The following is a 54,713-nucleotide window of genomic DNA, read 5'->3' on the forward strand; positions in this document are numbered from 1 at the left end:
AGCGCAACCCATCATCTCTTTGTCTCTCGCCGTCGATCAAATATACGATGGATGGAGCAATGCGCAACCCATCATCCTTTTTTGTTTCGTCCTTGGCCCGTTGATTTCATGAATCCGGTGGGTTGCGCTGCGCTCCACCCACCCTACAAATTCATGGTTTGAATGCTTTGCTTTTTCCGTAGGATGGGTGGAGCGTAGCGCAACCCATCATCTCTTTGTCTCTCGCCGTCGATCAAATATACGATGGATGGAGCAATGCGTAACCCATCATCTTTTTCCGTTTCGTCCTTGGCCCGTTGATTTCATGAATCCGGTGGGTTGCGCTCCGCTCCACCCACCCTACAAATTCATGGTTTGAATGCTCTGCCTTTTCCCGTAGGATGGGTGGAGCGTAGCGTAACCCATCATTCCCCGCGGAAGGCGGCGGGCGGGTCAGGATCGATTCTTCCACTCGCGCAGCGCTGCGAAAACGTGCACCGCATCGGTGAGCGGCGTACCCGCGTAGGCACTGGCGCTGCGGATGACCTCCGGCTGGTCGCAGCGCAGGAACGGATTGGTGGCCCGCTCCAGCGCGAGGGTGGAAGGCAGGGTGGGAAGCTCCGCCCGGCGCTGCGCCTGCGCCACTGCCTCGCGTTCGATCAGGGCCAGGTTGCCGGGCTCCACCGTTCGGGCGAAACGGATGTTGGCCAGGGTATACTCGTGGCCGCAATAGACGCCGGTCTCGTCCGGCAGGTCCGCCAGTTTTTGCAGGGAGGCGGCCATCTGTCCGGCAGTGCCCTCGAATACCCGCCCGCAGCCGCAGGCGAACAGCGTATCGCCGCTGAACAGCCAGCCCGCGCCATGATAGGCGACATGTCCCAGGGTGTGGCCCGGGATGTCGAGCACCCGCAGGCGCAGGGAAAGCTCCGGGACGTGGACTTCGCCGATCGCATCGCCGTCGTCCCGGCAGCCGTCTTCCGCCATCTCCCGGACAGGGTGCGTGACGCCGGGCACGACTTCGCGTGCGGGGCCGTACACCGGCACCGGGCCGGCCTGCAGCAGCGCGGGGATGCCGCCGGCGTGGTCGTGATGGCGGTGGGTGACGAGGATGGCGGCCAGATCGAGCCGCTCCCGCCGCAGGTAGCCGAGCAGGGGCGCCGCGTCGCCGGGATCCACCGCCACTGCATGGCGGCGGTCGCGGATAATCCAGATATAATTGTCCCTCAGCGCGGGAACGGCGGCGATGTGCGGCATGTCGGAAAAAAGTCGCGGGTCGGCGCGGGTTGACAGATCGCAGTGTAGCAGGTCTCATAGGCACCATTCACGAACGGACGTTTCTCTGACTTCATCCCTCATGGCAACACGAAACGCGCTGGAATGGTTCGATACCTGTCTGGGGCAGTACCTGCTGGAGCGGGAGCGCGGCCATTTCGACCAGGTGGTCGCGGACGTGTTCGGCTACAATGCGATGCAGATAGGCTTCCCGCAGTACGATTTCCTGCGTTCCAACCGCATGCCGCTGCAGTTCTGCGCCGCCCTCGAGGAAGGCGCAGCCCTGCGGGCGGCACCCGAATTCCTGCCGATCGAGACGAACAGCCTGGATCTGGTGCTGCTGCCGCACGTGCTCGAATTCAGCGCCAACCCTCACCAGATCCTGCGGGAGGTGCAGCGCGTGCTGATGCCGGAGGGACATGTCATCGTCTGCGGCTTCAATCCCCGCAGCCTCTGGGGGATGCGCAGGATCCTCGGGTCGGTGGGCGCGCGCCTTCCCTGGCGCGGCAACCTGGTGTCCCCTCATCGATCCGGGCGTCCCTCGGCCGGCGAGGGATTCCCCTGGCATGGCCGTTTCATCGCACTGCCGCGGCTCAAGGACTGGCTGACGTTGCTGGATTTCGAGATCACCGCCGATCGCCTGTGCTGCTACGCGCCGCCCTTCAGCCAGGAGAAGTGGCTGCGGCGGGCCGGGTTCATGGAAGCGGCGGGTGAGCGCTGGTGGCCGTTTTCCGGGGGCATCTACTTCCTCACGGCCGTCAAGCGCGTGCATGGCATGCGCGTCATCAAGCCCGAGTGGAAGGAAGTGAGGGCGGCGCGGCGGGGGATGGCGCCGATCGCGCAGAAGCTCGGCGGCGGCGCGCCCGAGGATGGGCCGCGCCTGGCCGCGCGCGCCGGCATCGCGCCGACCGAAGCGCAGGCGCGCGCTACGCGCGGGCGGAGGATGCGGGCGTGAAGGACGAAGTGGTGGAAATCTTCACGGACGGCGCCTGCAAGGGCAATCCGGGCGCGGGAGGCTGGGGCGCGCTGCTGCGCTGCAATGGCCATCAGCGGGAATTGTTCGGCGGCGAGGCCACGACTACCAACAACCGCATGGAGCTGCTGGCAGTCATCCGCGCGCTGGAAGCGCTGAAGCAGCCCTGCGCGGTGCGGCTGCACACCGATTCCCAGTACGTGCAGAAGGGCATCAGCGAATGGATCCACGCCTGGAAACGGCGCGACTGGCGCACCGCCGACAGGAAGCCGGTGAAGAACGACGATCTGTGGCGGCAGCTCGACGCGCTGGCGCAGCAGCACGAGATCAGCTGGCTGTGGGTGCGGGGGCACGCCGGCCACGCCGGCAACGAGCACGCGGACCGGCTTGCCAACCGCGGGGTGGATTCGATCCTGGGCAGATAGGCCGAACACCGGCCTCCAGGCCCCCGCATACCGGAAGGAATCCAGGCCATGCGCCAGATCTTCATCGATACCGAAACCACCGGCCTGGAGCCCAGGCAGGGCCACCGCATCATCGAGTTCGCGGCGGTGGAGATGCTGGGCCGCCGGCTGACGGGAAACCGGTTCCATCGCTACCTCAATCCCGAGCGGGAGATCGACGAGGGCGCCCTGCAGGTGCACGGCCTGAATCTCGAGTTCCTCGCGGACAAGCCCAGGTTCCAGGATGTGGCTGCGGACCTGCTGGGCTTCATCGAGGGGGCGGAGCTGATCATGCACAACGCCGGTTTCGACGTCGCCTTTCTCGACCACGAGCTGGAGCGGGCGGAGCTGAAGCCGCTGGAGAATTACTGCCACGCGATCACCGATACCCTGAAGATGGCGAAGGAACTGCATCCCGGCAAGCGCAACAGCCTGGACGTGCTGTGCGAGCGCTACGAGGTCGACAACTCCCGCCGCACCCTCCATGGCGCGCTGCTGGATGCGGAACTCCTGGCGGAGGTCTACCTCGCCATGACGCGCGGACAGGACAGCCTGCTGATGGAGCTGGAGGCTCCCTCCGCGTTCGAGATGATGGCCGATCTGCGCACGCTGCCGCTGGCGGTGCTGCCGGCCAGTGCCGAGGAGCAGGCGGCCCATGCGCAGCAGCTGGAGATGATCGAGCGCGAAAGCAGGGGCAGGTGCCTGTGGAGGCAGCTGGAGGCTGCGCCATGAGCGCAGGCGGCCCATCCCGCCCGGCGGAGGGCGCGGTTCCCCTGATCCAGTCCACCGTGCCCGTGCTGGCGTCGCTCGATATCGCGGAGACGCTCGACTTTTATACCGGTCATCTGGGGTTCGGCGAGGCGCTGAGGATGGAGGACTATGCCATCGTCCGCCGCGACGGGGCGGAGATCCATTTCTGGCGGTGCAATGAGCGGCGCATCGCCGAGCATACCAGTTGCTATGTCCGTACCGGCGATACCGACAGCCTGTTCCAGGAGTTCACCGCCCGGGGATTGAAATTGCGGCCGCCCGTGGTGCGCGCCTGGGGGATGAAGGAACTGTACGTGATCGATTGCCATGGAAATCTGCTCAAATTCGGCGAACATGCGTGAAACCATGCCATCATGCGGTTCTTTCCATGGGTTTCCGGATGGATTTTCCAGCCGGATCGCGTGATTCCATGCCCCGGGTCTACAATTCGATCGTCGTGCCCGCCCCGGTGGAGGAGGTATGGGCGCGCATCCGCGACTTCCACGATTTTTCGTGGGCGCCCACGCTGATCGCCTCATGCGAGAAGGTGGGCGAAGGCGACGGCGCCACCGTCGGCGCCCGGCGCCTGCTGAACGGCGTGTTCCTGGACACCCTGGTCGGCTACAGCGCCCTGGAGCGGCGGATCGTGTACACCATCGACGATGCGCCCTCGCCGATCTCGCCGCGCGAGATACGGAACTACGTGGGGACGCTGCACCTGCTGCCCGTGACGGCCGCGGATGCGACGTTCGCCGAATGGTCGGGCTCGTGGGAAGCCGGCGGCGACGCGGGCGTGGCCTACATGGACGGCATCTACCGCTCCCTGCTGCACGACCTCGCCGCCGGGTTCGGCGAACGTGCCCACGCACGATGAGCGGGGACTACTGGCTCGCGCGCTGGGAGCGCGGGGAGACCGGATTCCATCAGGAGGCGATCAACGCCTCGTTGCAGCGGTTCTGGCCGCGGCTGAGGTGCGGCCCCGGCGACGAGGTGTTCGTGCCGTTGTGCGGCAAGACCGGCGACATGCTGTGGCTGCGCCGGCAGGGATGCCGGGTGCTGGGCGTGGAATTGAGCGGCGTCGCAATCCGGGCGTTCTTCGAGGAGGCCGGCCTGGCGCCGCGCCGCATCCCCTTGGCGGGAGACGGCGAAGATGGAGGATTCGAGGCGTTCGAGGTGTTCGAGGCGGACGGCATCCGCCTGCTCCGGGGCGACTGCTTCGACCTGACGGACACCCACCTGGCCGGGACGCGCGCGGTGTACGACCGCGCCGCGCTGATCGCACTGCCGCCCGGGGAGCGCGCGCGCTATGCGGGTCACCTGCTGCGCATCCTGCCGTCCGCTGCCCCCATCCTGCTGGTGACGCTGGACTATCCCCAGCCGGAAATGGAAGGGCCGCCGTTCGCGGTCTCCGCCGCCGAGGTGGAGGCGCTCTACGGTGGCCATGGCGACGTGCGCCTGCTCGTGCAACAGGATATCCTGTCCGGCGAGCCGCGTTTCCAGGCGCGTGGGCTGAGCTGGCTGCGGGAGAGCGCCTTTCTGGTGGAGCCGCGGCGTACGGGCATGATACGGCCCTGACACGGTGCCGGGCGTGCGATGCGCCGCCTGGCCATTTCAATGCATGAATGCCGACATGTCCGGTCGACAGGAGGAAACCATGGGCACGACGCTTCAAGGCAAACGCGCGCTGGTCACCGGCGGCAGCCGCGGCATCGGCGCGGCCATCGTCAGGCGCCTCGCGCGCGAGGGCGCCGACGTGGCGCTGACCTACGTCAGCCGCCCCGATGCAGCGGACGAGGTGGTGGCGGCTGCGCGCGCGCTCGGCGTGCGCGCGCTCGCGATCCAGGCCGACAGTGCGGATGGCGCGGCGGTGGTGGCGGCGGTGGAACGGGCGGCGGCGGAATTCAATGGACTCGACATCCTGGTGAACAACGCCGGCATTGCCGTGATCACGCCGCTGGACGACTATTCCATCGAGGATTTCGACCGCGTCCTGGCGGTGAACGTGCGTGCCGTGTTTCTGGCCACGCAGGCGGCCGTGCGCCACATGGAAGCGGATGGACGGATCATCAACATCGGCAGCGTCAATGCCGAGCGCATCCCCTTTCCGGGAGGCTCCGTATATGCCCTGAGCAAGGCCGCGCTCGTGGGGCTGGTGAAGGGGCTAGCCCGGGATCTGGGCGCCCGTGGCATCACGGTCAACAATATCCAGCCAGGGCCGATCGATACCGACCTGAATCCGGCAGAGGGAGACTTTGCCGAGGCCCTGAAAAAAGTGACGGCGCTGCCGCGCTACGGGACTGCCGACGAGGTGGCTGCGATGGTGGCCTATCTTGCCGGCCCCGAGGCAGGCTACGTCACCGGCGCCAGCCTGACGATCGATGGGGGCTTCACCGCCTAGCGGACGTAAAGAACCCCGGGTGCGCCGCATGCCGGCACTGCCCGGGGTTCTGAAGTACGGCGCGGATTCGCGGTACCGCTACAGCCTCACGGCGTAGTATTCGACCACGTGCTGCACCTCGATCGGGAAGGGCGCCTCGTCGGCGGCCGGCACGCGCGTGACGGTGGCCGAGTGCGCCGATGCGTCGAAATTGATCCATTCCGGCCGCGTCAGGGCGGGCGTCTCCAGGCTCTCCACGGCGATGGGAATGCGCGCCCCTTTTTCGGTCAGGGCGACGGTGTCGCCGGGGTTGACGCGGATCGAGGGGATGTTCACCGAACGGCCGTTGAGCACCACGTGGCGGTGACGCACCAGCTGGCGGGCCGCCACGGCGGTGGGCGCGAACCCGGCACGGAACACCAGATTGTCAAGGCGGCGCTCAAGCAGTTCGATCAGCTTGTCCCCGGTTGGGCCCTTGGCCGACTTGGCTTCCTTGAACAGGCGCTGAATCTGGCGCTCGGTCAAGCCGTAGTTGAAGCGCAGCTTCTGCTTCTCCGCCAGGCGCACCGCGTAGTCGGAGCGGCGGCGGTTCTTCTGTCCATGCTGGCCGGGGGGATAGTTGCGGTGTTCGAGCGACTTGCGGGACAGGCCGGGTAGTTCGCCGCCGAGTGCGCGCATGACCTTGAGTTTCGGTCCGGTATAACGTGACAAGTGGTTCTCCTTCGTCTTCGGTATCGGAATTTCGGGTGTGTGACGGCGCACGGGTATCCATGCATGCCCGTTCCGCTGCTGCCTTGCTGCCGGAAGCGGGTATCCCGCCCGACGCCCGGTTCGGGTTCGGCCACAGCGCGCAGCCGCGATGATAATCCCATCGGGGTGTTTTTGCAAATGAAGGACGTGTTCCATTCCGGTTCATCGCCGGGGTTTTTAGAGAGATCGCGCGACGACATAGGCAGTGGCAATGGTCGAGCATGGGGACAACATGCGCTCTGATTCCACAGGGGCTAATCGATTGTCGAGCTTATCGGAATCGCCGGTACTGGCATCCAAAAATGACGCTTGACCGAAAGGCTGTCCTGTCTTCACTATGGGACACCTTTATCGAGATATGCCGCGGCTTGGACTCCCCAAGCCGTACGGCTGGTCGGCAACGAAGTTGTCGACGATTGCTCCCAGGTTTACCCAGAATTCGTCTACATCTTTCCGACACGACCATGAGGCGGAAAGCAGGTAGCGAACTTTATTTCCTGCGAAACATGAAGACCTATCGCTCGCGCTCCCATGTCTGTTCCGTATGAAGAGCGAATGCGCGTTCGATATCCATGCCCGGGTGCAATAGCCGCAGCACGGTGATCCCATCCCTTTGGGGGAGATAAAAGGCGGTGTGGGAGGGCACGGTAAAGGAGCGTACCTGTGGGGCGATCTCGTCTCGTTCAAGCCCGATGCGGGGCGACAAGCTTAGCTTTTTGAGAGCCAATTCGAGTTCTTCCCGATAGCGGCGTGCTTGCGCGTTTCCCCATGTCTGCTTCGTATAGCGACCCATTTCGCGTAAACACGTAAATCTTCGATGGCTGTTGCGGTGAATTCACAACGAGGCATCAATCCACAAGCGCTTCATCGAATTCTGCGAATGCCTGCTCGGCTGACAGGACATATCCTCGCTCCATTTCATCGAGGCTCTTACGTACTTCCTGGCGCAGCAACTCCAGCTTGAGCCGCTGGTGATCCTCGAAAGCGGTTGCAGACATGAGGGCTGCCGCGGCGCGGCCGTTCCTGGAAATAGTCACGGGCTCGCGCTGGGCCTTGTCGAGCAACGCCCCGAAATTGGTTTTGGCATCGGCAGCCGGTATCGTGTCCATGCAAACCCTCCTCTTTAATTAGTCTGGGGTATTTAATCGTTTTGGTCAAATTGATCAATATTTTATGGATGCCGATCAGAGACTGAGAATCGAGCTTGAGCCCCTTTGGGATTACGGAGCGGTCGCGCGGCGCTCGTACCAGACGCGCGAGCGGTTGACCACGCGCACGACCAGCAGCATGACCGGTACCTCGATCAGTACGCCGACCACCGTGGCCAGCGCCGCGCCGGAATGGAAGCCGAACAGGCTGATGGCCGCGGCCACCGCCAGCTCGAAGAAGTTGCTTGCGCCGATCAGCGCCGACGGGCAGGCGATACTGTGTTGCTCACCCGTCTGGCGGTTGAGCCAATAGGCGAGTGCGGAATTGAAGAATACCTGGATCAGGATCGGCACCGCGAGCATGGCGATGATTGGTGGCTGCTGCAGGATGGCTTCACCCTGGAAGGCGAACAGCAGCACCAGCGTCAGCAGCAGGGCCGCGATGGACAGCGGACCGATGCGCGCCAGTGCCCGGTCAAGCGCGGCCTGGCCGCGGCGCAGCCGCGCCCGGCGCCAGATCTGCGCGAGGACGACCGGAATGACGATATAGAGCACCACCGAAGTCAGGAGCGTCGCCCATGGAACGGCGATGGACGACAGGCCCAGCAGCAGCCCGACGATCGGCGCGAAGGCGAACACCATGATGAGATCGTTCAACGCCACCTGCGACAGCGTGAATATCGGATCGCCGCCGGTCAGCCGGCTCCAGACGAACACCATTGCCGTGCAGGGCGCGGTGGCCAGCAGGATCAGACCGGCGATGTAGCTGTCGATCTGATCGGCCGGCAGCCAGACAGCGAAGACATGACGGAGGAAGATCCATGCCAGCAGTGCCATCGAGAACGGTTTGACCGCCCAGTTGACGAGCAGCGTGATGCCGATGCCGCGCCAGTATCGCTTGACCTGGCCGAGTGCGCCGAAGTCCACTTTCAGCAGCATGGGCACCACCATCATCCAGATCAGCAAGCCTACGGGCAGGTTCACCTGGGCCACTTCCATGCGACCGATGGCCTGGAACACATCGGGCGCCAACTGCCCCAGAGCAATGCCGGTGATGATGCACAACGCCACCCACACGCTCAGATAACGCTCGAACCCGCCCAAGGCGGAGGGGCCTGCCGGCATATGGCCGGCCGTATCGGTTCCCGCGCTCATCGCGTTGCCTTCATTGGCAACCGATGTCGTGTAGCTTGCGCTGCAGTGACAGGGCATCCAGGTTTTTCAGCGGTAGCGACAGGAACAGTTCGATGCGCCGGCGCAGCGTGAGGGCTGTATCGTAGAACGCCTTGCGTTGTCGCTCCTCGCTGCCCTCGACGGCGGCGGGATCGGGTACGCCCCAGTGGGCCGAGACCGGCTTGCCCGGCCACAGCGGACACGACTCGCCGGCGGCGTTGCCGCACACGGTGAAGATGAAATCGAACACCGGTGCACCCGGCGCCCCGAACTCGTCCCAGCACTTGCTGCGGTAGCCCGCGATCGGCAGGTGCAGGCGCTCAAGCGTGGCAAGGGCCAGCGGATGCACTTTGCCCTTTGGGCGGCTGCCAGCCGAGAAGGCGCGGAAGCGCTCCCCGCCCAGTCCGTTGAGGATACCTTCGGCAAGGATGGAACGCGCCGAATTGCCGGTGCAGATGAACAGTGTGTTGTAAGCGGGTTCCATGGTCATGCGCGCCTCGCTTCAGCAGCAGGGAGCAGCCGGTCTTGCGGACGCGTGGCCACCGTCGGGAGGACAGCAGGCGGCTGCGGCATCCGCTGCGGATTGGGGCGCCTCGGTGAATACCGGAATGTCGCCCAGCGTGTGAAAATGCTCCCAGGCCACGCCCTGCGGATCGGTGATCCAGTGCTTCCCGCTGCGCGCGTAGCAGCAGCTCGTGATGCCCTCGTCCTGCAGGGCCGCGTCGACCGCCTGCGCGCGGGCCTTCAAGGCGGCCAGCTCTTCGGCGTCGTCGGTCTGGATGCCCAGATGATCGATGCCCGGTTTGCTGCCGCGCGTGGAAATGGCAAAGTTGACCGGCGGGTCCTCGAGCATCCATTTCGCGTAGTCGGCCTCGACGCGCGCCGGCTGCGCGGCGAACAGCCGGGAGTAGAAGCCGATGCTGCGATTCAGGTCATCGACGTGCAGATGGACGTGGAAGCGTTTCATGTGGGTTCCTTTCAGCAGACCATGCAGGCACGGGAAGGATCGTTGGCCTCGCACACGCCGCCCTGGCAGCAGTGCTCGGTCAGGTAGCCGAGCAGCCCGTTCATGCGGGTGAAGTCGGCGCGGTAGATCAGGTTGCGGCCCTGCTGCTCGATGGTGACCAGGCCGGCATGGGCCAGCTCCTTCAGGTGGAAGGACAAGGTGTTGCGGGCCACGTCGAGCTGGTCGGCCAGTACGCTGGGGGTAAGCCCTTCGGCGCCGGCGACGACCAGGGCGCGGAATACGCGCAACCGCTGGGCATGGGCCAGGGCATTCAGGGCGGAGACAGCCTGATCTTCATTCATAATTCAATAATACAACATTTATTGAATCAATACAAGGAAAAAATACGCTGTGAGCTTCCGCGTGTCGCGGCGTGCCGCCATTGGAATCGCGCTGCGCCCTGCCTCATGCCGTCGCGGACGCCCGGACCGTTCGGGCAGCGTGCATGTATGAAGTTCGCGGAATCGGGGTCATGCATGCCGAAAATCCCCCTTATCCTTCACCGGCGCCCGAGCTTCGACGCCACCATGTTCCGGCCGTCGTGCTGAACCTTTCCCGACAGCGGCTGTTGCGGGTATCATTGCCTGTTTTTTTGGGAATTTCGATCAGAACTCATCGGTTCCATCGATAAAAATCCATAATAATTTGAAAAACAAGGATAGAATCTCCAGTTCCGCATATTTGTCCATGTATTCTATGCTGTTTTTACCTAGATAAGGTAGCGCTATATTTAATAAGTATGTATGTGAAGCCGACCAACTGAGGATGACCGGAATGGAATTCAATCACAAGAAAGGCGGGATGTGCCGGCGCTTGATGCCTCTGGCATTCGTCGTGGGCCTGTCCGCCTGCGGCGATAACGGGGGATCCGCGCCGGCCGCCGGCGGCGGCAAGAGCGGGGCCAGCAGCGGGAGCGCGCAGACGGGGGCGGGCGCCGGCAGGCTGCTGGACGGTGCGGTGGAAGGGGTCGCCTACGTCGCCCCGGGCGGTTCCGGTACCACGGATGAAAATGGGGCATTCAATTTCAACTACGGGGACACGGTCGAATTCAAGCTTGGCGGGCTGAGCCTCGGCAAGGCGAAGGGCGCGGCGATCGTGACGCCGATCGAGCTGGCGGACGGCAGCGAGAAGCGGCTGCCGAACCTGCTGGTGCTGCTCCAGTCGCTGGATGCGGACGGCGATCCGGGCAACGGCATTTCGATCCCGGCCGCCGCCGCGTCGGCGCTGGACGCCGCGCTCGACCTGGAAGGCGATCCCTCGGCGCTGGCCGCCTCACCCGCGCTGCAGAAGGCCCGGGATGCGGCGGGCATAGCCGGGCCGGCGCGGACGCCGGAGGAGGCCAGCGCCCATTTTCTCGCCCAGGCCGTCGGCTGGTTCGGCACCCATATCTGGATTCGGCAGGACGATACGGCGACGTCCGTCATCCGCTTCTCGCGTGACGGCACGGGCGAGTATCTGGCGGGGGACGCCACCCCGGACGATTCCTGCGATACCAACCGCGTCTGCGGGGGCAGCCTGGTCAGCACGGCCGGGGTGGAGTACGGGACGCTGAAGTTCACCGAGGCGGATACGCGGGGATTCAAGGTGGCGGCGCAGCTGGCGATCGATACCAACCGCCACGCCGGCCTGTCGCACCCGCGGCCCAACTGGAGAATCCGCAGCGACGGCGAGGATCTGATCGCGTCGGACATCTTCACGGTGCAGAGGGAGCGCGAGCAGAAGAGCCTGTTCGGGGAATTGTTCCACATCGCCGGGACGCTCGAGATCAGCTCGGAGCACGAGGAGATCAAGACCGAGGTCAAGGAGAACCGCTACGCCAGGCTGGAGAACGATCCCAAGGGCATCGTCGGCGCCTGGGCATCCGACCCTGCCGCCATCAAGACGCCGCTCTACGTATTCCTGCCCAGCGGCAAGTACATGCTGATCGATCCGGTCGGGGACGTGGCGGCGGCGGGGCGCGAAAGCTGCGGCGGCCCGGGGGTCGAGTTCGCCTCCTATACCCACGACGCCGGCGGCGCGCTGACCATCCGCAGCTTCACCTACGATACCAACGGCTGCGCGGGTTTCTCGGGGAAGGAGGCGGATGCGTTCCGGCTGGAGGGCGACGGCAACACCGCCACCCTGGTGGCCAAGGACGGCACCTCCCTGACGCTGCACCGGGTTTCCCGGTAGTTCCGGCCCGGCCGCCAGCGGGCGACCCGGCACAATGCGCCGCGTGGTATGCTTGCTGCCGGCTTGGCGGCCACGCTCCCGTCCCCCGGGTCGGGAGGGGCGAGGCCAGGCACATCTTTATCATCCAATCGGGGAGACGCACATGAAGCGATGGATTTCCGGTGCCATTGTCCTGCTCGGTCTGGCGGGCTGCGCGACCGTCGGCCAGAAGTCGGTGGTGGACTACATGGATGCCGCCACGGCGGCCCGGGAACGGGGCGACTGGGAGGGTGCCCGCGCCCTCTACGCGCGCTCGTTCGAGGACGCCAATCTGGCGCACACCAGTCCCCGCTTCCGTGCCGTCCTGCACTACGAATATGGCCGGGCACTGGGCGTGACCTGCCAGTTCCGCAAGGCGGAGGAGGAGCTCACGGCGGCCCACGACCTGGACAAGAAGTCCGGCGGCGTGTTCTACATTTCCCTGGCGGAACTGGCGCGCCTCAATCTGGCGCAGAAGAAGTACGCCGAAGCCGCCGGATACTTCGAGCGCGTGCTGGTCGAACTGGATCCGCAGATCATCGCCAAGAAGGCGCCGGATTTCTATGTCGCCGTCCTTGAGGACCATGCGCTGGCCCTGGCCGGGGCGGGCCGGCAGCAGGAGGCGGACGATGTCTCGAAGCGTGCAGCAGCCATCAGGGCCGAGGATCCGGAGGCGGAATCCTGGGCCGGCGACGAGCGTACTCCCTACGGTACGCGCTGCAAGTAGATCCCGGTCAGGGAGCCTTCCCGCCTCCGGCGCCCTGCCGCGACGGGCGGGGCCTCCCTGCGATGGAATGGCGTGACAGGCCGCCCAGGTAGCGGGGCGCCTGCTGCAGGTATTCCAGGAACGCCTGCGCGATGAGGGACAGCTGCTTGCCCGAGGGGTAGGCGTAGTACCAGAGGCGCTCGATGGGAAAGCCCTGCACGTCGAGCGGGATCAGCTGGCCCCTGGGCGCCTCCGTATCCAGCGCCAGGGCGTGGCGCGACAGCACCGAAATCCCCAGCCCTCCGATGATCGCCTGCTTGATCGCCTCGTTGCTGCCCAGCTCCATCCGCACCTTCAGCTTCAGGTCGTGCCGGGAGAAGAAGCGCTCCGTCGCCCTGCGCGTGCCGGAGCCGGCCTCGCGCAGGATGAAGGGCTCTTCGCCGATACGCTCGATCGGAATGTCCCGGACATGGGCGAGCGGGTGCCTGGCGGAGGCGAGCACGACGAGCGGGTTGTCCAGGAACGCCTCGGCCACCGCATCCACCTCGTCCGGCAACTGGCCCAGGACGTAGAGGTCGTCCTGGTTGCTCATCAGGCGCTCCAGCACGCGCTCGTGATTCGTCACCTTGAGCGCGACCTCTATCCCGGGGTACTTCTGGCAGAACATGCCCAGCAGGCGCGAGGCGAAGTACTTCGCCGTGGTGACGACGGCGAGCCGGAGCTTGCCGGCCTTCAGCCCCTTCATGTCCGAGGCGATCATCGCGAAGCGGTCGAGATGTTCGAACACGGCCAGGCAGGTGCGGTGCAGTTCGTGTCCCGCATCCGTCAGGTAAATCTTCTTGCCGATCTGCTCGAACAGGGGCAGGCCGACATCCTCCGCCAGCTTCTTGACCTGCATCGAGGCCGTCGGCTGGGTCAGGAACAATTCCTCGGAAGCGCGGGTGAAGCTTTTCAGGCGGGCGACCGCCTCGAAGACTTGTAGCTGGCGCAGCGTGCTATGGCGCATCCGCGTTCCTTATCATAGATGTGCGACTATGATTAGCATAGACACATTTGATTGTTATTTATGGTAATTAAATTCTACTATTTCCCTCACCCTTTTAGGAAGTGCTTTTTAGCAAAGGGCATGGCGGTTTTTCTACGAACCTGGAGGAAATCATGGCATCTCAAACCATCAAGGAAGGAAAGGAGCGCTACAAGTCCGGTGTGATCCCCTACAAGAAAATGGGGTACTGGGAACCGGACTACGTTCCCAAGGACACGGACGTGATCGCGCTGTTCCGCATCACGCCGCAGGCGGGCGTCGATCCCGAGGAAGCCGCCGCCGCAGTGGCCGGCGAATCCTCGACCGCCACCTGGACTGTGGTCTGGACCGACCGGTTGACGGCGTGCGAACTGTACCGCGCCAAGGCCTATCGTGCCGACCTCGTGCCCAACACCGGCCCCGGCACCAACAACGAGGCGCAGTACTTCGCCTACATCGCCTATGACATGGATTTGTTCGAGGAAGGCTCGATCGCGAACCTGACCGCCTCCATCATCGGCAACGTATTCGGCTTCAAGGCGGTCAAGGCCCTGCGGCTGGAGGACATGCGCATTCCCGTCGCCTATCTCAAGACCTTCCAGGGTCCCGCGACCGGCATCGTGGTGGAGCGCGAGCGCCTCGACAAGTTCGGCCGCCCGCTGCTGGGCGCCACCACCAAGCCCAAGCTGGGTCTTTCCGGCAGGAACTACGGCCGTGTGGTGTACGAGGGGCTGAAGGGCGGCCTCGACTTCATGAAGGATGACGAGAACATCAACTCCCAGCCCTTCATGCACTGGCGTGACCGCTTCCTGTTCTGCATGGAAGCCGTCAACAAGGCCGCCGCGGCCACCGGCGAGGTGAAGGGGCATTACCTGAACGTCACCGCCGGCACCATGGAAGAGATGTACGAGCGTGCGGAATTCGCGAAGTCGCTGGGATCGGTCATCGTCATGATCGACCTGGTGATCGGCTACACGGCGATCCAGTCGATGGCCAAGTGGGCGCGCAAGAACGACATGATCCTGCACCTGCACCGTGCCGGCAACTCGACCTATTCGCGCCAGAAGAATCACGGCATGAACTTCCGGGTGATCTGCAAGTGGATGCGGATGGCGGGCGTGGACCACATCCATGCCGGTACCGTCGTCGGCAAGCTCGAGGGCGATCCCCTCATGATCAAGGGGTTCTACGACACCCTGCGCGAAACCCGCACCGAGCGCAGCCTGGAGCACGGCCTGTTCTTCGACCAGGACTGGGCGTCCCTCAACAAGGTCATGCCGGTCGCCTCGGGCGGCATCCACGCGGGCCAGATGCACCAGCTGCTCGACTACCTGGGCGAGGACGTGGTGCTCCAGTTCGGCGGCGGCACCATCGGGCACCCGCAGGGCATCCAGGCCGGAGCGACCGCCAACCGCGTCGCGCTGGAAGCGATGATCCTGGCGCGCAACGAGGGCCGCGACTACGTGGCGGAAGGGCCCAAGATCCTTGCCGAGGCGGCCAAGTGGTGCTCCCCGCTCAAGCTGGCCCTGGATACATGGAAGGACGTCACGTTCAACTACGAATCCACCGACACGGCCGACTTCGTTCCTTCCACCACGGTCAACGCCTAAGAACCTTACACGAGGAGTCAAATCGTCATGATGACCAATTCAGGCAACCGGCTCACGCAGGGCCAGTTCTCCTTCCTGCCTCCGCTGACGGACAAGCAGATTTCGTCGCAGATCAAGTACGCGCTGAAGAACGGCTGGGCGATCGGGATCGAATACACCGACGATCCCCATCCGCGCAACACCTTCTGGGAGATGTTCGGCAACCCGATGTTCGACCTGAAGGATCCCGCAGGGATACTGATGGAGATCAACAGCTGCCGCAAGACCTTCCCGAACCACTACATCCGCGTCACGGCCTTCAATGCCACGCGCGGGGTGGAAAGCCCGACCATGTCCTACATCGTGAACAGGCCCAAGAACGAACCGGGCTTCCATCTGGTGCGGGAGGAAAAATCGGGCAGGAGCGTCGGCTACGCAATCCATTCCTATGCGACCGACAAACCCGAGGGAGACCGGTACTGAGAAGCGCCACCGTAGATGGGTGCTCCCGTGTTTCAGGAGGAGCACCCACGACCCAGGGACACCCGGCCGGCCAGGCCGGGAACGCACTCTCCCTTCGAGCGAAGGGAGAGTTTGCGCATGATGGGCCTGAATCCAAGTCCGGCCTGCCTGTCCCGATCCAATCCCGGCCGCGATGCGAACCGTCGGCGGGAATTCCGGAATAACCTGATGCGGGGTTTAACGATATATGTCCAAGCAATCCAAGAATCCAAAGGCCGCTGAAACCGTGTCGATCGACCTGGATGCCGAGTTTCGCGACTCCAACATCCGGGAGGTGCTGGAAAAACTCGACAAGGAGCTCATAGGGCTGAAGCCGGTCAAGACCCGCATCCATGAAATCGCGGCGCTGCTGCTGGTCGACCGCGTGCGCAAGCAACTGGAGCTGACCGCGGGGGCGCCGAGCCTGCACATGTGTTTCACCGGGAACCCTGGGACCGGCAAGACCACGGTGGCCTCCCGCATGTCCGAGATCCTGCACCGCCTGGGCTACGTGCGCGAGGGGCACCTCGTGTCAGTGACCCGCGACGACCTGGTCGGCCAGTATATCGGCCACACCGCGCCGAAGACCAAGGAAGTGATCAAGAAGGCGATGGGGGGTGTGCTGTTCATCGATGAAGCGTATTATCTTTATAAACCGGAGAACGAACGCGACTATGGCGCCGAATCCATCGAGATCCTGCTGCAGACGATGGAGAACAACCGCGACGACCTGGTCGTCATCCTGGCGGGCTACAAGGACAGAATGGACAAATTCTTCCAGAGCAACCCCGGCATGCGCTCGCGCATCGCGCACCACGTGGACTTCCCGGATTACGGGGCGGACGAACTGGTGGCGATCGCCAGGCTGATGCTGGCGGGCCAGAACTACCGCTTCAGTCCCGAAGGGGAGGCCGCGTTCGGCGAGTACATCCGCCTGCGCATGAAGCTGGAATACTTTGCGAATGCCCGCTCGGTGCGCAACGCGCTGGACCGTGCCAGGCTGCGCCAGGCGAACCGCCTGTTCACCGGCGCGAAGAAGGCATTGACCAGCACCGACCTGATGACGATCGAGGCGGAAGACATCAGGGCCAGCCGCGTATTCCTGGAAGGCGAGCCCGACGAGGTCCCGGCGGGCGATGCGCAACAGGGGCCGTGAAGAGAGAGTTCATGGGATAATGTACGACACGGATGTGCTGGAGCGCCCCTGGCGCGTCTTTCCCAAGGAAATGGAGGCGGCCTGCTACAACAGGGGTCATCTGGCGATCATTCGGCTGGGCGCGCCGGTACGGGTGGCGCTGCAGCGGCACCGCGGCCTGGAGGTGATCCTGGAGCGGGACGTGTGGCTGTGCGTCGACAGCTATGCGGAGGATCAGCCGGTGCTGGCGTGGCGGACGTTCCAGACCAGGGAGCGCACCGACCTGCACCGGCCGGTGGGGTGCGAATTGTGGCTGTACCACAGCTGCGCCGGCCTCGTCATGGGGTCGGCCCTGGAGGACCTGCACCAGGTGCTCGAGAAGCTGCCGGTGAAGTGACTCCTGAGGCGGGCGGCGCATGCCTCGCCCTTCGGCTTTCATGTAGCCTTACGTGTAACCTGAATCCCACCTGCTTACGCCAAGAACAAGCGAACTAATCCGAGCCAGCAGGATCGCAACGATTTCTGCTAGTTGATCGCTCTGCTGATGGAAGCATTCAAAAAGAGAATGTCATGAGCAAGATTGCAGACAGCATCCGGCGCGGCCTTCGAGAGGCGGTGACCTATGCCGAAGGCAAAGCCGATGCGAGCGTCTACAGGGTACATGTGCCCGAGCGGATCGATGTAAAGGCGATCCGGGCGAGGCTCGACATGACGCAGGAGGAATTCGCCGGCCGCTTCGGGTTCTCGGTGAACACGCTGCGTCATTGGGAGCAGGGTTCGCGTCAGCCGGAAGGCCCGGCACGCGCCTACCTCCTGGTTATCAACCGGGCGCCCGATGCGGTGCGGAAAGCCTTGCAGGCAGTGTGAGGGCCTGTCGCATCTGGCCAGCTCTTGATAGCAGTTTGCAATGATTTGAAGATATAGGTTTCTCTGCGCGACTGCACGCGATACCCCCGTATCCCTGTGGGATAGCCGCGCGCACGTCACGCCGCGGCGCCGCGGGCAGCCTCCGATCGCAACCGCCGGGCGTACACCATGCCCCAGCCGAGCCCCAGCAGGGCTGCCGCCAGCGAGCCCATCAGAACGCCGAGCTTGGCCGCGCCCAGCAGGTTCGCGTCGTCAAAGGCGAGCATGGCGATGAAGATGGACATCGTGAAGCCGATGCCCGCGAGCAGGCCGACCAATACCATCCCGCTCCATGACACGCCGGGTGGCAGCCGGCACCAGCCCATCCGCACCACGAGCCAGCTTGCGCCGATCACCCCCAACGGCTTGCCGGCGACCAAGGCGAGCGCGACACCGGCCGTGGCCCATCCGGCTCCGCCGGCGGACGGATCGATGCCGCCTAGGCTGACGCCGGCATTGGCCAGTGCGAACAGGGGCATGACGCCGCAGGCAACCCAGGGACGCAGCGCCCGCTGCACGCGCACCACCGGCGGCAGCGATTCCCACCGGGTGGCGTCCTGTGCCGTGCCGGCACCGTGCCCGGGCAGTTCATGGGCGATGCGCGCCATCATCTCCAGCCGTCCCTCACGCATGCGCAACGGTCGCACCGGCGTCATGAACCCGAGCACGACGCCGGCGAGGGCGGGATGGGCGCCGGTCATCAGCAGGCCGCCCCACAGGATCGTGCCGGGCGCCACGTAGGCCCAGGCCGAGCCGCTGCCCATCCGCTGCAGGCCCAGCACCATCAGGATGCCGGCGCCCGCGACCGCGAATCCGCCGGGATCGAGCCCGCCGGAATAGCAGCATGCGATGATCAGCACGGCGATGATGTCGTCGATGACCACGAGCGCCAGCAGCAGGACGCGCACGGTGCCGGGGATAGCCCGGCCCAGCAGCGCCAGCACGCCCACGGCGAATGCGATGTCGGTGGCGGTGGGCACCGCCCAGCCGTATTGCCGCGCCGGATCGGGGTTTATGCCCAGGTAGATCAGGGCGGGGACGACCACGCCTCCCATGGCGGCCGCCACGGGAAGCGCCGCCTGCCGCGGATGGGCCAGCGCCCCTTCGTGGATCTCGCGCCGGACTTCCATGCCGACGACCAGGAAGAACACCGTCATCAGGGCATCGTTGATCCAGAAGTGCAGGGGCTGCGAGAAGAGGATGCCGCCCGGCCCGATCGAAAACGGCGTATGCCAGAGCGCGTGGTAACCATAGGCCAGGGGGGAGTTGGCCCAGATCAGCGCGATCGCCGCGGCGACCAGCAGCATGACGCCGCTGACAGCCTCCCTATGGAGCAGGCGTTCGAGCCTGGCGAAGGCGCGCTCGTCCAAACGCCGGGCGGAAGGCGGATCCTGCTGTGGCGGATGTCGATTCACGGTCGAGGCAACTCCGCGCGGCGGCCCGACCGGCGCATGAACCTGTCTCGCCGCGACGCGCGGCCGACACCCGCGCCCATTCTACCTGCCGGCAGCAGGGAATGCGAGATGGAGTTGACCGCATTTCGTGAAACCGTCATGATCCGGTTTCGCGGAAATATGACGTTTCCTCGAAATTATGCGGCCGCGGCGCATCGTCGCTCCGATAATGAGGCTGCTTCCCTGCGGAGATCCCCGTGAAAACATCCGTCTTTCTCAGCTACCCCAAGCCCTTCCGACAGGAACAGGCCGACTTCGTGCAGTCGGTCTGCGATCACCTGGCCGGCCGCGGCCTCCAACCGAGAACTCTGGGCGTCACCGACTATGACATGGACGTGCCCCTGAAGGCGATCCGCCGGCTGATGCTCGAGTCCAACGGACTCATCACCATCGCGTTCCGCAGAACCCTGATCAACGAGGGGCAGGTGAAGCCGGGAACCCCGGATGCATACACCATCAGGAATCAGTGGCTCACCAGTCCTTATGCCCACATCGAGCCCGCCATGGCGTTCCAGATCGGATTGCCGGTGCTGATAATCCGGGAACAAGGCGTCATCGCGGACGGCCTGCTCGAGAAGGGCGTCATCGGAACCTACATGCCGGAGTTCGATCTTTCCGCCCCGGCGGCCAGCTATCTGGCGTCGAGTGAATGGAACCAGATCATCCGGAAGTGGGAGGGGCATGTGGCGAGCGTCGTGGACAGGAAAGGGAATCCCCCCGCCCTGTATTGAAGGCGTCCATCGTCCTTTCCACGGGCGCCCTGGCCGCATGCCGCACGGTTTTTGCGACGGATCGCTGCGCGGCCAGGTGCCCCGGGTGAGAGTGCCCGGACAGGGATGATATTATTAGGCCGGCCTCCGAAGGCGGGCGCGATGATACGGGAGAATGACATGTCGGAAATCAACGTGGGCGATGTGGTCCGCCTTAAGAGCGGTGGGCCGGCCATGACGGTTGCAGGCGTTTCGAAGAATAATACTTCGGCATGTCTGTGCAAGTGGTTCAGTGGCTTTGATGTCAAGGAGTATATTTTTGAAGCCCTTGCGCTTGAAAAGCTGGATGGCGCGAATCACGGTGGGGGATGATGGGTTGCGCTGCGCTGCACCCACCCATCCTACCCCTGGTTGTCGAGGCAGGCGGCACGGATTTCCAGCATCCGTAGGATGGGTGGAGTGAAACGCAACCCATCGCTTATCCGAGGCAGCACTATTTGATGGGTTGTGCTGCGCTGCATCCATCCCGTCCCTGCCACGATTCATCGGGACACGGGCAGCGTTTTTCCGCGGTGCCCAGTCTCGGGAATCGGGAACATGCGGTTATCCAGGTGCCGCCCCGTGGAGGGGGAAGAGGGGCGGGCTACTTTCCTTTTCCGCCCGCCTGCCCCGCCGGAAGCGCGATGAGCACGTTCTGCATCATGCCCTGGTCCTCGTGGTCCAGGATGTGGCAATGCAGCACGAACTCGCCGATGTAGCGCTGGTAGCGGGTGCGCACCACCACGGTGTATTGCCCCGGCGCCTTGCCGGGCGGCACCAGGTTCTTGATCCACAGCGTATCCTTCCAGACGCCCTTCAGGCCGCGGTACTGCGGATCCGGCGCGTCGATGTCGTCCACGGCGCCGGGGGTGCTGACATCCTTGCCGTTGGGATCCAGGATGCGGACGATCTGGAACGGGTTGACATGGATGTGGAAGGGGTGGCTGACGAAGTCGGACTTGAGCGTCCACTCGTCCACGCCGCCCAGCGTCAGGGTACGGTCTATCCTGCCCGGATCGTAGGGCCTGCCGTCCACCTGGAAGGTCGCGGGCTGGGTGCCGGTGTCGATGTTGAAGTGGAGCGTCTGGGTGCCGGTGACCTCGTCGTCGCGCACGTCGGGGTGAGGCACGAACCTGCTCAGCTTCAGGCCGTTGCGCAGGTCGTTGATCACGGCGGAGCGGATCGAAGCCGGCATGTGGATCGACGCGGCGGTGATCAGCTCGCTCGCCAGATAGGTGGTGATGTCGCCGGGAACGGGGCTGCCCTGGCCCACGCTGACGACGCCCAGCAGCTGCCGTGACGGCGGCGCCTGTCCCACGCTTGCGGAGGGGGGCGCGGCATCGTCGATCACGCAGTAGAGGCCAGCCTCGGGGAATACCATCAGGGCATCCCAGCGATAGGCGGGCTGGAAGACGGTGACGTCGGTCCGGATGACGGCCCGGGTGGTCAGGCCGTCGGCGGCGATCAGGTGCTGCGGCAGGGCCGCGCCGGTGCAGCCCTCCTGGATGAACGCATCGTGCTGCGCCGGCGTCAGCGTCGCGTAATCGCGGGCATCCGCCGCCAGTTTGCGGAACTGCAGGTTGACGGTGTCGCGCACGCCGCCGTGGATGATGCGCCAGCGCTCGATCTGGCCCGTGCGCGCGCCCCTGAAGACCGGGATCACCTGGCCGTTGATGCTGGTGTAGCGGCCCGAGGCGGGCCAGGTTCCGGGCCCGAACTGGTCGTATCCCTCGATGCCGCCGACGTCGCCGGGATCGCACCGGTAGCTGCCGTCCGCGTTCGTCTTGATCCTGCCGCCGGCGTCGCGGCAGGCGTACTGGATCTGCTGCAGCACCAGCAGGCGCTCGGGAAAGGCCTGGGTGCCGACGGGCGCGAGCAGGGTGTCGATGTCGCCGTTCGCTTCGGGGGAGGGGGGGCGGACGCCGCGGACGACGAGCGCGCCGGCCATGCCGCTGGCCACCTGCAGGGCGGTGGAGCCGTGGCGGTGGGTGTGGTACCAGAAGGTGCCCGCCGGGTGGTCCGAGGGTACCTTGTATTCATACTGGAAGCTCACGCCGGGATCGATGGAGATGAGCACGTTGTCGCCATTGCCCGCGGGGTTCACCCACAGTCCGTGCGTGTGCAGGTTGGTGCCGTTGAAGCAGTGGGGGATGTTGACGCCCTTGTGGCCCCCGGCGCAGCCGGGATCGGGCGGCAGTTCGTTGTGCAGCGTGATGCGTATCGTCTCGCCGGGCAGGATGGAGAGGGTGGGCGAGACGTAGGGCGCATCCGGATCGACCCCCTTGCCCTGGTAGCTGCGCAGCCTGACCCGGTCGTGGCGCTGGGCGGCCGGATTCCAGATGCGCCCGTCGGTGTAGGCGACGCGCAGGTCCAGTTCGGCCTCGAGCTGCAGCTGTCCGGGCGGCGCGACCTCGGCGGGCGCCGCTTCAACGGCGGCATGGGCCGGTTGCGTGCGGGCGGCGGGGCGCACGATCTCCAGCAGCGGTGGATTCTCGGCCACGCGCTCGCCGTCCGCGGGGTCGGCGGACTGGGCGCGGACCGCTGTCGCCTGCGCACTGGCCGCCAGCAGCATGAAGAGAGGGAGCATGATACGGAACGGTGCGGGCATGGGGCCTCCGGTCGGGTTGGTTGCTGGTTGAAGGGGGCGGGTGCCGCGCTAGGGATCGACCGGCACGTGGATCAGCTCGACGGCTTCCACCTCGCCGGGCCGCGGCGCGCGCGCGGGCATGCCCGGCGTATCCACGGTGAGGCGCAGGCGCACGCGGCCACTCGCGAGCGCGTCCTCTGGCAGAGGGAGCAGATGGGTGGTGGCCGCTTGCGGCGCTCCGTAGGATGCGCCATGGCGCGAGAGGGTGCCCAGCAGGGCGCCCTCGGGCGTGCTCACCCGTATCTCGGCGGTGCGCGGCAGGCCGCCGACGCGCAGCCGCAGCCACGTCGTCTCGCGCGGCCCGGCCGGCCGGGCCGGCGCCAGCTCGACGAGACCGTCGACGCGGGCCTCTTCCACCGCTTCCGCGTCCTGCCCGGCATCGATGCATGCGGCATGGAGCAGCAGCGCGGCGATCAGGGATGCGGGCAGCGCGGGGGAGTGCGTGGGGCGGTGCATCGCCATGGATCGGTGCGGTGGTTGCGGTCAGCGCGAATGCCTTTCCACCACGATGGACAGCAGCTCGATTCCGGGCCGGGCATCGCGCGCCGCCGCCAGGGCGCCGTGCGATGCCCGGCGCTCGGGCACGATGCGGATGTCCAGCGGCGCATCCGTTTTCAGCAGGTTGCCCGCGCGCAGTGCCGCGACCGCGCCCGACAGCGGAATGGTGAAGGTGACCGGGCCGTGCACGGTGTGATGGCCGAACATCGAAAGCGTGCCGGCGTAGTGCGGGCTGGCCGGATCCGGATGCGCCGCGTCGGCGGGAGCGTTGACCAGGACGGCGAACTCGTGGCCGTGGGCCAGCGGCGGCAGGGCGACCGTGATCTGCGCGAACAGGGCGGACGCGTCGGGCGCGGCGCCAGCCTGCAGCAGGCCGGCATCCGCCACCGTGCCGCCCGCTGCCGCCTGCGCGGGGGCGGGCGTGATGCGCGCATGGAAGTGCTCGATCCGCAGCGCCGGCCCGCTCCCGCCGGGCGCCGCGGCGAGGGCGGCCTTCGCCGGCACGGCCTCCTCCCCCGATCCCGGCTGGTAGTCGTAGTCGAAGCCGCCGATGGTGGCATAGTCGCCCGCGGTGGTGCGGCTCACCGGGCGCCCCTGGGCGTCGACGAAGAACAGGAACGGCTCCGCAGACCAGGCGTCGAGATCGGCGCCCTCCGGCAGGGTGGGATAGCCGCGCGCCTGCTGCTTGCGGGTCCATACGTCCCAGATGCGGTCGATGTTGGCGTGGTGCAGGAAAAACAGCGGATCGACGGGCGACAGGTTGGCCTGCATGAATCCGCCCCTGTTGGTGGTGACGCCGTCGGGGCGGGTGAAGATGCCGCCCACGCAATTGTGCACCCGGTTGTGCGGCTGCCCCTCCAGGACGCCGAATCCGGTGAGCCCGCTGTGTCCCATGGTCTTGGGGCTGGCGAAGGTGATGAAGTCGAGCGGGGCGAGCGCGGCGAGCAGTGTCTGCAGGGAAACCGCCTTGGTGGTCTTGTCGTCCAGCCAGGGTTGGTCGCGGGTCACGCCGCGCGCGTGTGCCTGATCGAAGAAGAAGGCGCCGCGGGGATCGTCGATGATGTCGAACCAGAGATCGTCGGGCGAGCGCACGCCGCGCGCGAGGAGCTGCCCGTACTGGCTGGCGTCGTCGAACTCCCCGTCCGGGCCGTAGGTGCGCTTCCAGTATTCCGCTTTTGCCAATACATCCCGGTAGCGCGCATGGAACTCCCTGAATTGCGCGATATAGGCGGGGTGCGTGGGCGTCAGCACATCCTCGAACATGACATCCGGGACGCTGGCGCGGAAGGGCCTGCCCGGTTCCGTATTCGCGCTCCAGTCCCAGTAGGGCAGCGCGAATTCGGGGTCGCCGCTGAGTTCGCGGCAGATTTCCTCGAACCAGCCGATGTAGCCGCGATGCCATACCAGGAACCACCAGTTGCCGTGGGGGCAGTCCATCGTATGGGTAAGGGCGAGGCGATACCAGTTGCGCGGATCGGATGCGGGCAATTGCAGCATCCTGGCGATCGCCTTCCTGTAGCCCGCCAGGCTGCGCCTCGCGGCGGGGTCCAGGACGTTCAGGCGCCGGTATCTCGCCCTGCCCTGGGCGTGGGAGCGGCCGAAAGGAAGGGAGGCTGCTCCCAGTGCGGTGGCGGCTGCGGCGGTCGTCCTGAGGAATTCCCGGCGGGAGGGTGAGGCAGGCTGGGAAGGGGTGTGCACGGGAAGGCTCCTTGTCGTGGGGTTGGAGGAATCATCCTGCATGCCGCTGCAGGACGGAAACGGCGCCGGTTCGGCTTCGGCGGGAATGACCCGACCGTGCCCGCATGCCCGAAGGGACGCCGCCGGGCACGGCGCAGGGCTATGCCATCGGATAATCCGGCAAATGGGAGGCTCGGGGAAGCTGTAGAATCTTACAGGTCGGACGGGGCTTCCGCCGCCGGGGCGGATGTCTGCTCGAGGTGCTCCATGGCGGCATGGGTGAGCGCCTTGCAGCCTTCGCCGGACAATGCGGAAAGGATGAAGACCCTGTCATTCCAGCCGAGGCCGTCCATCAGGGCGCGCCGGCGCGCCTCACGCTCGCCCTCGGGCAGCAGGTCGATCTTGTTCAGCACCAGCCAGCGCGGTTTCCGGTCCAGCGATTCGTCATACTTCCGGAGTTCCCCGGCGATGACCCGGGCTTCGTGCACGATGTCGGTCGCCGGATCCGGCGGCGCCATGTCGATGACATGGAGCAGCAGGCGCGTGCGCGCAAGGTGCTTGAGGAAGCGGTGCCCCAGGCCGGCACCTTCGGCCGCGCCCTCGATCAGGCCGGGGATGTCCGCCATGACGAAGCTGCGGTCATGGTCGACGCGCACCACGCCTAGATTCGGATGCATCGTGGTGAAGGGGTAGTCCGCCACCTTGGGGCGCGCCGCGGAGACGGCGCGGATCAGCGTCGACTTCCCGGCATTGGGCATGCCGAGGAGGCCCACGTCGGCCAGCACCTTGAGTTCCAGCCGGAGCTCGAATTCCTCCCCGGGCTCTCCCAGGGTGAATTGCCGGGGTGCGCGGTTGACGCTGGACTTGAAATGCAGGTTGCCCAGCCCGCCCTTGCCGCCCCTGGCGAGCAACGCCTGCTGCTGGTGGCGATGGAGGTCGGCAACGATTTCCCCCGTGGCGGTATTGGTGATGACCGTGCCGACCGGCATGCGCAGGACGATGTCTTCGGCACCCTTGCCGTAGCAGTCCGAGCCGCGGCCGTTTTCTCCCCTGCGGGCGCGGTGCAGGCGCGCGAAGCGGTAGTCCACCAGCGTGTTGATGTTGCGGTCGGCGACCGCATGGACGCTGCCGCCGCGTCCGCCGTCGCCGCCGGAGGGGCCGCCCTTGGGCATGAATTTCTCGCGGCGGAAGGCGGCGGCGCCATCCCCGCCATTTCCTGCCACGACCTGGATGATCGCCTCGTCTATGAACTTCATGGTTTTCCGTCCATGGCGCGCACGCGCGTCCCTGTGCCGGTCGATGCCAGTGTGGCGCGTGCGTGTAAAACAAAAAAGCCCTGCCGGACGGCAGGGCTTTTCAGCGCGGCGCGCATCCGGCCTAGGCCGGAATGACGCTTACCGTCTTGCGCCTTGCCGCGCCACGGGTGGCGAAGCTCACCGTCCCGGTCAGCTTGGCGAACAGGGTGTGGTCCTTGCCCATGCCGACGTTGTCCCCGGCGTGGACCCGGGTGCCGCGCTGCCGGACGATGATGCTGCCCGCCGGGATGAGCTCCCCGCCGTAGCGCTTCACGCCCAGGCGCTTGGAATTCGAGTCGCGTCCGTTCCGGGAGCTGCCGCCTGCCTTCTTGTGCGCCATGACGAATCCTCCTCTATGCCGATATGCCCGTGATCTGGATCTCGGTGTAGTTCTGCCGATGCCCCTGATGTTTCTGGTAGTGCTTGCGCCGACGCATCTTGAAGATGCGCACCTTGTCGTGCCTGCCCTGGTCCAGCACGGTTGCCTTGACCAGGGCGCCGTCCACCAGGGGGGTTCCCAGCGAGACGCTGTCGCCGTCTGAGATCATCAGCACCTGGTCGATCGACACCTCGCTGCCGATGTCCGCCGGTATCCGCTCTATCTTGAGTCTCAGTCCGGCCTCGACGCGGTACTGCTTCCCGCCGGTTTTGATGATTGCGTACATGTCTGGCTCCCGTGAGTGTCCTGCCATGCCTGGCGACCGTGATCGGGGCCGGACGGATCAGATCCCCGCGCCCGCGAACAGGTAACCCTGAATTATACCCATCGCTTTTTGCAAGGTCAAAGATCTATTGCAGGCGGGTTTTGTGTCAGAATACGCGGCTGCCCGATTTGCCGCACTTGACACGCCGATGGCGGCATTTCTACCATGGCAGCTTTTTTGCGGAAACCCTTGTGTCGATCGAACGTATCAGAGCGCTGATTTCCCGGGACATGGACGCGGTGGATGCGGTCATCCGCGACAAGCTGTACTCCGATGTCGCGCTCATCCGCCAGGTCAGCGAGTACATCATCCACAGCGGCGGCAAGCGCCTGCGGCCCGCGTTGCTGATCCTCGCCGCCGGCGTGTTCGGCTATTCCGGACGGGACCGCTTCAATCTCGCGGCGGTGGTGGAGTTCATCCATACCGCCACCCTGCTGCACGACGACGTCGTGGACGCGTCGGAGCTGCGGCGCAGCAAGGCGACCGCCAACGCCCTGTTCGGCAACGCCGCCAGCGTGCTGGTGGGGGATTTCCTGTATTCGCGCGCGTTCCAGATGATGGTGGAGGTGGACAGCATGCGCGTCATGCGGGTGCTGGCCGACGCCACCAACACCATCGCCGAGGGCGAGGTGCTGCAGCTGCTCAACTGCCGCGATCCCGACGTCGACGAGGACAACTACCTGCGGGTGATCCGCTACAAGACCGCCAAGCTGTTCGAGGCGGCCACGCGGCTGGGCGCGATCCTCGGCCACGCCACGCCGCAGGAGGAGGAGGCGATGGCCGCCTATGGGATGCACCTCGGCACCGCCTTCCAGCTGACCGACGACATGCTCGACTATTCGGGAGACTATCACGAGACCGGCAAGAACCTGGGGGACGATCTGGCGGAAGGCAAGCCCACGCTGCCGCTGATCCACGCCATGCGCACCGGCTCGGATGCGCAGTCGGCCATCATCCGCAACGCGATCGAGAAGGGGGGGGAGGACGGGTTCGCCCCCGTCCTGGAGATCATCCAGCAGAGCGGTGCGCTGGCCTATACGCGGCAGCGCGCGCAGGCCGAGTCCGATCTGGCGTCCGCCACGCTGGCCGTGATCCGGGATTCCGAGTACAAGGAATGCCTGCTGCAGCTGGCGGCCTTCGCCGTGGCGCGCAACCACTAGGGCCTGTTAACACTCGTTTCATGTTCGCGACGGTGACGGATTTCAGCTGGAACGAGGCGCGAGCCGTGCAGCAGAGTAAGCTCTGCAAGCGGCGAGTAACGATGGGCCGGGTGAAATTCCGTCCCGTCCCTCCGGGTTGCGCACGAAAAAACGCGGGTGCTGCGTTGCAAAGCTTGGCCATAGGCTGGCTATGCCCTACGCTTTGCGCCTTGCCCTCGCGTTTTTTCGCGCAGCAACGCGGCCACGAAACAAGTGTTAACAGGCCCTAGCCGCTTCGCCTCCGGCATGCGGCGCCCAATTTCGAATTGCCGGGATGCGTCTTCCTGCGTACAATTGCTGCCGCTGCCCAGGCAGTTCGGTGAATTCGGGGTGTAGCTCAGCCTGGTAGAGTACTGCGTTCGGGACGCAGGAGTCGGAGGTTCGAATCCTCTCACCCCGACCAATCTCGCAATCTCGATGCGGCGACGGAGAGACGGTGGGTAGACTATTGTTCTTCGCCCTGCTCGCGGTGCTGGCCTTCTGGGCGCTGCGAGGCTACTGGCGCGCGCAGGAAAGGCGCCGGGCGCAAGATCGCGCGAACACCCCGGCTCCCGCCGGCGAGGACATGGTGCGCTGCGCCCACTGCGGCGTGCACCTGCCGGAAAGCGAAGGCATCCGCTCGGAGGAAGGCTGCTTCTGCAGCGACGAGCATCGGCGCCTGCATGCGCGGCGCTAGGGCCTGCCGGCGCTTGTTACCTGTTTCATGCTCGCGACGGTGACGGATTTCAGCTGGAACGAGGCGCGGGCCATGGCGGCATGAGCGCCGGAATCCTGCACGTCGGTGCGGCGGGCTGGCTGCGGGACGTGCATCGCATGCCCTCGCCCAACCACGACGAGCGTCCCGACGGATGCGGCGTCGACCTGCTGGTGATCCACAGCATCAGCCTGCCGCCGGACGAGTTCACGGGCGACGACGTGATCCGCCTGTTCATGAACACGCTCGACTGCGCATCCCATCCCTACTACCGGCGCCTGCACGGCCTGAAGGTGTCCGCCCACTTCTTCATCCGCCGCGACGGCAGCCTCATCCAGTTCGTTCCCTGCGCGAAGCGCGCCTGGCACGCGGGTGCCTCCTGCTGGCGGGGCCGATCCGGCTGCAACGACTTTTCCGTCGGCATCGAGCTGGAAGGCAGCGACAGCGTGCCGTTCGCCGACGGCCAGTACGGGACGCTGGACGGGCTCACGCGGGCGCTGCAGCAAGCCTACGCCATCCGCGACATCGTCGGGCACGCCGACATCGCGCCGGGCCGCAAGACCGATCCCGGCCCGCATTTCGACTGGATGCGCTACCGCGCCGCGCTGCGCGCGCCCGGCGGCTGATCGGGGGCGTCCGCGCGCCGGTCGGGCTGCGCATCCGTCCACTACGCCAGTCCCTGGTCCGACAGGTAGTCCTCGTAGCCGCCCTTGAAGTCGCGGATGCCGTCCGGCCTCATCTCGATGACCCGGGTGGCCAGCGAGGAGACGAATTCCCGGTCGTGGGAGACGAAGATCAGCGTGCCGGTGTACTTCTCCAGCGCGGCGTTCAGCGACTCGATCGACTCCATGTCGAGGTGGTTGGTGGGTTCGTCCATGAGCAGCACGTTGTGCTGCTGCAGCATGAGCTTGCCAAACAGCATGCGCCCCTGCTCGCCGCCGGAGATCACCCGCACCGGCTTGCGCACCTCGTCGCCCGAGAACAGCAGCCTGCCCAGCACGCTGCGCACCGCCTGGTCGTCGTCGTGCTCGCGCCGCCATTGCGCCATCCAGTCGGTGAGCGCCATGTCGGCCTCGAATTCGTCCGCGTGATCCTGGGCGAAGTAGCCGGCGCGTGCCTTCTCCGCCCACTTGACCTCTCCCGAATCCGGCGCCAGGTCGCCTGCAAGGCAGCGCAGCAGCGTGGTCTTGCCGATGCCGTTGGGGCCGATGATGGCGACCTTCTCGCCCGCCTCGATGTTGGCGCTGAATTTTGCCAGCAGCGGGGCCTGCATCCCCGGGAACTGCTTGCTGATGCTCTGCACCGACACCGCCAGCCGGTACAGCTTTTCCCGTTCGTGCACTTCGAAGCGGATGTAGGGGTACTGGCGGCTGGAAGGCTTGACGTCCTCCAGCTTGATCTTCTCGATCTGGCGGGCGCGGCTGGTGGCCTGGCGCGCCTTGGACGCGTTGGCGGAAAAGCGGCTGACGAACGACTGCAGTTCGGCGATCTGGCTTTTCTTCCTGGCGTTGTCGGCGAGCATGCGCTCGCGCACCTGCGTGGAAGCTGCCATGTATTCATCATAGTTGCCGGGGTAGACGCGGATCTCGCCGTAGTCCAGATCCGCCATGTGGGTGCAGACGCTGTTGAGGAAGTGCCGGTCGTGCGAAATGATGATGAGGGTGTTCCGGCTGGCGTTGATCACGCCTTCCAGCCAGCGGATGGTATTGATGTCCAGGTTGTTGGTGGGCTCGTCCAGCAGCAGGATGTCGGGATCCGCGAACAGCGCCTGCGCCAGCAGCACGCGCAGCTTGAATCCCGGCGCCACCGCGCTCATCGGCCCGGCGTGCCGGGACAGGGGAATGTCCACCCCCAGCAGCAGTTCGCCGGCACGCGCCTCGGCGGAATAGCCGTCCAGCTCCGCGAAGCGCGCCTCCAGTTCGGCGGCGCGCATGTAGTCCTCCTCGCTTGCCCCGGGATCGGCGTAGATCGCGTCGCGCTCCTGCTTGACGCGCCACAGTTCCTCGTGCCCCATCATGACGGTATCGATGACGGGGCTGTCTTCGAAGGCGAACTGGTCCTGGCGCAGCTTGCCCACGCGTTCGCCGCTGTCGACGCTCACGCTGCCCGCGGTGGGCTCCAGGTCGCCGCCGAGGATCTTCATGAAGGTCGACTTGCCGGAGCCGTTGGCGCCGATCAGGCCGTAGCGGTTGCCTTCCCCGAACTTGACGGAGACGTTTTCGAACAGGGGCCTGGCCCCGAACTGCATGGTGAGATTGGCGGTGGCGATCAAGACGGTCTTCCAGTAGGGCCGGCCGGCAGGTCCGGCCGGGCAAACCGCTCATTCTATACGGTTCCGTGCCGGACCTGAACCCTTGCAAGGCGTCCGCCGCGGTTTCCCCAGGGGCGGGCCCGCACCCTGTACCTTAGTCCAATGCACTTCAGTCCAATGTTCAGGGGATTCCGCTGCCCGTAAGATTCGGCTGCGTGGGAATGCCGTTCAGGAGTTTCTCGAGTGCGGCGTCCGGATCATCACATCAACCAGACAGGGAAAGGACTCGACATGAACAAGGCAATCCGTTTCTACACGACGATGGGGGCGCTGGCGCTGGGTGCGGGCATGGCCCCGGCCGGTTCCATGGCTGCCGTGCTCAACGCCTCGGTGGGAGGCGTGCCCGTGGGAGCGAACATCTACGAGAGCTTCGATACGCTCTCCAGCCTCGGCGGCGCCACCGGCAACGGCGTCACCGTGATATTCGGCGGCACGGGCGCCGGCGTGGCGACGCTGCCCAACGTCGACGGCCAGTACGCCGCACCCTACCTTTCCGGCGGCAACGGCGCCCTGTTCGGCAACTTCCAGGCCGACGGCCAGGACGCCACCCCCTACCTGAGCACCGGCATCGGCAGCGTCACGCTGCAGCTGGACGAGTACCACCAGTACTTCGGCCTGCTGTGGGGCTCGGTCGACAGCTACAACACGCTGTCCTTCTACGACGGCGACACCCTCCTGTTCGATTTCACCGGCCTGGACGTCAACGCCCTCGCCGACGGCAGCCAGGAAGCAGGCGGCACCTACTATGTGAACATCAACTCCGACCTCCAGTTCAACAAGGTGGTCGCGTCGAGTTCGTCGTACTCATTCGAGTTCGACAACGTGGCGCTGGCCTACACCCCGGTCGAGCTGCCTCAGACCGGCGTGCCCGAACCGGGCACGCTGGCGCTGCTGGGACTGGGCGCATTCGCCGGCATCGCCGCGCGCCGCCGCCGGGCGGGATAGCCCGGCCCGGCTCGGCCCGCGGCCGGACATGGGAGCTACCCGCCGGGGGAAGACGGCTTCTCCGGCGGGCTCCCCGCGAAAAATCTCTCCACCTCGGAAAGCTCGCGCGTACGGCGCATCGGCGGCAGGCTCTGCCAGATCTTCCGGCCGTAGGGCTTGGTCACCAGGCGCGGGTCGCAGATCATCAGCACCCCGCGGTCGTGCTCGTCGCGGATCAGCCGTCCCGCTCCCTGCTTGAGGCTGATGACGGCGCTGGGCAGCTGGTACTCCATGAAGGCGTTGCGTCCCTCGCCGTTCATTTTCTCGATGCGTGCCGACAGCACCGGGTCGTCCGGCGCGGCGAACGGCAGCTTGTCGATGACCACCAGCGACAGCGCCTCGCCCCGCACGTCCACCCCTTCCCAGAACGACTGGCTGCCGATCAGTACGGCATTGCCCAGCCTGCGGAAGCGCTCCAGCATGTGCGAGCGCGATCCCTGGCCCTGCAGCAGCAGGGGCCGGTCGAGCTTCCGGCGTTCGAATGCCGCGTGCAGCAGCTCATGCACGCGCTGCATCGCCCGCAGGCTGGTACAGAGAAAGAAGGCGCCGCCGCGGTTGGCCGCCAGCACCGGCAGGGCGGCTTCGGCGGCGGCCTCGGTGTAGCCCCGGCTGTTCGGCTCGGGCAGTCCGGCCGGCACGTACAGGAGCGCCTGGCTGGCGAAGTCGAAGGGACTCTGCCAGCAGGCCGCGCGCACGCCCCTGGATGCGAGATCGACCCCCATTTCGCCCCCGTAGTGCGAAAAATCCCCCTTGATCGACAGCGTGGCCGACGTGAACACCCAGGCGCGCGGCGAACCGCTCAGCTGCCTGCCGAAGATGTCGGCGATGGACAGCGGCGTGGCGTTGAGCTGCAACGCCTGGCTGAATACCTCCACCCAGCGCACGAAGCCCCCGGATTCCGACTGGTCGCGCCAGCGCACCACGCCGTCCCGGATCTCGCGTGCGCGCCGCCGGCAGTTTTCCAGTCCCTCCGAGCGCTGGGCCTGGGTTTCCAGCAGCGCCGCAAGTTCGCCGAGCCTGTCCAGCAGCCCGTCCAGGGCGGCGGCGAACCGGTCGTTGCGCATGACGGCGGCCAGCGGCAGGCGGATGTTTTCTCCCTCGATGGAGAGGCGCAGGTCGCGCGCCGATTTTTCCAGCGCCGCGATCGCGGGCGGCAGCGGCGCGAAGTCCTTCGCGGCCAGCAGCGCCTCGGCCTGCGTGTCGCGGGCCAGTTCCAGCAGGCGGCCGGTGCCGGTCGATTCGCCGAAGAACAGGCTGGCGGTTTCGGGGAGCTGGTGGGCCTCGTCGAATATCACCGTATTGCAGGCCGGCAGGAGCTCCGACAGGCCCTCGTCGCGCAGCATCACGTCGGCGAAGAACAGGTGGTGGTTGACCACGACCACGTCCGCCGCCAGCGCCTGCTTGCGCGCTTCCATGACGAAGCAGCCCTTGTAGTTGGGGCAGTCCGAGCCCAGGCAGTTGTCGCGCGTGGAGGTGACCCACTGCCAGATCTCGGCGTTTTCGGGGACTTCGCCGAGGCCGCTCTTGTCGCCGCTGCCGCCGCTGGCGGCATAGCGCCTGATGCGCTCGAGGTGGCCGGCGTCCTCCGCGCGGGAGAGCATGGCGCGCTCGCCGCGCAATGTCCGCTCGAGATGATACTGACATATATAGTTGGCCCGCCCCTTCAGCAGCGCCACGGTCACCGGCACTTCGAGGGCGCGGCACACCGTGGGGATGTCGCGGCTGAAAAGCTGGTCCTGCAGGGTCTTGGTGCCGGTGGAGACGATCACCTTGCCCCCTGCGAGCAGGGCTGGAACCAGATAGGCGAAGGTCTTGCCGGTGCCCGTGCCGGCCTCGGCGACCAGGATCGTCCCGGCGCCGATGGTGTCCGCGATGGCGCGCGCCATCTCCAGTTGCTGCGCGCGCGCGCTGTAGCCGGGTACGCTCCGGGCGAGCGGTCCCGCGGAAGAAAAGAACCAGTCGATGTCGGCGGACATGGGAGCAGGCTGGGGTGGATGATGTCCTGGCGGCCCGCCGCAGCGGGGAACCGGTCCCGCGCTTGCCGCCGCGCCGCCTTTCCGGGGCAGGCACGATGGATGGCGCGGTCGCCGGTACCGTTGCCGTCAGGTATCGGGCATAGTGTACCGGATCTCCATGGATCGCGATGGCTGCCCGTGCCGCCGTCCCGCCGCGGGCCGTGGAGAAGGGGGGATTATCCCGGAGGACTTGCGATTGACATCGGCGTGCATCCGATCTAGAGTATCAAGCTGAAGTTGCGAGAGCAGGCCTCTCTAGAAAGGCGGATCTGGCAGGTCTCAAAACGCATACGCATGGCGGTCGCGGGGGGCGGCTTTCCGGGGCCGGCTTCCAGCGCGGCGCCGGGGATCGCGAATTTCCTTCTCCGCGACACCCGCCTGTGTATGTCATTTCGTCCAGGTGTCAATCAATCAGAGTAAAGGAAAGTCATGATGAAAATAAACAAGGTAGCATTTGCGGGTCTGGTTTCCGGGTTGTTGCTGGCAGGTGCCGCGCAGGCGGGGGAACAGACGTTCAAGGTGGTCGTGAACGCCTACGACACCACCATTCCCGAGCTTTCGGTGGAGGGGGTGACGGTCAAGAACATCCGTGCCTTCAACGTTCTCAACGAGCCCGAGACGCTGACGGTCAAGAAGGGGACCTCGGTGAAGATCACGGTGGAGAACAAGTCTCCCATCAGCGAGGGCTTCTCCATCAACGAGTACGGCATCGAGGAAGTCATCAAGGCGGGCGAGACCAAGACCGTTTCGTTCGTCGCCAACAAGGCCGGCGCCTTCACCATCTGGTGCCAGCTGCATCCCAAGAACATCCACCTGCCCGGTTCCCTGAACGTCGTCGAATAAGGGACATGAAACGGGGGCCCGCCGGAGGCTTCGGCGGGCCCGGTTCCGGCTTCTCCGAATGGAGGGGCCGGAAACCGGATGCCTGAACCCGCCTCCGGCGGGTTTTGTTCTTCCGGTGCCCGGGCGCGCCTGTGGCCGCGATCCTGCCGCCCGTCAGCGCCTTTCCCTCTCCTTGTTCCATTGCCAGGGCGGTACCGGCTGCGTGGACGCCCACAACCCCTGCCCGGCAGCGCGCGCCTCCTCCTGCAGGCGCTGGAGCTCCGGGTCGTCGGCATGGCCTGCGCGCACCCATGCCATGCCCCGCCTCACCTGCTCCCTGCTGGCGTCCAGGCCGTTGCACTGTACCGTCGCGACCGTGCGCCCGTATTGATCCTTCGTGATGGAGGACAGTTCCGCCTCGATCCAGAAGCACAGCTCGGAAAGCGATTTCTTGGAACGGGTGGTATAGGGCTGCCGGCCCTCGGGCGCATCGATCCCGGCCAGGCGTACCCTGACCATCTCGCCGTCGATGGCAACGGTCAGCGAGTCGCCGTCGACGATCTGGATGACCTGGGCATGGATGCGCCGGTCGGCGGATTCGTGCGCCGCGGCGGACGGCGACACGGAGATCGCGGTGGCCAGGGCTGAGATTGCGGCAATGGGAAGCATGGCGTTCGGACGATGTCTGCTGCATGTAAGGCTCGTGCGTATGCCGCCGTATCCCCGTCCGGCATGAGCCGGAAATTCCGGTTTCCCGTATGCTCCTGTTTTTGCGGCAGGTCCCGATGAGGGAGCCGGGGGACACGCACCATCCTTCCAGACCTCGCTACCCGGCCATCCCGATTGTACAGGTTTTTTTGCGCCGCACGGTGCCGAATCGATGCGGCATGCAGCCGTGCCCGCATCCGCGGTTTCATGCGGGGTATGCCAGAGTCCGGTGCAGCAGGAAGGCATCGATGCCGGCGCGCCGGCAGAGCCTGGGGCCGGCGATCGGCATGAATCCCAGCAGCCTTCCCTGCGCCGCCACGTGCTGCGGCACCACTTCGCAGATGAGATCGGTGACGTCGTTCATCAGGTATCCATAGACGTAGATGAGATGGAAGAAAGCGCCCATGATCGTGCTGGTGGGCTGGCCCGGCAGGATGACGAACCTCGACAGTTCCGCCAGCTTGCGGCCCGAAAGGCGCAAGGCGTTCAGTTCGTCCGGGTAGGTCATGTCGCCGTACAGCCTCTCGGGAGAATCGAGCCGCATCGTCAGGGTGCCGACGATCCTGTCGGACAGTTCGATGTCGAACACGATGTCCGTCGATACCAGGGTATGGTCGGCGGTGTAGCCCTTCCTCTGGTAGGACGCCTTGACCAGCTCGCCCGAGCGTTCGAGCGAGTGTGTGGCGCTGATGACGTAGCCCCCGAAACGGGCGCGGATGCAGGGCGCGTGCATCGGGAGGGGTGCGCGGCCGACGCGGTTCCGCGCGAGCGGTTCCCCCCGCGGTTTCATGCGCCCGTTTTCATCGGGGTCCTCGGTGTCGGCGTCGGGGTCGTGCGAGGCACGGTTCCCGATGATGGGCTTGTGTCCTGGCGTGATCAATTTTGCTGTCGGAAGGGGTTGAGGGTTATGGTACGGGCAGAGTTGTTCCATGATATACCTCCGTCATGAGTATTCCATGCGGGCGTATGCCTGTCTGCGGGATGGAGCGGCCATCGCGGCGTGGTCCGCCGGCTGTGCGTGGTGGGATTCGATGAATGGATCGCGGAAGCCATGGTTTGAATCAAAGTGGTTTTTCGAGCGTGTCAACAGGCCCTCCTCGACCGGCTGCGCGGCATTGCGTGCAAGCCGCGGGGGGCCGCGCCGGTGGCGGATGGCGGGTAGCTGCCACCGGGTGTCGCGGTATCCATGGAAAAGCTGCATCTGACCGGATCTTACCTCTTCTGGATGTCATGCATACTGGACTAAAGTACACCTTCAGGACCAAGCCGGCGAGCCGAGATCTCGGATTCCCCGTGCAATGATTGACAGGATGGGAGGAACAGAACCGGCGCCGCGGCAATACCGGCGGCGGCAGGCGGAGCAGGCGCAGGGCGATTCGGATGGAGGGCGTGCAAAGATTACCCCCTCGGGCGATAATCATGATATATTAAAATTATATAAACATATTTTTATAATGAATAATGGTGATATTATGATCACATCGGCTCAGATGCGCGCAGCCCGCGCGCTGTTGGACATCGATCAGAAGGAACTGGCGTCGCGCGCCGGCCTGTCCGTTCCGACCATCCAGAGGATGGAGTCGAGCGAGGGCGTGGTACGGGGCGTGGTCGACTCCCTGGCGAAGGTCGTGGGTGCGCTGGAGGCGGCCGGCGTCGAACTGATCGCGGCAGGCGCGGCCAGCCCCGCCGGCGGCCGGGGAGTGCGCCTGAGGGGCGGCGGATAGGTGTCCACGGAGACCGCGGCAGCCGTCAAACCCTCCAGTCCACCGAGCTTCGCCGAGCAGTTCACGCCCAAGCTCGTCACCACCTTCAGGGAAGGCTACCGCCTTTCCCAGCTGCGCGCCGACGCGGTCGCCGGGCTGACGGTCGCCATCGTGGCGCTGCCGCTCTCGATGGCCATCGCCATCGCCTCCGGAGCATCCCCGGCGCAGGGGTTCTACACGGCGATCGTCGGCGGCTTCCTGGTTTCCGCGCTGGGCGGAAGCCGCTTCCAGATCGGCGGGCCCGCGGGCGCCTTCATCGTCCTGGTGGCGGCCACGGTCGAGGCCCACGGCATGGACGGCCTCATCATCGCCACCCTGTTGTCGGGGCTGCTGTTGCTGGCCATCGGCTTCCTCCGGCTCGGCGCCTATATAAAGTTCATTCCGTATCCGGTCACCGTCGGGTTCACTGCGGGCATCGCCGTCATCATCTTCGCGAGCCAGATCAAGGATATCCTGGGGCTGGACCTGGCGGGGCCGGAGCCCGGCCCCCTGGTGGAAAAGCTGCCCGTGCTGTGGCGGGCCCTGCCGAGCATGGGTTGGTCCACGCTCGCACTCGCGGGCCTCACGATCCTGTCCATCCAGTGGCTGAAGCGGCGCGCGCCCAGGGTGCCCGGCATGCTGGCGGCGATCGCCGGGGCGGCGGCGGCCACGGCCCTGTGGGATCTGCCGGTCGACACGGTGGGATCCAGGTTCGGCGGCATCCCCAGCGGGTTTCCGGCGTTCCGGGTGCCCGATTTCAGCCTGGCGAAGGCGTACGCGGTCTTCCCCAGCGCGGTTGCCTTCACCCTGCTCGGGGCGATCGAATCCCTGCTGTCCGCCGTCGTGGCCGACGGCATGACCGGGCAGCGCCATCGCTCGAATTGCGAACTGGTCGCGCAAGGCGTGGCGAACATCGGCTCGGCCCTGTGCGGCGGCATCTGCGTGACCGGAGCGGTGGCCCGCACCGCGACCAACGTCCGCGCGGGCGCGCACGGGCCGGTGGCCGGGATGCTGCACGCCGTCTTCCTGCTGATCTTCATTCTGGTCGCCGCGCCGCTGGCGTCGTACATCCCGCTGGCGAGCCTGGCCGGGGTGCTGGCCATCATCGCCTGGAACATGGTGGAGAAGCAGGCGTTCTGGACCCTGCTGCGCGCCTCGCGCGGCGACGCCGCCGTGCTGCTGTCGACCTTCGGCCTGACCGTCTTCCGGGATCTCACCGAGGCCATCGTCGTGGGCTTCGCCCTGGGTTCCATGCTGTTCATCCACCGGATGTCGCAGGTGACCGCGGTGGAAACGCGCAAGCCCTTCGTGCCCGATGACGGGGCGGACGATGCCGGCGAGGACGGCCGGCCCTACGACGAGCGCTCGATGAACGATCCCGACATCGTGGTCTACCGCATCTCCGGCGTCTTTTTCTTCGGTGCGGCAGGAACGGTCGGTTCCGTCCTGGATCATATCGGCGACCGGCGCCGGGCGCTGGTGATCGATTTTTCCATGGTGCCGTTCGCCGACGCCACCGCGGCCAACACGATGGAGGCCGTGGTGCGGAAGGCCGCAGCCAGGGGGATCGCCGTCTATTTCTCCGGCCTCTCTCCCGCCGTCCGCCGCGAGTTCTTCATGCACGGACTGCGGCCGCCGCGGGTGCGCTACGAGTCCTCCATAGCAACCGCGCTGTCCAAGGCCCGGCGCGCCGGCTAGCCGGCGGCCCTCGCGGCGGGGGACAGCAGGCGCACCACGGATGCCGGCAAAGGTGGCAGCTGCCCGCAGGCCAGCGCCGCGATCAGCTCCCCGGCCAGCCCCGCGGTGACCAGGCCGCGCGTCCCATGGCCGAGGCTGGTGTAGAGCCCGGGCGAGAGCGCTCCCGCCAGCGGCGTGGCGCCGGGGGCGGAGGCCCTCACCGCCGCGCGTCCCGCGAGCGCAGCCACGTCCAGCATTTCCACGCGCATGGCGGCCGCGAGCGCGGGGGATATCTCCCGCAGCCGGGCGAGGTTCTCGCGGTGATCGGCCGCGCGCACGTCCGTGCCGGTGTCGCCGAAGCCGTGCGTGGCGCCGAGGACGTGCATGCCGGCCTGGGCCGGTGTCAGGTAGCCCCGCGCGCAGAGCACGGTCCGCAGGCCGCTGCTGCGGGGCACGGCGGGCACCCGCGTGATCTGGCCGCGCACCGGGGTCAGCGGCAGATGCGCCAGGGGCGGCAGCGCCGCGATCTCGTGTCCGGTGCACGCCACCACGATGCCGGCCTCGTCCGTCCATGCATGCCCATCGGCGTCGTGGCCCGACAGGCGCCAGCCGGCCGCCGTCGCGGACAAGGCCTCCACCCGCCGGCGCGCGCGCAGGGTAATGGACGGGTGTCGCGCCAGTGCCGCGCAGCAGCGCTCGGGCACCACCCAGCCGGCCGACGGGAACCACAGTCCGCCGTGCGCCAGGCCGACGCCGGCCAGTGCGGACGCTTCCGCCGCATCCACCGGCCGGAACACGTGCGCCGGCCAGCATTGGGCGGCGAGCCGCCCGATGCGGCGCGCTTCCTCCGGCGAGCAGGCGAGCTGCAGTGTTCCGCACTGCGCGCGTGCGATCCCGTCGGCGGGCAGGATCTCGTCCAGCAGGGCGAGGGTGTAGCCGTAGGCGGCGAGGATGAAGCGCTGCAGCAGGTTCATGCCCGCGCTCAGGCGGGCGTGCAGGATGCCGTACGGGTTGCCCGACGCCGCGGCGGCGGGGCGCGGGGCGTGCTCGACGAGCGTGGTGGGGACGCCGCGCCGCGCCAGCGCCGCGGCGGCAGCGCAGCCCGCGATGCCCGCTCCGATCACGATGGCCCGGGCGGGCGGCGTCGTCATGGGCGCCCTGGCGTTCCCGGCCAGGGCGCCGCACAGCATGTCGCGCTTGCAGGCGAAGCCGGGGCGCCGCTCCATGCGGAAGCCGGCCTGCTCCAGCCCGCGCCGGACGTGGCCGGCGGCGGTGTAGGTGGCGCAGGTCGCGCCGGGGCGCGACGCCCGGGCGGCGCCGTCGAGCACCGCCTGTGTCCACATCTCCGGATTGCGGGCGGGAGAGAAGCCGTCCAGGAACCACGCGTCCATGCCTGGCGCCAGCTCGGGCAGCACCGCGGCGGCGTCGTCGAGCACCAGCGTGAGCCGTACGCGGCCGTCCCCCAGGTGCCACCGGTTCCAGCCCGGCACGCGGCGCGGCCAGCGGGCGACCAGCTCCTTTGCGTACCGCGCCAGCGCGGGCCACAGCGCCAGGGTGGCGGCAAGCTCGCGCTCGTCGAGCGGGTGCCGCTCCATGCTGAGGAAGTCGAGCGTGCAGCGCGGCGGGGCGGTCCCGGCGAACAGCTCCCATGCGCACAGGAAGCCCAGGCCGGTGCCGAATCCGGTTTCGCCGATGGCGAAGGCCTGCCCCTGCGCCAGGGACGCGAAGCGCCGCGGCAGGTGGTTGCCCTCGAGAAAGACGTGGCGCTTCTCCTCGGCGCCGGACGCCCGCGAGAAGTAGACATCGCCGTAGCGGCGCGAGTAGGGCTGGCCGTCGTGCCAGTCGAGCGTGGGCGGGGCTGCGGCTGCGCGGCCGCCGCACGCGTGGGTGTTCATTCCGCCGCGTCGCTGCGGCCGCGCAGCCGCAGCGCCCGCTTGCGGCGCATGCGCAGGTTGAGAAACTCCACCCCCACCGAGAAGATCATCGCGAAGTAGATGTAGCCCTTGGGCACGTGCACGTCGAATCCTTCCACGATGAGGGTCAGCCCGACCAGTATCAGGAACGACAGCGCCAGGATCTTGATGGTGGGATGGGCGTCCACGAAGTCGCCGATCGCGCGCGCCGCCGCCAGCATCACCAGCACCGCCGCCACGATGGCGATGGCCATCAGAGAGACGTGGTCGACCAGTCCCACCGCGGTGATGACCGAATCCAGCGAGAACACGACGTCCAGGATCGCGATCTGCAGGAGCGCCATGCCCAGGCCACCCGCGGCAGCTGCCTGGCTGTGCTCCTCCACGCCCTCGACGCTGTTGTGGATCTCGTGGGTGGCCTTGGCCAGCAGGAACACGCCGCCCCCGATCAGCACGGTGTCGCGCCCCGAGATTTCCTGGCCGAGCACCTCGAACCAGGGCGCGGTCAGGCGCATGATCCACGAGATGGAGAACAGCAGGCCGAGGCGGGTGAGCATGGCCAGCCCCAGTCCCGCCCTGCGCGCGAAGTCGCGCTGGGCCTCCGGCAGCCTGCCGACCAGGATCGAGATGAAGATGATGTTGTCGATGCCCAGCACGATCTCCAGCGCGGTCAGCGTCAACAGCGCGATCCACGCCTCCGGACTGGCCAGCCATTCGAACATCCCTTCGCTCCGACGTTGTGCGCCTGCGGTGCCCGCGCTGCGGCCATTCTCTCATTCCTGCGGCGCCTGTGCCACAGGATGCTGCCCCGAGGTTCCCGCCTTCTGTGACGTACCGAACCGACCCGGCACAGCCGCACCGCGCATGCTGTACCGGTACGTCACGCCTGCGGACGACGAAGCCGGGGCGAAGAGGGAGGGCGGCATCTTTCCATACCCTACAGGAGACGACCATGAGCTACCAGGATCGAGACATCTACGGCATCTACAGGAACGACGACGGGCAAGGGCCGGGACCCCGGCTGATGGGCGCGGACACGCTCATCGGCAACGACGTGTACAATCGCCAGGACGAGGACCTGGGCGACATCAAGGAGATCATGCTGGACGTTGCGCAAGGCAGGGTCGCGTACGCGGTGCTGTCCTTCGGGGGGTTTCTCGGCATCGCCGACAAGCTGTTTGCGGTTCCCTGGAATGCGCTGACGCTGGATACGGAAAACAAGCGCTTCGTGCTCGACGTGGACAAGGAACGGCTGGAGTCCGCCCCCGGCTTCGACAAGGACAAATGGCCGGACATGGCGGATCCGATCTGGCAGAACACGATCCACTCCTACTACGGAACCCGGGCATACACGGATGAAGTGACCGGCGACCCGGCCGGCAGGAGCCGGGACGTCCCGCTGACGTCCCGGGATCCCGATCGCTCCAAGGAGAAGTCGTTCTGAGCGGTGCCGGCCGAGACAGCCCGCGGGGAGGCGCGCCAGCGCCTTTTCCTTCCCTCACGTCCCGCGCGGGCGGCCGCCGAGATCGGGGCGCGCCGCGGCCGCCCGCCGGGGGCCATCGAATGGAGGTATCCAGATGAACCACTCTTCCATGGAAATGCAGAACTGTATCGACGCATGCCTGGCTTGCTACCGGACATGCCTGGGCATGGCTTCCCACCATTGTCTCCCGGCGGGGGGCAGGCACGTGGAGCCCACCCACTTCCGGCTGATGATGGCGTGCGCCGAGATCTGCCGCACCTCGGCGCACTTCATGCTGATCGGCCTGCCGGCGCACCGCGAGACCTGCCGTGCCTGCGCGCAGGTATGCGAGGCGTGCGCCCGGAGCTGCGACGAGGTCGGCGACATGCACGACTGCGTGGAGCAATGCCGGCGCTGTGCCGACAGCTGCCGCAGGATGGCAGCCTGAAACCGGATAATCCATCCAATCACTCACCCAATCCTTCGGCAGGCGGGTCGCAACGGCTGCGGCCTGCCGGATGCGCGGCCGGCCCGCACCTTTTTATTTCGCGATGCCATGCGCTCTTGTGTAACCACTCTGATCGAATCTATTCTTATACTCAACAGGTTTCATGAGAGTGATTATTTGAATTCGCCTGCAGTCAAGCTATCATCGTCCCCATCGAAGCATCAATGTCTCACTAGCATTCCGCAGGAGTTCTTAAAGTGGATTCGCCGCTTCCGCTTCCCGCCGAGCGGGCCATCCAGAAGCTCGGCAGCGATATTTCCCTCGCCCGCCGGCGGCGCCACATCTCCCAGGCATCGCTGGCCGAACGCATGGGCGCTTCCCTGACCACCGTGCGGCGCATGGAAAAAGGCGATGTGCGGGTACCCATCCACTTCTTCGCTCGTGCGCTGCACGTTTTCGGCGAAATCCAGGCGCTGGAGAACCTGCTGGATACTGCCAGGGACGACATCGGCCTGACGCTGATGGACACGAATCTGCCCAAGCGCGTGCGCAGCAGGTCCGGCACTTCGGGAGCGCTCTGATGGCCGTAGTAGCGCCGACGCGTCGGCCGGTTCGACTCTGCCTCGGCAAAGCGGGGCTGGCGGTCGGCTCGCTGGTGCATGTCCGCCAGGGACGGCGCGAGCACAGTGCCTTCGCCTATGATGAAAACTGGCTGGCCGATGCGGCGCGCTTCAACGTGTCGGCCGATCTGCAGCTCAACCTGCTGATCACCAACGTGGACGATCACCTGCAGAACCACGGATTCCTGCACGTGGAGCGTGGGCAGTGGCGGCTTGCACCTGTCTTCGACATCAACCCCTTCCCGGACCAGGACAGAGAGTCCAAGACCTGGCTGACCGAACAGGACGGGCCGATTACCGACGTGCAGATGCTGTTGGCCCGTGCATCGTATTTCGCGCTGGATGGAGCGCAGGCCCTGGCCGTGCTGGGTGAGGTGCATGCCGTGGTATCGAACTGGCGGCAGACCGCACTCGGCCCGGAAGTCGGATTACGCGCGGTCGAGTTGGACGACTTCGCGCCGGCCTTCGAGCACGAACAGATGGATGCGGCCGCCGCGCTGCTCGGCCGGTGACGTAAGCGAGGGATGGACAGGGAGTACTTTCGCATCGACGAGCGCGGCTACACGGGGTTCGCTGCTCATGAAGATGAAGGAAATCCCATATACGGTTTCAAGCCCCGCGCGATTTGCACGAAAGGCTTGATCCCGGTTTTTGTGCAGGAGTGACACACTGCTAGAATGGGCGCAATGCGCCCCATCCCGTACTGGCCCCTCTCCGGTTTCTATTTCTTCCACTTCGCCTTCATCGGCGCCTTCGCCCCGTACTGGAGCCTCTACCTCCAGTCGCTGTCGTTCGACGCCTTCCAGATCGGCCTGCTGATGTCGCTGCTGCACGTGACGCGCGTGTTCGCGCCCGCCGCCTGGGGCTGGCTGGCCGACCACACCGGCCGGCGCGCGTGGATCGTGCAGCTGGCCGCGATCATGGGCTCGGTCAGCTATTGCGGCGTTTTTTTCGGGGCATCGTTCGCCTGGATGGCGGCGGTCATGGCGTTGATGAGTTTTTTCTGGAGTGCGTCGCTGCCGCTGGTGGAGGCGACCACCCTGGCGTACCTCGGCGAGCGCACCGCGCGCTACGGCTACATCCGGGCCTGGGGTTCGGTGGGATTCATCGTTTCCGTGATCGGCATCGGCCACCTGCTGGATATCCTGGAGGTGGGCGCGCTGCTGTGGGCGGTGCTCGGATTCAAGCTGGGCATCGTCTTCTTCTCCCGGCGGATTCCAGATGCGGGGCCCGCGCCGCAGGCGGCGGACGGCCACTCCGTGATCCAGATCCTCGGGCGCCCCGAGGTGCTGGCCTTCTTCGCGGCCTGCCTGCTGATGGCGCTGGCCCATGGCCCCTACTACACCTTCTATTCGATCCACCTGGTGGATCACGGCTACGGCAAGGGGGTCATCGGCTGGCTGTGGGCGACCGGCGTCATCTGCGAGATCGGCGTCTTCTTCATGCTGCCGCAGCTCATGCGCTGGTTCCGCCTGAGGCAGATCATGGTCTTCAGCTTCGGCTGCGCCTCGGCGCGCTTCCTGATGATCGGCTGGGGGGCGCAGTGGCCCGCCGTGCTGGTGCTGGCGCAGGTGCTGCACGCCGCCACCTACGGCGCCCACCACGCCACCGCGATGATGCTGGTGCACCACTTCTTCCGCGGACGGCATCAGGCCCGCGGGCAGGCGCTCTACACCAGCCTCACCTTCGGCCTAGGCGGCACCCTCGGCGGGGTCTCCAGCGGCTACGCCTGGGAGTACCTGGGGCCGGGCCTGGCGTTCACGGCGAGCGCATGCGTGGTGCTGCTGGGGCTGGGGCTGGTGGTATGGAAGATGGATGCCGACAGATAGCGCGGAAATGCGGGTGTTGTGGGATAATTGGAAGTTCCCGCGGAAAACAGGATCATGCAGGCGACCCTATACGACAAACTCTGGCGGAGCCACGTGGTGCGCCAGGCGACCGACGAGCCGGACGGCATGGCGCTGATCTACATCGACCGCCACCTGGTGCACGAGGTCACCAGCCCGCAGGCGTTCGAGGGATTGAAGCTGGCGGGGCGCAAGCCGCGGCGGCTCGACTCCATCCTCGCCGTGGCCGACCACAACGTCCCCACCACCGGGCGCGGCGGCGGGATTGCCGATCCGGTGTCGCGCCTGCAGGTGGAGACGCTCGACCGCAACTGCGACGAACTGGGCATCACCGAGTTCAGGATGGACGACCGGCGCCAGGGCATCGTCCACGTGATCGGCCCCGAGCAGGGCGCGACCCTGCCCGGCATGACGGTGGTGTGCGGCGACTCGCACACCAGCACCCACGGCGCGTTCGCCTGCCTGGCGTTCGGCATCGGCACCTCCGAGGTGGAGCACGTGCTGGCCACGCAGTGCCTGCTCATCAAGAAATCGAAGTCCATGCAGATCCGGATCGAGGGCGGGCTGGCGCGCGGGGTCACGGCCAAGGATATCGCGCTGGCGGTCATCGGCCGGATCGGCACGGCGGGCGGGACCGGCCACGCCATCGAGTTCGCCGGCAGCGCCGTCCGCGCGCTCTCCATGGAAGGCCGCATGACGCTCTGCAATATGGCGATCGAGGCGGGCGCGCGCGCGGGCATGGTGGCGGTGGACGACACCACCCTCGAATACCTCCGCGAGCGCCCCTTCGCGCCCCGGGGCGCGCTGTGGGAACAGGCCGCCGCCTACTGGCGCACGCTCGGGAGCGACCCGGAAGCGGTCTTCGACCGGACGATCGTGCTGGATGCGGCGCGCATCGAACCCCAGGTCACCTGGGGCACCTCGCCCGAGATGGTCGCGTCCATCGACGGCCGGGTGCCGGATCCGTCGCAAATCGCCGACGCGACCCGGCGGCACGACATGGAGCACGCCCTGGAGTACATGGGCCTCGCGCCCAACATGCCGATCACGGAGATTCGGCCCGACAAGGTCTTCATCGGCTCCTGCACCAATTCCCGCATCGAGGATCTGCGCGCCGCGGCGGACGTGGTGAGGGGCCGGCACATCGCGGGGAGCATCCGGCTGGCCATGGTGGTGCCCGGTTCCGGCTTGGTCAAGCGGCAGGCCGAGCAGGAAGGATTGGACCAGGTGTTCCGCGCGGCGGGATTCGAGTGGCGCGAGCCGGGCTGCTCCATGTGCCTGGCGATGAACGACGACCGGCTGCTGCCGGGGGAGCGCTGCGCGTCGACGTCCAACCGCAATTTCGAGGGCCGGCAGGGACCGGGCGGGCGCACGCACCTGGTCAGCCCGGCGATGGCGGCCGCGGCCGCCGTGACGGGGCATTTTGTGGACGTGCGCAAAATGGATTAATATTGCGGGGGCTCCGGCCGCCGGATCGATTTTTTTACCTGAAGGGGGGATAGTGATGAAAACGTTGTCCATGATGTGTGCCTTGATCGCCGTACTCGGCTTGTCCGCCTGTAACACCATGCAGGGCGTGGGAAAAGACATCCAGAAGGGTGGCGCGGCGGTCGAGAAGTCGGCGAAGTAAGGGCGGGGGAGTGAAGGCATTTCACTCCTGCGAGGGGCTGGTGGCGCCGCTGGATCGGGCCAATGTCGATACCGACGCCATCATCCCCAAGCAATTCCTGAAGTCGATCCGGCGTTCGGGCTTCGGCCCGAACCTGTTCGACGAATGGCGCTACCTGGATCATGGCGAGCCCGGCATGGATCCGGCGCAGCGCACGCCCAATCCGGAATTCGTGCTGAACCTGCCGCGCTACCGGGGTGCGGAGATCCTGCTCGCGCGCGCGAACTTCGGGTGCGGCTCGAGCCGGGAGCATGCGCCCTGGGCGCTGCAGGACTATGGCTTCCGGGTGGTCATCGCACCCAGTTTCGCCGACATCTTCTTCAACAATTGCTTCAAGATCGGCCTGCTGCCCATCGTGCTGCCCGAGGACGCCGTGGAGCGGCTGTTCCGGGAAGTGCTGGCCGAGGGTGCGGAAGGATACCGGCTGCACGTCGACCTGGCGCGGCAGTCGGTGGAGACGCCCGCGGGCATGGCGTTCTCCTTCGAGATCGATCCTTACCGCAAGCACAGCCTGTGGAACGGCCTGGACGAGATCGGGCTCACCCTGCAGCATGCGGACGAGATCGCGGCGTTCGAGGCCAGGCACCGGGCGGCCCAGCCGTGGCTGTTTTCCGGACAGGCGGCGCAAGCGCCCGGATCCCGGCAGGCTTCTTCCGACATTCCATCCACCCGGTAGGCGCAACGCGGGGCGCCGTTCCCACATGTTCCGGTCCCGGTTGCGCTCCCGGCACGCGCGGAGCGCGGGGCCATCGAGGTTGACGCATGAAGATTGCAATCCTGGCGGGCGACGGCATCGGCCCGGAAATCGTCGCCCAGGCGGTGCGGGTGCTGGAGACGCTGCGGCGCGACGGGCTGGCGCTCGAGCTGGAGCCGGGCCTGCTGGGGGGCTGCGCCGTCGATGCGGCGGGCGAGCCGTTCCCGGAGGCGACCCGCCGGCTGGTGGCCGACGCCGACGCCGTTCTCCTCGGCGCAGTGGGCGGGCCGCGCTACGACACCCTGCCGCGCGAGCGGCGGCCGGAGCAGGGCCTGCTCGCGCTGCGCAAGGCGCTGGGGCTGTTCGCCAACCTGAGGCCGGCGATACTCTATCCCGAGCTTGCCAATGCCTCGACGCTCAAGCCGGAGGTCGTGGCCGGCCTGGACCTCCTCATCGTGCGCGAGCTGACGGGGGGCATCTACTTCGGCGAGCCGCGCGGGGTGGAGTCGCGCGACGGGCTGCGCACCGGTTTCAACACCATGGTATACAATGAGATGGAGATCGCCCGGATCGCCCGGGTGGCATTCCAGGCGGCGCGCCGGCGTCGGCGCCGGCTGTGCTCGGTGGACAAGATGAACGTGCTGGAGTGCACGCAGCTGTGGCGCGAGGTGGTGACCGAGACTGGCAGGGAGTTCCCGGACGTGGAGCTCACGCACATGCTGGTGGACAACGCCGCGATGCAGCTGGTGCGCGATCCCCTGCAGTTCGACGTGATGGTGACGGGCAACATGTTCGGCGACATCCTGTCGGACGAGGCCTCCATGCTGACCGGCTCCATCGGCATGCTGCCCTCGGCGTCGCTGGACGCGCGCGGCAAGGGGCTGTACGAGCCGATCCACGGGTCGGCCCCGGACATCGCCGGCCAGGACCGGGCGAATCCGCTGGCGACGATACTGTCGGTGGCGATGATGCTGCGCCATACCTTCGGCCGGGAGGACGCCGCGGCGCGCATCGAGCAGGCGGTGAAGCGGGTGCTGGCGCAGGGCTTCCGCACCGGGGACATCCACGAGCCGGGGATGCGCATGGTGGGCACGGCGGGAATGGGCGATGCCGTGCTGGCAGGCATGGAGCATGGGTAGAAGGGGATACGAGCGATGAGACAGGTGGGTTTTATCGGCTGGCGCGGGATGGTCGGGTCGGTGCTGATGCAGCGGATGCGCGAGGAGAACGACTTCGCACTGATCGAGCCGACGTTCTTCACGACCTCGCAGCACGGCGGCAGGGGGCCGGACATCGGCGGGGAGGAGTCCCGGCTCAGGGATGCCTACAGCATGGAAGAGCTGAGGCGCATGGACGTCATCGTCTCCTGCCAGGGAGGCGACTATACCAGCGTCGTCTTTCCGGAACTGCGGCGGTCGGGCTGGCAGGGCTACTGGATCGACGCAGCCTCGACGCTGCGCATGAACGATGATGCCGTCATCATCCTGGATCCGGTCAACCTGCCGGTCATCGAGCAGGCGCTGCACGACGGCGTCAAGAACTACATCGGCGGCAACTGCACGGTGAGCCTGATGCTGATGGCGGTGGGCGGCCTGTTCGAGGCGGACATGGTGGAGTGGATGAGCGCCATGACCTACCAGGCCGCCTCCGGCGCCGGCGCCCAGAACATGCGCGAACTGCTGCTGCAGATGGGCGAGGCCCACCGGGTGGCGAAGGACCTGCTGGACGATCCGGCAGCGGGCATCCTCGACATCGACCGCGAGGTGGCCGGGACGCTGCGCAACGTGAGTTTCCCGACCCGGCACTTCGGCGTGCCGCTGGCGGGCAGCCTCATTCCCTGGATCGACCGGGATCTCGGCAATGGCCAGACGCGGGAGGAATGGAAGGGGCAGTCCGAGACCAACAAGATCCTGGGACGCGGCGAGCACACCGTGCCGGTCGACGGCATCTGCGTGCGCATCGGCGCCATGCGCTGCCACAGCCAGGCGCTGACCATCAAGCTGAAGCAGGACGTCCCCCTGGACGAAGTCGAGGATATCCTGTCGGCTTCCAACAGCTGGGTGCGGGTCGTGCCCAATGAGCGCGAGAGCACGCTGCAGGAACTGACTCCGGCCCGGGTGACCGGGACGCTGACCGTGCCGGTGGGGCGCCTGCGCAAGCTGGCGATGGGCGGCGAGTACCTGTCGGCATTCACGGTCGGCGACCAGCTGCTGTGGGGCGCCGCGGAGCCCCTGCGCAGGATGCTGCGGATCCTGGTGGCGGCCTGAAGATGGACGGCCTGCCCAAGGTCGCGCCATCCGGATTCGCCGCCCGCGCATGCCTGTGCCTGCTCGCGCTGCTGTTTCCGGCGTTGGTGCCGGCCCTGGCTCACGCCGCCGGGCTGGGCCGGCTGACGGTCCATTCCACCCTGGGGCAGTCGTTCGCCGCGGAGATCGACCTGATCGCCGTCAGGCGGGGGGCGATTCCTTCCCTTGCCGTACGTATCGCCTCGCAGGAAGTCTTTCGCCAGGCGAACATCGACTACCTGCCGCTGCTGTCCACCTTCGAGATCACGCTGGAGCAGCGTCCGGACGGCGCGCCCTACGTCAGGATCGTCTCCCGCCAGCCGGTGGCCGAGCCGCTGCTGAATCTCCTGGTCGAGTTGGACGACGCGGGCGGACGGGTGATGCGGGCGTACACCGTGGTGCTCGCCCCGCCCGCCGCCCATCCGCGCAGCCCGGCGGCGCCTGCGCCGCAGTCCTCGCCGCCGGCCGGCCGCATGGAATCGGATCCGCTGCATGCGCTGTCCGGCGCCCTGCGGCGGGTACTATGGCCGTGAAGGCGCGGCGGCGCGGCATCCGCAATCTTCCAAATTCATCAAGGGAGGCAACATGAAACCTGTCTCGATCATGGCGAGCGTGCTGTGGGTGGCGTGCATGGCCGGCATGGCGGGTGCGCGGGCGGATGCGGAGCCGCAGGCGGCCACTTCGGCACCGGCGGCGATCACCCTCGCGCCGGTGGCGTCGCAGCCGCTGCCCGACGATCCCGGTACCCTGCTGACGGCGGTCGTGGTCAACATGGCGCCCAAGGCGAGAACCACCAGCCACCGTCATGGCGGCATGGTGTTCGTCTACGTGCTGGAAGGCAGCGTGCGTTCGCAGCTCAATGGCGGCGAGATCGTCGAGTACCGCGCGGGGGACAGCTGGAGCGAGCCGCCGGGCACCGTGCACTCGCTGATGGAGAATCCCAGCGGAACCGCTCCTGCCCGCCTGCTGGCAACCCTGATCACGCCTGCCGACGCGGAACTGACCACGTACGACTAGGCGACCGGCGGGCTGCCGGCCCCAGGCACGGGATCAGCGGAAGGGGATGACGGTCCGCTCGACGCTCACCTTCGTCGTCAGCAGCCTGGATTCCACCGTACGCGCCAGCTCGTCGATCAGGCCGGCCGATGCGCCGCGGCCTTCCTTTCTCGCGATTCCGGCCATCGACTGCAGGTCGGCATGGAGCCGCACCGGGTCGATCTGCCACCCGAGGGCGGTGACGAGCGCTCTGAGGGAATCCGTATACGCCTCCAGAACCTGGGCCTCTGCACGCGTAAGGGGAGTCATGGGTGTCTCCTGTTATAGATGTTAATGAGAATCAATCCTATCCCAAGCGGGAGGCGCTGTAAAGCCTCCGGATCGTGCAATACGCGGGGAAGGACATGGCGCCGCCCGCCGTGCGCGCCCGGAGCGCACGAACCGCCCGCGGCCGATCGCTCCCGCCTGGCCGGGCTCGCCGTCCTGGTGTTTTCCTCCAGCCTGTCCCTGGCGGAATCCGGCCTGCCACGGGAGGCGCGGCCGGCTGCGCCGGCCGAGCGCCCCCCCATGCTCGACCCGGTCGTGGTCACCGGGACGCGCGTGGATCAGCCGAGTTTCCTGCTGCCCTTCTCCATCGACGTGGTGGACGCCGCCGTCATCCGCGACGGGCGGCCGCTCACCGATCTTTCGGAAGCGCTGGCGCGGGTTCCCGGCCTGACGATCCAGAACCGGCGCAACTACGCGCAGGACCTGCAGATATCCAGCCGCGGGTTCGGCGCGCGCTCCACCTTCGGCATCCGCGGCGTGCGCCTGATCGTCGACGACATCCCCCTCACCATGCCGGACGGCCAGGGCCAGGCGGCCACGATCAACCTGGGGTCGATCGAGCGCATCGAGGTGCTGCGCGGGCCGTTTTCGGCCGTCTACGGCAATGCGCCCGGCGGCGTGATCCAGGCGTTCACGGAAAAGGGCCCGCCGGGCACGGCATTCGACGCCGTGCTGCACGGCGGCAGCTACGGCGCCACGCGCGCGGAACTCAAGCTGGGCGGCACGCTGGGACGGGCGCCGGAGGGGAGCCCGGACGATGCCGGTCCGTTCAACTACGTGGTGGACGTGTCCCGCTTCGAGACGCGCGGCTATCGCGACCACAGCGCGGCCGCCCGCTACCAGGCGAACGTGAAGCTGGTGCATCGCCTGGGGCGCGATACGTCGCTGACGCTGGTGGTCAATGAGCTGCACCAGGGCGATACGCAGGATCCGCTCGGACTGACCCGCGTCCAGATGGAAGCCGATCCGCGCCAGGCGGGAGCCAACGCAATGCTCTACAATACCCGCAAGCGCATCGACAACACCCAGGGCGGGGTGGTGTTCGAGCACAGGCTCTCGCCCGCGCATACCGTCAAGCTGATCGGCTACGCAGGCGCGCGCGAAATCCTGCAGTTCCTGGCGATTCCTCCCGCCGCGCAGGCGGCGTCCACCCATTCGGGCGGCGTGGTCGACCTGGACCGGCGCTTCGGGGGCGCGGGCCTGCGCTGGACGTACCGCAGCGGGGGCATGCGTCCCCTCGTCTTCACCGCGGGCATCGACTACGACGGCTCCCGGGAGCGGCGCAAGGGCTTCGAGAATTTTGCCGGAACGGCGCTGGGCGTGCGCGGCGCGCTGCGGCGCGACGAGAGCGGCACGGTGACCAGCTTCGGCCAGTACGCCCAGGCGGAATGGCGGTTCATGCCTTCCTGGACGCTTTCCGCCGGCGTGCGCCATACCGAGGTGAAGTTCAGGTCCGAGGATTTTTTCGTGCGCGGCGGCAATCCCGACGATAGCGGCCGCCTCGCGTTCCGCCACGTGAACCCGGTGCTGGGGCTGGCGTACGCGGTGACGCCGGGGCTCAGCCTGTACGCCAGCACCGGCAGCGGATTCGAGACGCCCACCTTCGCCGAGTTGGGCTACCGGCCCGACGGCGCCAGCGGCCTGAATCTTGCGCTGCGGCCCAGCCGCAGCTTGAACCTGGAGGCGGGGCTCAAGTGGCTGCCGACGAATGCCACGCGCGTCAATCTGGCGTTCTTCCAGGCGTCCGTCCGCGGCGAGATCCTGCCCGCCACCAGTTCGGGCGGGCGCACCACCTTCCAGAACGCCGCCGACACGCTGCGGCGCGGCGTGGAATTTTCCCTCGATTCCCGCATCGGGCGCGAGGTGTCGGCCTTCCTGTCCTATACCCACCTCGACGCCACCTTCCGCGATACCTACGCCTATCGCCCGGGGGTGGGTCCCGGCACGGTGACGGTGTCCGCCGGCAACGCGCTGCCGGGCGTGCCGCGCAACACGGGCTACGCCGAACTGGCCTGGGGGCGCGGCAGGCCGGGTTTCTCCGCGGCGGTGGAGGCGATCGTGCGCGACCGCGTGTTCGTCAACGATACCAATACCGAGGCCGCCAGGGGCTACGCCATCGCCAACCTGCGCGCCGCCTATATGCGCCGCTTCCACGGCTGGAAGCTCGCCGGCTTCGTCCGCGTCGATAATGTCGCCGGCGCGCGCTACAGCGGATCGGTGATCGTGAACGAGGCCAACGGCCGCTACTACGAACCGGCGCCGGGACGCCACTACATGGCGGGGGTGAGCGCGGGCTACGCGTTCTAGGCACCCGCGCCGCCGGGTCAGGGGATGGACTCCAGCCCCGCGCCGCAGTGCCAGCACAACTGGAAGTTGCGCGGATTCTCCTCGCCGCAGGCGCGGCAGAATACGACGCGGGCATCCGAAGGCGTGCGCTCGAAGGCGCGCACCAGGGCCAGGCCGCGCCCGAAGTCGCCGTCGTTGACGACCCACACCTCGGGATAGGCGTGGGTGAACGGGATGTCGCCCACGCCCCCCTGCGCATGCTCGTTGAACAGCCGGGCGGGGATGTAGGCATGCTCCAGCAGGTCGAGCAGGAGGCGGGCCTCCATCAGGTCGGCGGCGCTGCAGAGCCTCCTCATGGTTCGGATCCGGCGTGTCGTCGGCTAGCAGGGGTCGCCGCCGCGGACGGCGGCGGAGGCTCGTCTTTCATGATGGACCGTTGAAACCGTGGCATGACGTTTCCCGCTTCGTCTGTTCGGCCGTGCCGCGCCGCTTCCGCAGGGTTGTCGGGATATTTTACATGCAGCAGTGGCGGCGGCGCACACCAAAGGGTAAGTCATTGATTGAGCGCGGCCGTACCATGCTCTGCGGTATTGGCATGGTTATTGCTCATGCATTCCTGTGAATCCGGACGATGCCGCGCCACGCAGGGGCGTCTCCCCGGAGGTTCCGATAATATTCTATATCCACATACGGGAGGTTCCAATGTTGCACCGAGGCGGCAGGCTGGTGAGGGCGATGGCGATGGGAGGGCTGGTCACGGGACTGGCCGCGTCGGGAGGCGCATGGGCCGCTCCCTGGTCGAATGCAACCACGCGCTGGGGAAACGAGGTCGAGCCCAACCACTACTATCTGGCGAACCTGCAGTCGGACTACCAGGGTGGCGGCGTGGTGGCGAGCGTCGACGACTCGTCGGAAATCCAGGCACTGAACTACTACGACGAGGCAGTCACCATCTACTTCAACGGCCAGGCGAGTGCCCTGGCGGACTATGATGGCCTGAAGGCGTACGCGAAGATCAGCGTCACCAACCCGGTGGCGCTGGGCGCCAATTCGCCCTACGTCATCGAC

Annotated in this window: 61 protein-coding genes and 1 tRNA gene (1 of these 62 only partly in view); 38 read left to right on the forward strand and 24 right to left on the reverse strand. The window is 66.6% G+C overall.

Annotated features, from left to right (window positions below):
• Window positions 1-432 precede the first annotated feature (432 nt).
• Window positions 433-1,233 carry a hydroxyacylglutathione hydrolase gene (gene gloB / locus BT108_RS06895; RefSeq protein WP_072293803.1) on the reverse strand — a complete coding sequence of 267 codons (801 nt, stop codon included), beginning with the start codon at window positions 1,231-1,233 and terminating at the stop codon, window positions 433-435.
• Window positions 1,234-1,333: 100 nt separating this feature from the next.
• On the opposite strand from gloB, the gene BT108_RS06900 reads away from it, so the two are divergent.
• From BT108_RS06900 to BT108_RS06930, 7 genes are all read left to right on the forward strand, one after another.
• Complete coding sequence (locus BT108_RS06900; protein WP_072293804.1) at window positions 1,334-2,206, forward strand: class I SAM-dependent methyltransferase; 873 nt, start codon at window positions 1,334-1,336, stop codon at window positions 2,204-2,206.
• Window positions 2,203-2,649, forward strand: a complete 447-nt coding sequence (rnhA, locus tag BT108_RS06905; protein WP_072293805.1) for a ribonuclease HI — start codon at window positions 2,203-2,205, stop codon at window positions 2,647-2,649. Before BT108_RS06900 ends, rnhA begins: the two co-directional genes overlap by 4 nt.
• Window positions 2,650-2,697: 48 nt before the next feature.
• Window positions 2,698-3,399: a DNA polymerase III subunit epsilon gene (gene dnaQ, locus BT108_RS06910; protein ID WP_072293806.1), complete on the forward strand. Its 702-nt coding sequence runs from the start codon at window positions 2,698-2,700 to the stop codon at window positions 3,397-3,399.
• Window positions 3,396-3,779, forward strand: coding sequence for a bleomycin resistance protein (locus tag BT108_RS06915; protein WP_072293807.1), 384 nt, complete (start codon window positions 3,396-3,398; stop codon window positions 3,777-3,779). The genes dnaQ and BT108_RS06915 overlap by 4 nt, the downstream gene beginning before the upstream one ends.
• 68 nt (window positions 3,780-3,847) lie before the next feature.
• The gene (locus BT108_RS06920; RefSeq protein WP_072293864.1) at window positions 3,848-4,291 is read left to right on the forward strand and encodes an SRPBCC family protein; all 444 of its coding nucleotides are present in this window, start codon (window positions 3,848-3,850) and stop codon (window positions 4,289-4,291) included.
• On the forward strand, window positions 4,288-4,992 hold the full coding sequence (locus tag BT108_RS06925; protein WP_072293808.1) for a thiopurine S-methyltransferase: 705 nt from the start codon (window positions 4,288-4,290) through the stop codon (window positions 4,990-4,992). Before BT108_RS06920 ends, BT108_RS06925 begins: the two co-directional genes overlap by 4 nt.
• 55 nt (window positions 4,993-5,047) lie before the next feature.
• Window positions 5,048-5,815 (forward strand): 3-oxoacyl-ACP reductase family protein, encoded by a 768-nt coding sequence (locus tag BT108_RS06930; protein WP_255369648.1) that lies wholly within the window; start codon window positions 5,048-5,050, stop codon window positions 5,813-5,815.
• Window positions 5,816-5,893: 78 nt separating this feature from the next.
• On the opposite strand, the gene rpsD is transcribed toward BT108_RS06930, so the two are convergent.
• The 7 genes from rpsD to BT108_RS06965 all read right to left on the reverse strand — a co-directional run bounded on the left by rpsD (window position 5,894) and on the right by BT108_RS06965 (window position 10,173).
• On the reverse strand, window positions 5,894-6,505 hold the full coding sequence (gene rpsD / locus BT108_RS06935) for a 30S ribosomal protein S4 (protein ID WP_072293809.1): 612 nt from the start codon (window positions 6,503-6,505) through the stop codon (window positions 5,894-5,896).
• A gap of 553 nt (window positions 6,506-7,058) precedes the next feature.
• Window positions 7,059-7,337 (reverse strand): type II toxin-antitoxin system RelE/ParE family toxin, encoded by a 279-nt coding sequence (locus BT108_RS14305; protein WP_072293810.1) that lies wholly within the window; start codon window positions 7,335-7,337, stop codon window positions 7,059-7,061.
• A 55-nt stretch (window positions 7,338-7,392) separates the two neighbouring features.
• Window positions 7,393-7,653 carry a type II toxin-antitoxin system Phd/YefM family antitoxin gene (locus BT108_RS06945; protein WP_072293811.1) on the reverse strand — a complete coding sequence of 87 codons (261 nt, stop codon included), beginning with the start codon at window positions 7,651-7,653 and terminating at the stop codon, window positions 7,393-7,395.
• A 111-nt stretch (window positions 7,654-7,764) separates the two neighbouring features.
• Window positions 7,765-8,847, reverse strand: coding sequence for an ACR3 family arsenite efflux transporter (gene arsB, locus BT108_RS06950; RefSeq protein ID WP_072293812.1), 1,083 nt, complete (start codon window positions 8,845-8,847; stop codon window positions 7,765-7,767).
• 10 nt (window positions 8,848-8,857) lie between these two features.
• On the reverse strand, window positions 8,858-9,355 hold the full coding sequence (locus BT108_RS06955) for an arsenate reductase ArsC (RefSeq protein WP_072293813.1): 498 nt from the start codon (window positions 9,353-9,355) through the stop codon (window positions 8,858-8,860).
• A 12-nt stretch (window positions 9,356-9,367) separates the two neighbouring features.
• Complete coding sequence (locus BT108_RS06960) at window positions 9,368-9,832, reverse strand: ArsI/CadI family heavy metal resistance metalloenzyme (RefSeq protein ID WP_072293814.1); 465 nt, start codon at window positions 9,830-9,832, stop codon at window positions 9,368-9,370.
• An 11-nt stretch (window positions 9,833-9,843) separates the two neighbouring features.
• Window positions 9,844-10,173, reverse strand: coding sequence for an ArsR/SmtB family transcription factor (locus tag BT108_RS06965; protein WP_072293815.1), 330 nt, complete (start codon window positions 10,171-10,173; stop codon window positions 9,844-9,846).
• 472 nt (window positions 10,174-10,645) lie between these two features.
• On the opposite strand from BT108_RS06965, the gene BT108_RS06970 reads away from it, so the two are divergent.
• Together BT108_RS06970 and BT108_RS06975 are read left to right on the forward strand one after the other, a co-directional pair.
• Complete coding sequence (locus BT108_RS06970; RefSeq protein WP_072293816.1) at window positions 10,646-12,043, forward strand: adhesin; 1,398 nt, start codon at window positions 10,646-10,648, stop codon at window positions 12,041-12,043.
• A 142-nt stretch (window positions 12,044-12,185) separates the two neighbouring features.
• The gene (locus BT108_RS06975; protein WP_072293817.1) at window positions 12,186-12,788 is read left to right on the forward strand and encodes a tetratricopeptide repeat protein; all 603 of its coding nucleotides are present in this window, start codon (window positions 12,186-12,188) and stop codon (window positions 12,786-12,788) included.
• 7 nt (window positions 12,789-12,795) lie between these two features.
• Here BT108_RS06975 and BT108_RS06980 read toward each other — a convergent pair whose 3' ends face one another.
• Window positions 12,796-13,773 (reverse strand): LysR family transcriptional regulator, encoded by a 978-nt coding sequence (locus BT108_RS06980; RefSeq protein ID WP_072293818.1) that lies wholly within the window; start codon window positions 13,771-13,773, stop codon window positions 12,796-12,798.
• 152 nt (window positions 13,774-13,925) lie between these two features.
• Between BT108_RS06980 and BT108_RS06985 the strand changes: the two genes are divergently transcribed.
• The 5 genes from BT108_RS06985 to BT108_RS07005 all read left to right on the forward strand — a co-directional run bounded on the left by BT108_RS06985 (window position 13,926) and on the right by BT108_RS07005 (window position 17,883).
• Window positions 13,926-15,401 carry a ribulose-bisphosphate carboxylase large subunit gene (locus BT108_RS06985; protein WP_072293819.1) on the forward strand — a complete coding sequence of 492 codons (1,476 nt, stop codon included), beginning with the start codon at window positions 13,926-13,928 and terminating at the stop codon, window positions 15,399-15,401.
• A gap of 27 nt (window positions 15,402-15,428) precedes the next feature.
• Window positions 15,429-15,863 carry a ribulose bisphosphate carboxylase small subunit gene (locus BT108_RS06990; RefSeq protein WP_072293820.1) on the forward strand — a complete coding sequence of 145 codons (435 nt, stop codon included), beginning with the start codon at window positions 15,429-15,431 and terminating at the stop codon, window positions 15,861-15,863.
• A 226-nt stretch (window positions 15,864-16,089) separates the two neighbouring features.
• A complete protein-coding gene (cbbX, locus tag BT108_RS06995; protein WP_072293821.1) occupies window positions 16,090-17,037 on the forward strand; it encodes a CbbX protein in 948 nt (315 codons plus the stop codon).
• A gap of 19 nt (window positions 17,038-17,056) precedes the next feature.
• Window positions 17,057-17,413 (forward strand): hypothetical protein, encoded by a 357-nt coding sequence (locus BT108_RS07000; RefSeq protein ID WP_072293822.1) that lies wholly within the window; start codon window positions 17,057-17,059, stop codon window positions 17,411-17,413.
• Window positions 17,414-17,586: 173 nt separating this feature from the next.
• A complete protein-coding gene (locus BT108_RS07005; RefSeq protein ID WP_072293823.1) occupies window positions 17,587-17,883 on the forward strand; it encodes a helix-turn-helix domain-containing protein in 297 nt (98 codons plus the stop codon).
• Window positions 17,884-17,999: 116 nt separating this feature from the next.
• Here the strand turns inward: BT108_RS07005 and nhaA are convergent, their stop codons facing one another.
• Window positions 18,000-19,337, reverse strand: coding sequence for a Na+/H+ antiporter NhaA (gene nhaA / locus BT108_RS07010; RefSeq protein ID WP_072293824.1), 1,338 nt, complete (start codon window positions 19,335-19,337; stop codon window positions 18,000-18,002).
• 236 nt (window positions 19,338-19,573) lie between these two features.
• Between nhaA and BT108_RS07015 the strand changes: the two genes are divergently transcribed.
• On the forward strand, window positions 19,574-20,107 hold the full coding sequence (locus tag BT108_RS07015) for a hypothetical protein (protein WP_072293825.1): 534 nt from the start codon (window positions 19,574-19,576) through the stop codon (window positions 20,105-20,107).
• 159 nt (window positions 20,108-20,266) lie between these two features.
• On the forward strand, window positions 20,267-20,458 hold the full coding sequence (locus BT108_RS07020) for a YodC family protein (RefSeq protein ID WP_177257269.1): 192 nt from the start codon (window positions 20,267-20,269) through the stop codon (window positions 20,456-20,458).
• Window positions 20,459-20,729: 271 nt separating this feature from the next.
• On the opposite strand, the gene BT108_RS07025 is transcribed toward BT108_RS07020, so the two are convergent.
• The 6 genes from BT108_RS07025 to rplU form a co-directional block, all read right to left on the reverse strand.
• Window positions 20,730-22,733 carry a multicopper oxidase family protein gene (locus tag BT108_RS07025; protein ID WP_072293827.1) on the reverse strand — a complete coding sequence of 668 codons (2,004 nt, stop codon included), beginning with the start codon at window positions 22,731-22,733 and terminating at the stop codon, window positions 20,730-20,732.
• A 48-nt stretch (window positions 22,734-22,781) separates the two neighbouring features.
• Window positions 22,782-23,228 carry a hypothetical protein gene (locus BT108_RS07030; protein ID WP_143142429.1) on the reverse strand — a complete coding sequence of 149 codons (447 nt, stop codon included), beginning with the start codon at window positions 23,226-23,228 and terminating at the stop codon, window positions 22,782-22,784.
• Window positions 23,229-23,255: 27 nt separating this feature from the next.
• Window positions 23,256-24,968, reverse strand: a complete 1,713-nt coding sequence (locus BT108_RS07035; RefSeq protein ID WP_072293829.1) for a tyrosinase family protein — start codon at window positions 24,966-24,968, stop codon at window positions 23,256-23,258.
• A 191-nt stretch (window positions 24,969-25,159) separates the two neighbouring features.
• A complete protein-coding gene (cgtA, locus tag BT108_RS07040) occupies window positions 25,160-26,203 on the reverse strand; it encodes an Obg family GTPase CgtA (RefSeq protein ID WP_072293830.1) in 1,044 nt (347 codons plus the stop codon).
• A 121-nt stretch (window positions 26,204-26,324) separates the two neighbouring features.
• Window positions 26,325-26,582: a 50S ribosomal protein L27 gene (gene rpmA, locus BT108_RS07045; RefSeq protein WP_072293831.1), complete on the reverse strand. Its 258-nt coding sequence runs from the start codon at window positions 26,580-26,582 to the stop codon at window positions 26,325-26,327.
• 13 nt (window positions 26,583-26,595) lie between these two features.
• Window positions 26,596-26,907 carry a 50S ribosomal protein L21 gene (gene rplU / locus BT108_RS07050; RefSeq protein WP_072293832.1) on the reverse strand — a complete coding sequence of 104 codons (312 nt, stop codon included), beginning with the start codon at window positions 26,905-26,907 and terminating at the stop codon, window positions 26,596-26,598.
• A gap of 230 nt (window positions 26,908-27,137) precedes the next feature.
• Here rplU and ispB point away from each other — a divergent pair, with 230 nt between their 5' ends.
• The 4 genes from ispB to ampD all read left to right on the forward strand — a co-directional run bounded on the left by ispB (window position 27,138) and on the right by ampD (window position 29,465).
• Window positions 27,138-28,106 (forward strand): octaprenyl diphosphate synthase, encoded by a 969-nt coding sequence (gene ispB, locus BT108_RS07055; RefSeq protein ID WP_072293866.1) that lies wholly within the window; start codon window positions 27,138-27,140, stop codon window positions 28,104-28,106.
• A 365-nt stretch (window positions 28,107-28,471) separates the two neighbouring features.
• Window positions 28,472-28,548: transfer RNA gene (locus BT108_RS07060), tRNA-Pro, on the forward strand.
• A 33-nt stretch (window positions 28,549-28,581) separates the two neighbouring features.
• Entirely contained in the window at window positions 28,582-28,821 is a 240-nt protein-coding gene (locus BT108_RS07065; RefSeq protein ID WP_072293833.1) for a PP0621 family protein, read from the forward strand.
• An 80-nt stretch (window positions 28,822-28,901) separates the two neighbouring features.
• Window positions 28,902-29,465: a 1,6-anhydro-N-acetylmuramyl-L-alanine amidase AmpD gene (gene ampD, locus BT108_RS07070; protein ID WP_072293834.1), complete on the forward strand. Its 564-nt coding sequence runs from the start codon at window positions 28,902-28,904 to the stop codon at window positions 29,463-29,465.
• A gap of 41 nt (window positions 29,466-29,506) precedes the next feature.
• Here ampD and BT108_RS07075 read toward each other — a convergent pair whose 3' ends face one another.
• Window positions 29,507-31,111: an ABC-F family ATPase gene (locus BT108_RS07075; protein ID WP_072293835.1), complete on the reverse strand. Its 1,605-nt coding sequence runs from the start codon at window positions 31,109-31,111 to the stop codon at window positions 29,507-29,509.
• 270 nt (window positions 31,112-31,381) lie between these two features.
• On the opposite strand from BT108_RS07075, the gene BT108_RS07080 reads away from it, so the two are divergent.
• Window positions 31,382-32,095: a PEP-CTERM sorting domain-containing protein gene (locus BT108_RS07080; protein WP_143142430.1), complete on the forward strand. Its 714-nt coding sequence runs from the start codon at window positions 31,382-31,384 to the stop codon at window positions 32,093-32,095.
• Window positions 32,096-32,130: 35 nt separating this feature from the next.
• Here BT108_RS07080 and BT108_RS07085 read toward each other — a convergent pair whose 3' ends face one another.
• Window positions 32,131-34,110 (reverse strand): ATP-dependent DNA helicase, encoded by a 1,980-nt coding sequence (locus BT108_RS07085; protein WP_072293837.1) that lies wholly within the window; start codon window positions 34,108-34,110, stop codon window positions 32,131-32,133.
• 468 nt (window positions 34,111-34,578) lie between these two features.
• On the opposite strand from BT108_RS07085, the gene BT108_RS07090 reads away from it, so the two are divergent.
• A complete protein-coding gene (locus BT108_RS07090; RefSeq protein ID WP_177257270.1) occupies window positions 34,579-34,992 on the forward strand; it encodes a nitrosocyanin in 414 nt (137 codons plus the stop codon).
• Window positions 34,993-35,145: 153 nt separating this feature from the next.
• Here BT108_RS07090 and BT108_RS07095 read toward each other — a convergent pair whose 3' ends face one another.
• Both BT108_RS07095 and BT108_RS07100 read right to left on the reverse strand, forming a co-directional pair.
• Window positions 35,146-35,640 (reverse strand): thermonuclease family protein, encoded by a 495-nt coding sequence (locus tag BT108_RS07095; RefSeq protein WP_083566278.1) that lies wholly within the window; start codon window positions 35,638-35,640, stop codon window positions 35,146-35,148.
• Between the two features lie 244 nt (window positions 35,641-35,884).
• Window positions 35,885-36,559 carry an N-acyl amino acid synthase FeeM domain-containing protein gene (locus tag BT108_RS07100; protein WP_072293838.1) on the reverse strand — a complete coding sequence of 225 codons (675 nt, stop codon included), beginning with the start codon at window positions 36,557-36,559 and terminating at the stop codon, window positions 35,885-35,887.
• A gap of 592 nt (window positions 36,560-37,151) precedes the next feature.
• Between BT108_RS07100 and BT108_RS07110 the strand changes: the two genes are divergently transcribed.
• Together BT108_RS07110 and BT108_RS07115 are read left to right on the forward strand one after the other, a co-directional pair.
• A complete protein-coding gene (locus tag BT108_RS07110) occupies window positions 37,152-37,403 on the forward strand; it encodes a helix-turn-helix domain-containing protein (protein ID WP_072293840.1) in 252 nt (83 codons plus the stop codon).
• Window positions 37,404-39,119 (forward strand): SulP family inorganic anion transporter, encoded by a 1,716-nt coding sequence (locus BT108_RS07115; RefSeq protein ID WP_072293841.1) that lies wholly within the window; start codon window positions 37,404-37,406, stop codon window positions 39,117-39,119. It abuts the gene before it with no gap.
• Here the strand turns inward: BT108_RS07115 and mnmC are convergent.
• The gene (gene mnmC / locus BT108_RS07120) at window positions 39,116-40,993 is read right to left on the reverse strand and encodes a bifunctional tRNA (5-methylaminomethyl-2-thiouridine)(34)-methyltransferase MnmC2/FAD-dependent 5-carboxymethylaminomethyl-2-thiouridine(34) oxidoreductase MnmC1 (protein ID WP_072293842.1); all 1,878 of its coding nucleotides are present in this window, start codon (window positions 40,991-40,993) and stop codon (window positions 39,116-39,118) included. The two genes, BT108_RS07115 and mnmC, sit on opposite strands and share 4 nt — an antisense overlap.
• Window positions 40,990-41,733 (reverse strand): TerC family protein, encoded by a 744-nt coding sequence (locus BT108_RS07125; protein WP_072293843.1) that lies wholly within the window; start codon window positions 41,731-41,733, stop codon window positions 40,990-40,992. Before BT108_RS07125 ends, mnmC begins: the two co-directional genes overlap by 4 nt.
• A gap of 230 nt (window positions 41,734-41,963) precedes the next feature.
• On the opposite strand from BT108_RS07125, the gene BT108_RS07130 reads away from it, so the two are divergent.
• The 12 genes from BT108_RS07130 (at window position 41,964) to BT108_RS07185 (ending at window position 51,053) form a co-directional block, all read left to right on the forward strand.
• Complete coding sequence (locus BT108_RS07130) at window positions 41,964-42,455, forward strand: PRC-barrel domain-containing protein (protein WP_072293844.1); 492 nt, start codon at window positions 41,964-41,966, stop codon at window positions 42,453-42,455.
• A gap of 133 nt (window positions 42,456-42,588) precedes the next feature.
• A complete protein-coding gene (locus BT108_RS07135) occupies window positions 42,589-42,921 on the forward strand; it encodes a four-helix bundle copper-binding protein (protein ID WP_072293845.1) in 333 nt (110 codons plus the stop codon).
• Between the two features lie 257 nt (window positions 42,922-43,178).
• Window positions 43,179-43,502, forward strand: a complete 324-nt coding sequence (locus BT108_RS07140) for a helix-turn-helix domain-containing protein (RefSeq protein WP_072293846.1) — start codon at window positions 43,179-43,181, stop codon at window positions 43,500-43,502.
• Window positions 43,502-44,053: a HipA domain-containing protein gene (locus BT108_RS07145; protein WP_083566279.1), complete on the forward strand. Its 552-nt coding sequence runs from the start codon at window positions 43,502-43,504 to the stop codon at window positions 44,051-44,053. The genes BT108_RS07140 and BT108_RS07145 overlap by 1 nt, the downstream gene beginning before the upstream one ends.
• Window positions 44,054-44,227: 174 nt before the next feature.
• Window positions 44,228-45,370, forward strand: coding sequence for an MFS transporter (locus BT108_RS07150; RefSeq protein ID WP_072293847.1), 1,143 nt, complete (start codon window positions 44,228-44,230; stop codon window positions 45,368-45,370).
• A 54-nt stretch (window positions 45,371-45,424) separates the two neighbouring features.
• Window positions 45,425-46,837, forward strand: a complete 1,413-nt coding sequence (leuC, locus tag BT108_RS07155; protein ID WP_072293848.1) for a 3-isopropylmalate dehydratase large subunit — start codon at window positions 45,425-45,427, stop codon at window positions 46,835-46,837.
• Window positions 46,838-46,892: 55 nt separating this feature from the next.
• Window positions 46,893-47,018 (forward strand): entericidin A/B family lipoprotein, encoded by a 126-nt coding sequence (locus BT108_RS07160; protein ID WP_177257271.1) that lies wholly within the window; start codon window positions 46,893-46,895, stop codon window positions 47,016-47,018.
• Window positions 47,019-47,028: 10 nt separating this feature from the next.
• Window positions 47,029-47,733 carry a 3-isopropylmalate dehydratase small subunit gene (gene leuD, locus BT108_RS07165; protein WP_072293850.1) on the forward strand — a complete coding sequence of 235 codons (705 nt, stop codon included), beginning with the start codon at window positions 47,029-47,031 and terminating at the stop codon, window positions 47,731-47,733.
• An 86-nt stretch (window positions 47,734-47,819) separates the two neighbouring features.
• Entirely contained in the window at window positions 47,820-48,890 is a 1,071-nt protein-coding gene (gene leuB, locus BT108_RS07170) for a 3-isopropylmalate dehydrogenase (protein WP_072293851.1), read from the forward strand.
• Between the two features lie 15 nt (window positions 48,891-48,905).
• The gene (gene asd, locus BT108_RS07175) at window positions 48,906-50,018 is read left to right on the forward strand and encodes an aspartate-semialdehyde dehydrogenase (RefSeq protein ID WP_072293852.1); all 1,113 of its coding nucleotides are present in this window, start codon (window positions 48,906-48,908) and stop codon (window positions 50,016-50,018) included.
• A 2-nt stretch (window positions 50,019-50,020) separates the two neighbouring features.
• Window positions 50,021-50,569: a type IV pilus assembly protein FimV gene (locus BT108_RS07180; RefSeq protein ID WP_072293853.1), complete on the forward strand. Its 549-nt coding sequence runs from the start codon at window positions 50,021-50,023 to the stop codon at window positions 50,567-50,569.
• 52 nt (window positions 50,570-50,621) lie between these two features.
• Window positions 50,622-51,053, forward strand: coding sequence for a cupin domain-containing protein (locus BT108_RS07185; protein ID WP_072293869.1), 432 nt, complete (start codon window positions 50,622-50,624; stop codon window positions 51,051-51,053).
• A 33-nt stretch (window positions 51,054-51,086) separates the two neighbouring features.
• Here BT108_RS07185 and BT108_RS07190 read toward each other — a convergent pair whose 3' ends face one another.
• Window positions 51,087-51,341: a hypothetical protein gene (locus BT108_RS07190; RefSeq protein ID WP_072293854.1), complete on the reverse strand. Its 255-nt coding sequence runs from the start codon at window positions 51,339-51,341 to the stop codon at window positions 51,087-51,089.
• Between the two features lie 177 nt (window positions 51,342-51,518).
• On the opposite strand from BT108_RS07190, the gene BT108_RS07195 reads away from it, so the two are divergent.
• Window positions 51,519-53,666 carry a TonB-dependent receptor family protein gene (locus BT108_RS07195; RefSeq protein ID WP_072293855.1) on the forward strand — a complete coding sequence of 716 codons (2,148 nt, stop codon included), beginning with the start codon at window positions 51,519-51,521 and terminating at the stop codon, window positions 53,664-53,666.
• Between the two features lie 17 nt (window positions 53,667-53,683).
• On the opposite strand, the gene BT108_RS07200 is transcribed toward BT108_RS07195, so the two are convergent.
• Window positions 53,684-54,001 (reverse strand): putative signal transducing protein, encoded by a 318-nt coding sequence (locus tag BT108_RS07200; RefSeq protein ID WP_072293856.1) that lies wholly within the window; start codon window positions 53,999-54,001, stop codon window positions 53,684-53,686.
• Between the two features lie 346 nt (window positions 54,002-54,347).
• Between BT108_RS07200 and BT108_RS14310 the strand changes: the two genes are divergently transcribed.
• Window positions 54,348-54,713, forward strand: the 5' portion of a protein-coding gene (locus BT108_RS14310; RefSeq protein WP_369816959.1) for a PEP-CTERM sorting domain-containing protein. Its footprint extends 636 nt past the window's final position; only the first 366 of its 1,002 coding nucleotides appear in the window; the start codon lies at window positions 54,348-54,350; its stop codon lies beyond the right edge, outside the window.

The sequence above is a fragment of the Nitrosovibrio sp. Nv17 genome, from assembly GCF_900119085.1.
GTDB lineage: Bacteria > Pseudomonadota > Gammaproteobacteria > Burkholderiales > Nitrosomonadaceae > Nitrosospira.

Coding starts and splice junctions, on each gene's coding strand:
- BT108_RS07130 (WP_072293844.1), top strand. CDS start 41,964: ATGAGCTACCAGGATCGAGACATCTACGGCATCTACAGGAACGACGAC.
- BT108_RS07005 (WP_072293823.1), top strand. CDS start 17,587: ATGAGCAAGATTGCAGACAGCATCCGGCGCGGCCTTCGAGAGGCGGTG.
- BT108_RS07095 (WP_083566278.1), bottom strand. CDS start 35,640: ATGCTTCCCATTGCCGCAATCTCAGCCCTGGCCACCGCGATCTCCGTG.
- BT108_RS14305 (WP_072293810.1), bottom strand. CDS start 7,337: ATGGGTCGCTATACGAAGCAGACATGGGGAAACGCGCAAGCACGCCGC.
- BT108_RS07125 (WP_072293843.1), bottom strand. CDS start 41,733: ATGTTCGAATGGCTGGCCAGTCCGGAGGCGTGGATCGCGCTGTTGACG.
- BT108_RS06980 (WP_072293818.1), bottom strand. CDS start 13,773: ATGCGCCATAGCACGCTGCGCCAGCTACAAGTCTTCGAGGCGGTCGCC.
- BT108_RS07110 (WP_072293840.1), top strand. CDS start 37,152: ATGATCACATCGGCTCAGATGCGCGCAGCCCGCGCGCTGTTGGACATC.
- asd (WP_072293852.1), top strand. CDS start 48,906: ATGAGACAGGTGGGTTTTATCGGCTGGCGCGGGATGGTCGGGTCGGTG.
- BT108_RS06970 (WP_072293816.1), top strand. CDS start 10,646: ATGGAATTCAATCACAAGAAAGGCGGGATGTGCCGGCGCTTGATGCCT.
- BT108_RS06975 (WP_072293817.1), top strand. CDS start 12,186: ATGAAGCGATGGATTTCCGGTGCCATTGTCCTGCTCGGTCTGGCGGGC.
- BT108_RS06930 (WP_255369648.1), top strand. CDS start 5,048: ATGTCCGGTCGACAGGAGGAAACCATGGGCACGACGCTTCAAGGCAAA.
- BT108_RS06920 (WP_072293864.1), top strand. CDS start 3,848: ATGCCCCGGGTCTACAATTCGATCGTCGTGCCCGCCCCGGTGGAGGAG.
- rplU (WP_072293832.1), bottom strand. CDS start 26,907: ATGTACGCAATCATCAAAACCGGCGGGAAGCAGTACCGCGTCGAGGCC.
- BT108_RS07135 (WP_072293845.1), top strand. CDS start 42,589: ATGAACCACTCTTCCATGGAAATGCAGAACTGTATCGACGCATGCCTG.
- dnaQ (WP_072293806.1), top strand. CDS start 2,698: ATGCGCCAGATCTTCATCGATACCGAAACCACCGGCCTGGAGCCCAGG.
- BT108_RS07000 (WP_072293822.1), top strand. CDS start 17,057: ATGTACGACACGGATGTGCTGGAGCGCCCCTGGCGCGTCTTTCCCAAG.
- mnmC (WP_072293842.1), bottom strand. CDS start 40,993: ATGAACACCCACGCGTGCGGCGGCCGCGCAGCCGCAGCCCCGCCCACG.
- BT108_RS07090 (WP_177257270.1), top strand. CDS start 34,579: ATGATGAAAATAAACAAGGTAGCATTTGCGGGTCTGGTTTCCGGGTTG.
- BT108_RS07150 (WP_072293847.1), top strand. CDS start 44,228: ATGCGCCCCATCCCGTACTGGCCCCTCTCCGGTTTCTATTTCTTCCAC.
- BT108_RS07180 (WP_072293853.1), top strand. CDS start 50,021: ATGGACGGCCTGCCCAAGGTCGCGCCATCCGGATTCGCCGCCCGCGCA.
- cgtA (WP_072293830.1), bottom strand. CDS start 26,203: ATGAAGTTCATAGACGAGGCGATCATCCAGGTCGTGGCAGGAAATGGC.
- leuC (WP_072293848.1), top strand. CDS start 45,425: ATGCAGGCGACCCTATACGACAAACTCTGGCGGAGCCACGTGGTGCGC.
- BT108_RS07020 (WP_177257269.1), top strand. CDS start 20,267: ATGTCGGAAATCAACGTGGGCGATGTGGTCCGCCTTAAGAGCGGTGGG.
- BT108_RS06945 (WP_072293811.1), bottom strand. CDS start 7,653: ATGGACACGATACCGGCTGCCGATGCCAAAACCAATTTCGGGGCGTTG.
- BT108_RS06900 (WP_072293804.1), top strand. CDS start 1,334: ATGGCAACACGAAACGCGCTGGAATGGTTCGATACCTGTCTGGGGCAG.
- BT108_RS06925 (WP_072293808.1), top strand. CDS start 4,288: ATGAGCGGGGACTACTGGCTCGCGCGCTGGGAGCGCGGGGAGACCGGA.
- arsB (WP_072293812.1), bottom strand. CDS start 8,847: ATGAGCGCGGGAACCGATACGGCCGGCCATATGCCGGCAGGCCCCTCC.
- BT108_RS07160 (WP_177257271.1), top strand. CDS start 46,893: ATGAAAACGTTGTCCATGATGTGTGCCTTGATCGCCGTACTCGGCTTG.
- BT108_RS06965 (WP_072293815.1), bottom strand. CDS start 10,173: ATGAATGAAGATCAGGCTGTCTCCGCCCTGAATGCCCTGGCCCATGCC.
- ampD (WP_072293834.1), top strand. CDS start 28,902: ATGAGCGCCGGAATCCTGCACGTCGGTGCGGCGGGCTGGCTGCGGGAC.
- BT108_RS06990 (WP_072293820.1), top strand. CDS start 15,429: ATGATGACCAATTCAGGCAACCGGCTCACGCAGGGCCAGTTCTCCTTC.
- BT108_RS07025 (WP_072293827.1), bottom strand. CDS start 22,733: ATGCCCGCACCGTTCCGTATCATGCTCCCTCTCTTCATGCTGCTGGCG.
- cbbX (WP_072293821.1), top strand. CDS start 16,090: ATGTCCAAGCAATCCAAGAATCCAAAGGCCGCTGAAACCGTGTCGATC.
- leuB (WP_072293851.1), top strand. CDS start 47,820: ATGAAGATTGCAATCCTGGCGGGCGACGGCATCGGCCCGGAAATCGTC.
- BT108_RS07200 (WP_072293856.1), bottom strand. CDS start 54,001: ATGAGGAGGCTCTGCAGCGCCGCCGACCTGATGGAGGCCCGCCTCCTG.
- BT108_RS07190 (WP_072293854.1), bottom strand. CDS start 51,341: ATGACTCCCCTTACGCGTGCAGAGGCCCAGGTTCTGGAGGCGTATACG.
- BT108_RS07185 (WP_072293869.1), top strand. CDS start 50,622: ATGAAACCTGTCTCGATCATGGCGAGCGTGCTGTGGGTGGCGTGCATG.
- BT108_RS06955 (WP_072293813.1), bottom strand. CDS start 9,355: ATGACCATGGAACCCGCTTACAACACACTGTTCATCTGCACCGGCAAT.
- BT108_RS06915 (WP_072293807.1), top strand. CDS start 3,396: ATGAGCGCAGGCGGCCCATCCCGCCCGGCGGAGGGCGCGGTTCCCCTG.
- BT108_RS07145 (WP_083566279.1), top strand. CDS start 43,502: ATGGCCGTAGTAGCGCCGACGCGTCGGCCGGTTCGACTCTGCCTCGGC.
- rpmA (WP_072293831.1), bottom strand. CDS start 26,582: ATGGCGCACAAGAAGGCAGGCGGCAGCTCCCGGAACGGACGCGACTCG.
- BT108_RS07030 (WP_143142429.1), bottom strand. CDS start 23,228: ATGCACCGCCCCACGCACTCCCCCGCGCTGCCCGCATCCCTGATCGCC.
- BT108_RS07085 (WP_072293837.1), bottom strand. CDS start 34,110: ATGTCCGCCGACATCGACTGGTTCTTTTCTTCCGCGGGACCGCTCGCC.
- BT108_RS06960 (WP_072293814.1), bottom strand. CDS start 9,832: ATGAAACGCTTCCACGTCCATCTGCACGTCGATGACCTGAATCGCAGC.
- BT108_RS07080 (WP_143142430.1), top strand. CDS start 31,382: ATGAACAAGGCAATCCGTTTCTACACGACGATGGGGGCGCTGGCGCTG.
- gloB (WP_072293803.1), bottom strand. CDS start 1,233: ATGCCGCACATCGCCGCCGTTCCCGCGCTGAGGGACAATTATATCTGG.
- BT108_RS06985 (WP_072293819.1), top strand. CDS start 13,926: ATGGCATCTCAAACCATCAAGGAAGGAAAGGAGCGCTACAAGTCCGGT.